The 56,591-nt window shown below is 71.5% G+C and carries 53 protein-coding genes (2 of these 53 running past the window's edge); 19 read left to right on the forward strand and 34 right to left on the reverse strand.

Annotation, left to right across the window (positions count from 1 at the left end):
- The 3 genes from qcrB to ACWD4O_RS06230 all read right to left on the reverse strand — a co-directional run.
- Nucleotides 1–1,419: the 5' portion of a cytochrome bc1 complex cytochrome b subunit gene (gene qcrB, locus ACWD4O_RS06220; RefSeq protein WP_451277924.1), read on the reverse strand. It extends 258 nt beyond the left edge of the window; the window shows 1,419 of its 1,677 coding nt (coding positions 1–1,419); the start codon lies at nt 1,417–1,419; the stop codon falls past the left edge of the window.
- Nucleotides 1,420–1,503: 84 nt separating this feature from the next.
- The gene (locus tag ACWD4O_RS06225; RefSeq protein ID WP_451277926.1) at nt 1,504–2,067 is read right to left on the reverse strand and encodes a HutD/Ves family protein; all 564 of its coding nucleotides are present in this window, start codon (nt 2,065–2,067) and stop codon (nt 1,504–1,506) included.
- Nucleotides 2,064–2,783 carry a vWA domain-containing protein gene (locus ACWD4O_RS06230; RefSeq protein ID WP_451277928.1) on the reverse strand — a complete coding sequence of 240 codons (720 nt, stop codon included), beginning with the start codon at nt 2,781–2,783 and terminating at the stop codon, nt 2,064–2,066. The genes ACWD4O_RS06225 and ACWD4O_RS06230 overlap by 4 nt, the downstream gene beginning before the upstream one ends.
- 162 nt (nt 2,784–2,945) lie before the next feature.
- Here ACWD4O_RS06230 and ACWD4O_RS06235 point away from each other — a divergent pair, with 162 nt between their 5' ends.
- Nucleotides 2,946–3,776 carry a chitosanase gene (locus ACWD4O_RS06235; protein ID WP_451277930.1) on the forward strand — a complete coding sequence of 277 codons (831 nt, stop codon included), beginning with the start codon at nt 2,946–2,948 and terminating at the stop codon, nt 3,774–3,776.
- 131 nt (nt 3,777–3,907) lie between these two features.
- Here the strand turns inward: ACWD4O_RS06235 and ACWD4O_RS06240 are convergent, their stop codons facing one another.
- From ACWD4O_RS06240 to ACWD4O_RS06250, 3 genes are all read right to left on the reverse strand, one after another.
- On the reverse strand, nt 3,908–5,368 hold the full coding sequence (locus ACWD4O_RS06240) for a glutamate synthase subunit beta (RefSeq protein WP_451277932.1): 1,461 nt from the start codon (nt 5,366–5,368) through the stop codon (nt 3,908–3,910).
- A complete protein-coding gene (gene gltB / locus ACWD4O_RS06245; RefSeq protein ID WP_451277934.1) occupies nt 5,361–9,983 on the reverse strand; it encodes a glutamate synthase large subunit in 4,623 nt (1,540 codons plus the stop codon). Before gltB ends, ACWD4O_RS06240 begins: the two co-directional genes overlap by 8 nt.
- A 412-nt stretch (nt 9,984–10,395) precedes the next feature.
- Entirely contained in the window at nt 10,396–11,127 is a 732-nt protein-coding gene (locus ACWD4O_RS06250; protein WP_451278513.1) for a VIT1/CCC1 transporter family protein, read from the reverse strand.
- Between the two features lie 280 nt (nt 11,128–11,407).
- Between ACWD4O_RS06250 and ACWD4O_RS06255 the strand changes: the two genes are divergently transcribed.
- The 7 genes from ACWD4O_RS06255 to ACWD4O_RS06285 are packed head-to-tail and all read left to right on the forward strand — an operon-like array spanning nt 11,408 to nt 19,243.
- Nucleotides 11,408–12,442 (forward strand): ADP-ribosylglycohydrolase family protein, encoded by a 1,035-nt coding sequence (locus ACWD4O_RS06255; protein ID WP_451277936.1) that lies wholly within the window; start codon nt 11,408–11,410, stop codon nt 12,440–12,442.
- A 26-nt stretch (nt 12,443–12,468) separates the two neighbouring features.
- A complete protein-coding gene (locus ACWD4O_RS06260; RefSeq protein WP_451277938.1) occupies nt 12,469–13,740 on the forward strand; it encodes an ADP-ribosylglycohydrolase family protein in 1,272 nt (423 codons plus the stop codon).
- A gap of 8 nt (nt 13,741–13,748) precedes the next feature.
- Complete coding sequence (locus ACWD4O_RS06265; RefSeq protein WP_451277940.1) at nt 13,749–14,924, forward strand: ADP-ribosylglycohydrolase family protein; 1,176 nt, start codon at nt 13,749–13,751, stop codon at nt 14,922–14,924.
- Entirely contained in the window at nt 14,912–16,288 is a 1,377-nt protein-coding gene (locus ACWD4O_RS06270) for an ADP-ribosylglycohydrolase family protein (RefSeq protein ID WP_451277942.1), read from the forward strand. The genes ACWD4O_RS06265 and ACWD4O_RS06270 overlap by 13 nt, the downstream gene beginning before the upstream one ends.
- Complete coding sequence (rbsK, locus tag ACWD4O_RS06275) at nt 16,285–17,178, forward strand: ribokinase (RefSeq protein WP_451277944.1); 894 nt, start codon at nt 16,285–16,287, stop codon at nt 17,176–17,178. Before ACWD4O_RS06270 ends, rbsK begins: the two co-directional genes overlap by 4 nt.
- Nucleotides 17,175–18,416 (forward strand): CaiB/BaiF CoA transferase family protein, encoded by a 1,242-nt coding sequence (locus ACWD4O_RS06280; RefSeq protein WP_451277946.1) that lies wholly within the window; start codon nt 17,175–17,177, stop codon nt 18,414–18,416. Before rbsK ends, ACWD4O_RS06280 begins: the two co-directional genes overlap by 4 nt.
- The gene (locus tag ACWD4O_RS06285) at nt 18,413–19,243 is read left to right on the forward strand and encodes an HpcH/HpaI aldolase/citrate lyase family protein (protein WP_451277948.1); all 831 of its coding nucleotides are present in this window, start codon (nt 18,413–18,415) and stop codon (nt 19,241–19,243) included. Before ACWD4O_RS06280 ends, ACWD4O_RS06285 begins: the two co-directional genes overlap by 4 nt.
- 67 nt (nt 19,244–19,310) lie before the next feature.
- Here the strand turns inward: ACWD4O_RS06285 and lgt are convergent, their stop codons facing one another.
- The 11 genes from lgt to hisI all read right to left on the reverse strand — a co-directional run bounded on the left by lgt (nt 19,311) and on the right by hisI (nt 28,284).
- Complete coding sequence (gene lgt, locus ACWD4O_RS06290) at nt 19,311–20,360, reverse strand: prolipoprotein diacylglyceryl transferase (RefSeq protein ID WP_451277950.1); 1,050 nt, start codon at nt 20,358–20,360, stop codon at nt 19,311–19,313.
- A 95-nt stretch (nt 20,361–20,455) separates the two neighbouring features.
- Entirely contained in the window at nt 20,456–21,232 is a 777-nt protein-coding gene (locus tag ACWD4O_RS06295) for a thioredoxin domain-containing protein (RefSeq protein WP_451277952.1), read from the reverse strand.
- A 105-nt stretch (nt 21,233–21,337) separates the two neighbouring features.
- Complete coding sequence (gene trpA / locus ACWD4O_RS06300; protein WP_451277954.1) at nt 21,338–22,156, reverse strand: tryptophan synthase subunit alpha; 819 nt, start codon at nt 22,154–22,156, stop codon at nt 21,338–21,340.
- Nucleotides 22,153–23,436 (reverse strand): tryptophan synthase subunit beta, encoded by a 1,284-nt coding sequence (gene trpB, locus ACWD4O_RS06305; protein WP_451277956.1) that lies wholly within the window; start codon nt 23,434–23,436, stop codon nt 22,153–22,155. Before trpB ends, trpA begins: the two co-directional genes overlap by 4 nt.
- A gap of 59 nt (nt 23,437–23,495) precedes the next feature.
- Nucleotides 23,496–23,738 (reverse strand): tryptophan biosynthesis modulator TrpM, encoded by a 243-nt coding sequence (gene trpM, locus ACWD4O_RS06310; RefSeq protein WP_451277958.1) that lies wholly within the window; start codon nt 23,736–23,738, stop codon nt 23,496–23,498.
- A gap of 21 nt (nt 23,739–23,759) precedes the next feature.
- A complete protein-coding gene (gene trpC / locus ACWD4O_RS06315) occupies nt 23,760–24,569 on the reverse strand; it encodes an indole-3-glycerol phosphate synthase TrpC (protein WP_450946660.1) in 810 nt (269 codons plus the stop codon).
- Between the two features lie 144 nt (nt 24,570–24,713).
- On the reverse strand, nt 24,714–25,148 hold the full coding sequence (locus ACWD4O_RS06320; RefSeq protein WP_451277960.1) for a DUF2752 domain-containing protein: 435 nt from the start codon (nt 25,146–25,148) through the stop codon (nt 24,714–24,716).
- A gap of 79 nt (nt 25,149–25,227) precedes the next feature.
- Nucleotides 25,228–25,497, reverse strand: coding sequence for an HGxxPAAW family protein (locus ACWD4O_RS06325; RefSeq protein WP_351910956.1), 270 nt, complete (start codon nt 25,495–25,497; stop codon nt 25,228–25,230).
- Between the two features lie 174 nt (nt 25,498–25,671).
- Nucleotides 25,672–26,322 (reverse strand): TIGR02234 family membrane protein, encoded by a 651-nt coding sequence (locus ACWD4O_RS06330; protein WP_451277962.1) that lies wholly within the window; start codon nt 26,320–26,322, stop codon nt 25,672–25,674.
- A gap of 70 nt (nt 26,323–26,392) precedes the next feature.
- The gene (locus tag ACWD4O_RS06335; protein ID WP_451277964.1) at nt 26,393–27,871 is read right to left on the reverse strand and encodes an anthranilate synthase component I; all 1,479 of its coding nucleotides are present in this window, start codon (nt 27,869–27,871) and stop codon (nt 26,393–26,395) included.
- Between the two features lie 11 nt (nt 27,872–27,882).
- Entirely contained in the window at nt 27,883–28,284 is a 402-nt protein-coding gene (gene hisI / locus ACWD4O_RS06340; protein ID WP_451277966.1) for a phosphoribosyl-AMP cyclohydrolase, read from the reverse strand.
- A gap of 102 nt (nt 28,285–28,386) precedes the next feature.
- On the opposite strand from hisI, the gene ACWD4O_RS06345 reads away from it, so the two are divergent.
- The gene (locus ACWD4O_RS06345) at nt 28,387–29,022 is read left to right on the forward strand and encodes a TIGR03085 family metal-binding protein (RefSeq protein ID WP_451277968.1); all 636 of its coding nucleotides are present in this window, start codon (nt 28,387–28,389) and stop codon (nt 29,020–29,022) included.
- Between the two features lie 92 nt (nt 29,023–29,114).
- Here the strand turns inward: ACWD4O_RS06345 and hisF are convergent, their stop codons facing one another.
- From hisF to hisD, 8 genes are read right to left on the reverse strand one after another with little or no spacing between them, the layout of a single operon-like run.
- Complete coding sequence (gene hisF, locus ACWD4O_RS06350; RefSeq protein ID WP_451277970.1) at nt 29,115–29,870, reverse strand: imidazole glycerol phosphate synthase subunit HisF; 756 nt, start codon at nt 29,868–29,870, stop codon at nt 29,115–29,117.
- Nucleotides 29,867–30,265, reverse strand: a complete 399-nt coding sequence (locus ACWD4O_RS06355) for a RidA family protein (protein WP_451277972.1) — start codon at nt 30,263–30,265, stop codon at nt 29,867–29,869. Before ACWD4O_RS06355 ends, hisF begins: the two co-directional genes overlap by 4 nt.
- The gene (gene priA / locus ACWD4O_RS06360; RefSeq protein ID WP_451277974.1) at nt 30,262–30,987 is read right to left on the reverse strand and encodes a bifunctional 1-(5-phosphoribosyl)-5-((5-phosphoribosylamino)methylideneamino)imidazole-4-carboxamide isomerase/phosphoribosylanthranilate isomerase PriA; all 726 of its coding nucleotides are present in this window, start codon (nt 30,985–30,987) and stop codon (nt 30,262–30,264) included. The genes ACWD4O_RS06355 and priA overlap by 4 nt, the downstream gene beginning before the upstream one ends.
- A complete protein-coding gene (hisH, locus tag ACWD4O_RS06365; protein ID WP_451277976.1) occupies nt 30,984–31,634 on the reverse strand; it encodes an imidazole glycerol phosphate synthase subunit HisH in 651 nt (216 codons plus the stop codon). Before hisH ends, priA begins: the two co-directional genes overlap by 4 nt.
- Complete coding sequence (locus ACWD4O_RS06370) at nt 31,631–31,795, reverse strand: hypothetical protein (RefSeq protein WP_351910965.1); 165 nt, start codon at nt 31,793–31,795, stop codon at nt 31,631–31,633. The genes hisH and ACWD4O_RS06370 overlap by 4 nt, the downstream gene beginning before the upstream one ends.
- A 3-nt stretch (nt 31,796–31,798) precedes the next feature.
- Nucleotides 31,799–32,392: an imidazoleglycerol-phosphate dehydratase HisB gene (gene hisB / locus ACWD4O_RS06375; protein ID WP_351910966.1), complete on the reverse strand. Its 594-nt coding sequence runs from the start codon at nt 32,390–32,392 to the stop codon at nt 31,799–31,801.
- Nucleotides 32,389–33,498, reverse strand: coding sequence for a histidinol-phosphate transaminase (locus ACWD4O_RS06380; protein ID WP_451277978.1), 1,110 nt, complete (start codon nt 33,496–33,498; stop codon nt 32,389–32,391). Before ACWD4O_RS06380 ends, hisB begins: the two co-directional genes overlap by 4 nt.
- Nucleotides 33,495–34,820 carry a histidinol dehydrogenase gene (hisD, locus tag ACWD4O_RS06385; RefSeq protein ID WP_451277980.1) on the reverse strand — a complete coding sequence of 442 codons (1,326 nt, stop codon included), beginning with the start codon at nt 34,818–34,820 and terminating at the stop codon, nt 33,495–33,497. The genes ACWD4O_RS06380 and hisD overlap by 4 nt, the downstream gene beginning before the upstream one ends.
- A 167-nt stretch (nt 34,821–34,987) precedes the next feature.
- Here hisD and ACWD4O_RS06390 point away from each other — a divergent pair, with 167 nt between their 5' ends.
- The 4 genes from ACWD4O_RS06390 to ybaK all read left to right on the forward strand — a co-directional run bounded on the left by ACWD4O_RS06390 (nt 34,988) and on the right by ybaK (nt 39,053).
- The gene (locus tag ACWD4O_RS06390; RefSeq protein WP_451277982.1) at nt 34,988–36,583 is read left to right on the forward strand and encodes an oxidoreductase; all 1,596 of its coding nucleotides are present in this window, start codon (nt 34,988–34,990) and stop codon (nt 36,581–36,583) included.
- Between the two features lie 172 nt (nt 36,584–36,755).
- Nucleotides 36,756–37,790 (forward strand): hypothetical protein, encoded by a 1,035-nt coding sequence (locus ACWD4O_RS06395; protein ID WP_451277984.1) that lies wholly within the window; start codon nt 36,756–36,758, stop codon nt 37,788–37,790.
- 11 nt (nt 37,791–37,801) lie between these two features.
- Complete coding sequence (locus tag ACWD4O_RS06400; RefSeq protein WP_351910971.1) at nt 37,802–38,542, forward strand: LON peptidase substrate-binding domain-containing protein; 741 nt, start codon at nt 37,802–37,804, stop codon at nt 38,540–38,542.
- A gap of 13 nt (nt 38,543–38,555) precedes the next feature.
- On the forward strand, nt 38,556–39,053 hold the full coding sequence (gene ybaK, locus ACWD4O_RS06405; protein ID WP_451277986.1) for a Cys-tRNA(Pro) deacylase: 498 nt from the start codon (nt 38,556–38,558) through the stop codon (nt 39,051–39,053).
- A 23-nt stretch (nt 39,054–39,076) separates the two neighbouring features.
- Here ybaK and ACWD4O_RS06410 read toward each other — a convergent pair whose 3' ends face one another.
- From ACWD4O_RS06410 to ACWD4O_RS06425, 4 genes are all read right to left on the reverse strand, one after another.
- Nucleotides 39,077–39,787 (reverse strand): DUF2567 domain-containing protein, encoded by a 711-nt coding sequence (locus tag ACWD4O_RS06410; RefSeq protein ID WP_451277988.1) that lies wholly within the window; start codon nt 39,785–39,787, stop codon nt 39,077–39,079.
- A 34-nt stretch (nt 39,788–39,821) separates the two neighbouring features.
- Entirely contained in the window at nt 39,822–40,646 is an 825-nt protein-coding gene (locus ACWD4O_RS06415) for an ABC transporter permease (RefSeq protein ID WP_451277990.1), read from the reverse strand.
- Nucleotides 40,647–40,761: 115 nt separating this feature from the next.
- A complete protein-coding gene (locus ACWD4O_RS06420) occupies nt 40,762–41,736 on the reverse strand; it encodes an ABC transporter ATP-binding protein (protein WP_451277992.1) in 975 nt (324 codons plus the stop codon).
- 108 nt (nt 41,737–41,844) lie between these two features.
- On the reverse strand, nt 41,845–43,062 hold the full coding sequence (locus ACWD4O_RS06425) for an NYN domain-containing protein (protein WP_450946677.1): 1,218 nt from the start codon (nt 43,060–43,062) through the stop codon (nt 41,845–41,847).
- Between the two features lie 222 nt (nt 43,063–43,284).
- On the opposite strand from ACWD4O_RS06425, the gene ACWD4O_RS06430 reads away from it, so the two are divergent.
- Complete coding sequence (locus tag ACWD4O_RS06430) at nt 43,285–43,449, forward strand: hypothetical protein (RefSeq protein ID WP_351910977.1); 165 nt, start codon at nt 43,285–43,287, stop codon at nt 43,447–43,449.
- A gap of 91 nt (nt 43,450–43,540) precedes the next feature.
- Here the strand turns inward: ACWD4O_RS06430 and dnaE are convergent, their stop codons facing one another.
- Nucleotides 43,541–47,080: a DNA polymerase III subunit alpha gene (gene dnaE, locus ACWD4O_RS06435; protein WP_451277995.1), complete on the reverse strand. Its 3,540-nt coding sequence runs from the start codon at nt 47,078–47,080 to the stop codon at nt 43,541–43,543.
- A gap of 203 nt (nt 47,081–47,283) precedes the next feature.
- Between dnaE and ACWD4O_RS06440 the strand changes: the two genes are divergently transcribed.
- The 4 genes from ACWD4O_RS06440 to ACWD4O_RS06455 all read left to right on the forward strand — a co-directional run bounded on the left by ACWD4O_RS06440 (nt 47,284) and on the right by ACWD4O_RS06455 (nt 52,079).
- Nucleotides 47,284–48,609 carry a DUF2252 domain-containing protein gene (locus tag ACWD4O_RS06440; RefSeq protein WP_451277997.1) on the forward strand — a complete coding sequence of 442 codons (1,326 nt, stop codon included), beginning with the start codon at nt 47,284–47,286 and terminating at the stop codon, nt 48,607–48,609.
- Between the two features lie 123 nt (nt 48,610–48,732).
- Nucleotides 48,733–49,425 (forward strand): hypothetical protein, encoded by a 693-nt coding sequence (locus tag ACWD4O_RS06445; RefSeq protein ID WP_451277999.1) that lies wholly within the window; start codon nt 48,733–48,735, stop codon nt 49,423–49,425.
- An 80-nt stretch (nt 49,426–49,505) separates the two neighbouring features.
- Complete coding sequence (locus tag ACWD4O_RS06450; protein WP_451278001.1) at nt 49,506–50,318, forward strand: thioredoxin domain-containing protein; 813 nt, start codon at nt 49,506–49,508, stop codon at nt 50,316–50,318.
- Nucleotides 50,319–50,399: 81 nt separating this feature from the next.
- On the forward strand, nt 50,400–52,079 hold the full coding sequence (locus ACWD4O_RS06455) for an alkaline phosphatase D family protein (protein ID WP_451278003.1): 1,680 nt from the start codon (nt 50,400–50,402) through the stop codon (nt 52,077–52,079).
- Nucleotides 52,080–52,137: 58 nt separating this feature from the next.
- Here ACWD4O_RS06455 and ACWD4O_RS06460 read toward each other — a convergent pair whose 3' ends face one another.
- Nucleotides 52,138–52,707, reverse strand: coding sequence for a dienelactone hydrolase family protein (locus ACWD4O_RS06460; RefSeq protein ID WP_451278005.1), 570 nt, complete (start codon nt 52,705–52,707; stop codon nt 52,138–52,140).
- Between the two features lie 97 nt (nt 52,708–52,804).
- On the opposite strand from ACWD4O_RS06460, the gene ACWD4O_RS06465 reads away from it, so the two are divergent.
- Nucleotides 52,805–53,938 (forward strand): mechanosensitive ion channel family protein, encoded by a 1,134-nt coding sequence (locus ACWD4O_RS06465; RefSeq protein WP_451278007.1) that lies wholly within the window; start codon nt 52,805–52,807, stop codon nt 53,936–53,938.
- 3 nt (nt 53,939–53,941) lie between these two features.
- On the opposite strand, the gene ACWD4O_RS06470 is transcribed toward ACWD4O_RS06465, so the two are convergent.
- The 3 genes from ACWD4O_RS06470 to ACWD4O_RS06480 all read right to left on the reverse strand — a co-directional run.
- Nucleotides 53,942–54,682 carry an SDR family NAD(P)-dependent oxidoreductase gene (locus tag ACWD4O_RS06470; protein ID WP_451278009.1) on the reverse strand — a complete coding sequence of 247 codons (741 nt, stop codon included), beginning with the start codon at nt 54,680–54,682 and terminating at the stop codon, nt 53,942–53,944.
- Between the two features lie 71 nt (nt 54,683–54,753).
- A complete protein-coding gene (locus ACWD4O_RS06475; protein WP_451278011.1) occupies nt 54,754–56,340 on the reverse strand; it encodes a Na+/H+ antiporter in 1,587 nt (528 codons plus the stop codon).
- Between the two features lie 66 nt (nt 56,341–56,406).
- Nucleotides 56,407–56,591, reverse strand: the 3' end of a protein-coding gene (locus ACWD4O_RS06480) for a GNAT family N-acetyltransferase (RefSeq protein ID WP_451278013.1). 307 nt of this gene lie beyond the right edge of the window; the window shows 185 of its 492 coding nt (coding positions 308–492); the start codon falls outside the window, past its right edge — the gene reads right to left on this strand; its stop codon occupies nt 56,407–56,409.

The raw sequence follows: 56,591 nt of genomic DNA on the forward strand, positions 1-56,591 counted from the left end.
GCCGTGCGGAAGGCGCTTGACGGTCCCCGTCTCGCGGCCGTGCAGGACCTTGTCCCGGTCCCGGAGCTGCAGTCCCAGACAGATCCGCTTGGTCACCATGAAGGCGAGGACGGGGGCGACGAACACGGAGATCCGTACGAACCAGGTGATCGCGTTGATGGACAGATGCAGATGCGTGGCCACGATGTCGTTGCCGCCGCCGACGAGCAGCACCCCGTACAGGACGAGCCAGGCCACGCCGAGGCCGGTGCGCACGGGCGCGTTGCGCGGCCGGTCGAGGATGTGGTGCTCCCGCTTGTCGCCGGTGATCCAGGCCTCGATGAACGGATACAGGCCGATGGCGAGCAGGATCAGCGGGAAGAGCGTGAACGGGATGAAGACGCCCAGTGCCAGGGTGTGGCCCCAGGCGTTGATCTCCCATCCCGGCATCACCCGGATCAGCCCCTCGGAGAAGCCGAGGTACCAGTCGGGTTGTGCGCCGGTGGTGACCAGGTCCGGCCGGTAGGGCCCGAACGCCCACACGGGGTTGATGCTGGCGACGCCGCCCATCACCGCCAGCACGCCGAAGACCAGGAAGAAGAACCCGCCCGCCTTCGCCATGTAGACCGGCATGAAGGGCATGCCGACCACGCTCTTCTGGTCGCGTCCGGGCCCGGGGTACTGGGTGTGCTTGTGGAAGAACACCAGGATGAGGTGGGCGACGACGAGCCCCAGCATGATCCCCGGCAGCAGCAGCACATGGATCGGGAAGAACCGCGCGATGATGTCGTGCCCCGGGAACTCCCCGCCGAAGAGGAAGAACGAGATGTACGTCCCGACGATCGGGATGGACAGGATCGCGCCGTCGGCGAACCGGACGCCGGTGCCGGAGAGCAGGTCGTCGGGGAGCGAGTAGCCGGTCAGACCGGTGAGGATGCCGAGGAACAGCAGGGTCCAGCCGAACAGCCAGTTGACCTCGCGCGGCTTGCGGAACGCGCCCGTGAAGAACACCCGCATCATGTGCACGAGCATGGCGGTGACGAAGACCAGTGCCGCCCAGTGGTGGATCTGCCGGATCAGCAGCCCGCCGCGCACGTCGAAGCTGATGTGCAGCGTCGACTCGTACGCCCGCGTCATCGTGATGCCCTGGAGCGGGACGTACGAGCCGTTGTAGACGACCTCGGCGCTGCTCGCCTCGAAGAACAGGGTGAGGTAGACGCCGGTGAGGATCAGGATCAGGAAGCTGTAGAGGCAGATCTCGCCCAGCATGAAGGACCAGTGGTCCGGGAACACCTTGCGCAGGTTGGCCTTGGCCACCGTGTACAGCCCCAGCCGGCTGTCCGCCCAGTCGGCGACCTTCTCACCCTTGCCGGGCTCGCCTCGCCGTCTCGAACTCCCGCTGTCCGCAGCGTAGTTCACCGCTTCCGCGCCGTCGCTCATACCTCGTCGTCCTCCCCGTCGGATCATCCTCAGGGTGGCACGGCGGGGCGGCTGAGCCAACGGTGTGGACGGCGGAGATCGCTGTTATGGCCTAAGGCCGACCACCGCTGTCCGTCCGTGCGCGTGCAGCAGCGCGTTCTCCCCGCTCAGCAGGACTGCGTCATGGCGGCCGAGCCGCACTCCGCCACCGCTCCCGGCCGCCTCCACGTCGACGTCCGTGTCCGCTTCGAGGGCGACGATCAGGGCGTGCGCCGCCCGCAGGGCGAGCCGGCCGCGGACGACGGCGACGGTCGGGGCCGCCGCTCCCCTGCGCCACATCACGTTGAGGTTGACGACGGGCCCGTCGAGCAGCCGGCAGTCGGTGGGCACGTCGCCGGGGAAGTCCTGGGGCACGTACCGGGTGTCCACGAGCCGTCGTCGCCCGCCCAGGGTCAGGTCCATGCCCGCGCCCTCGACCAGGGTGAGGGTCCGTTCCACCTCGGGGAACGCGGAGAACGGCCCGTCCGCCGCGACCTCGGCGAGGCTGACGCGCCAGGCGAAGTCGGCCATGCCGGCCCCCGCCGGGGAGGCGGCGAGCTCGCGGGTCACCCCGCCGCCGTTCTTCCAGGCCACGGCCGCGCGGTCGGCGGCGGGCAGCAGGACGCTCATCGGGTGATCCCCTGCGCCCGGGCCGCCACCAGCCACTTCGGGAACTCCCCCACCAGCCGGTCGTACAGTTCCGCGTCCGGCATCTTCGCCGGTTCCGGTCCGGCGTGGAAGAAGCCGGCGTTGTCGACCGCCCGCTTCGTCGGCACGGGCAGTTCGTCGAGCTTGCGCAGGAAGTCGAACTGTTTGCTGCCCCGGTCGCCGAAGCCGACGAACTGCCAGAACAGCGGCAGTTTCGACGCCTTGCAGAGGTAGCGTTCCGCGGCGAGCTTGTTGATGGGGCCGCCGTCGGTCTGGAAGACGACGAGCGCGGGCTGTCGCGAACCGCTGTCGAGGTAGTGGTCGATGACGGCGTCCATGGCGAGGTGGTAGCTGGTCTTGCCCATGTGTCCGAGCCCGGCCACGATGCGGTCCACCCGGCCCTGGTGGTCGGCGAGGGCGATGTCGGTGACGGCGTCGACGTCGGTGGAGAAGAAGACGACCGGCACCCGGCCGTCGTCGTCGAGATGCGCGGACAGCCCCAGCACCCGGTCGGCGAGCGCCTGGACACTGCCGTCCTGGTAGAACGGCTTCATCGACCCCGAGTAGTCGACGACGAGATAGACGGCGGCCCGCTGTCCGTCGAGACCGTGCCTGGTGAGGGAAACCCCGGCGCTCTTGTACAAGTCGACCAGCGCGGGTGCGGTCTCCTGGACCTTGGTGAGACTGATCGCGACCATGGCCGACAGCCTCCCACACCCACCGGCGCGCACCTTTTCGTTCGCGCACCCGTTCGCCGGTTCGCCCGTCCGTTCGTCCACCTGTTCGCCCATTTGTTCGCTCATCAGCTAATTAGGATGGAATGACAAGGAACGCGACATTCCGGCCTTAGGGTGTGCGGCATGAAACGTGCCGCCGTCCTGGTCTGCGCCGTCGTCGCCTCGACGGCGTGTCTGTTCACTCCCGCCCAGCCCGCCCAGCCGACCACCGGCGTCCCGGCGGCGAGCGAGGTCCGCGCAACCCCGCCGGGCCTCGCCGCCCCGGCGCAGAAGGACCTGGCCCAGCAGATCGTGGCCAGCGCCGAGAACGGGACCCTGAACTGGCGCAGCGCGTACGCCTACATCGAGGACATCGGCGACGGCCAGGGGTACACGGCGGGCCTGATCGGCTTCTGCACCGGCACCCACGATCTGCTCACCCTGGTCGAGCGCTACACCCGCGACCACCCGGGCAACGCCCTCGCCCGCTATCTGCCCGCCCTGCGCCGGGTCGACGGCACCGCCTCGCACGCGGGTCTGGACCCGGGTTTCCCGGCCGCCTGGCGGACGGAGTCGGCCGTGCCCGCGTTCCGGGCCGCCCAGGACAAGGAGCGCGACCGCGTCTACTTCAACCCGGCGGTCACCAAGGGCAGGTCCGACGGCCTGGGCCCGCTGGGCCAGTTCGTCTACTACGACGCCCTCGTCTTCCACGGCCCCGGCGGCGGGCAGACCAGCTTCGACGGCATCCGCGCGCGGGCGATGCAGGAGGCCCGCACCCCCGCCCAGGGCGGCGACGAGGCCGCCTACCTCGGCGCCTTCCTCGACGCCCGCCGCCGCGCCATGCTGACCCGGCACCCCGGCATCGACACCTCCCGCATCGACACGACCCAGCGCCGCTTCCTGAAGGAGGGCAACCTGGAGCTGCAGCCGCCGCTGCAGTGGCAGATGTACGGGGAGACGTATCGGGTGCCGTAGCCGGTGAGCGCATGTGCGCGGACATGCGACGGCGCCTGCCCGGTCGTCCGGTCGGGGACTGTTGGGCAGGCGTCGTCCATGTTCCGCACGCCTTTGTGCGGGACGTATGGGGGCCCTTGCGGAGGGGGCCGTCAGACCATGAGGGAGCGGTCCGTGGGGCGGATCGGGGCCGGCAGCTCGCTGGCGCCGGTGAGGAACCGGTCGACGCCACGGGCGGCCGAGCGGCCCTCGGCGATCGCCCACACGATGAGCGACTGACCGCGGCCCGCGTCACCGGCGACGTACACGCCCGGGACGTTGGTCCGGAAGTCGGCGTCGCGGGCGATGTTGCCGCGCTCGTCGAGCTCCAGGCCGAACTGCTCCACCACGCCGTTCTCCCGGTCGGTGCCGGTGAAGCCCATCGCGAGGGTGACCAGCTGGGCGGGGATCTTGCGCTCCGTGCCCGGCTTCGAGGTCAGCTTGCCGTCGACGAACTCCACCTCGCTGAGGTGCAGCCACTGGACGTTGCCGTCCTCGTCGCCCTCGAAGTGGGTCGTCGAGACGGAGTAGACCCGCTCACCGCCCTCCTCGTGGGCCGAGGTGACCTTGTAGAGCATCGGGAAGGTCGGCCACGGCTGGTGCGGCGCGCGGTCCTCGCCCGGCTGGGGCATGATCTCCAGCTGCGTCACCGAGGCCGCGCCCTGGCGGTGGGCGGTGCCCACGCAGTCCGCGCCGGTGTCGCCGCCGCCGATGACCACGACGTGCTTGCCCTCGGCCGAGATCGGGGGCGCCACGAAGTCGCCCTCCTGGACCTTGTTGGCCAGCGGCAGGTACTCCATGGCCTGGTGGACGCCCTTGAGCTCACGGCCGGGGACCGGCAGATCGCGGGCGGTGGTGGCGCCGGCCGCGATGACGATCGCGTCGTAGCGCTTCTTCAGGTCGGTCGCCTTGAGGTCGCGGCCGATCTCGATGCCGGTGCGGAAGCGGGTGCCCTCCGCGCGCATCTGCTCGATACGGCGGTTGATGTGCCGCTTCTCCATCTTGAACTCGGGGATGCCGTACCGGAGGAGGCCTCCGATGCGGTCCGCGCGCTCGTAGACGGCGACGGTGTGACCGGCCCGGGTCAGCTGCTGGGCGGCGGCCAGGCCCGCCGGGCCCGAGCCGATGACCGCGACGGTCTTGCCGGACAGCCGCTCGGGCGCCTGCGGGGCGACGTCACCGGTCTCCCACGCCTTGTCGATGATCGAGACCTCGACGTTCTTGATGGTGACGGCCGGCTGGTTGATGCCGAGCACACACGCCGACTCGCAGGGCGCCGGGCACAGACGGCCGGTGAACTCCGGGAAGTTGTTCGTGGCGTGCAGCCGCTCGGACGCGTTCTGCCAGTCCTCGCGGTACGCGTAGTCGTTCCACTCGGGGATCAGGTTCCCCAGCGGACAGCCGTTGTGGCAGAACGGGATGCCGCAGTCCATGCACCGGCCGGCCTGCTTGCTGATGATCGGCAGCAGCGAGCCGGGGACGTAGACCTCGTTCCAGTCCTTCAGACGCACGTCGACGGGACGGGACTTGGCGACCTCACGGCCGTGGTTCAGGAAGCCCTTCGGGTCAGCCATTGGTCGCCGCCTCCATCATCTTCTCGGTGATCTCGGACTCGGAGAGTCCCGCTCGCTCGGCGGCGTCCTTGGCGGCGAGCACTGCCTTGTACGTGCTGGGGATGATCTTGCTGAAGCGCTCCACGGCCGTGTCCCAGTCCGCGAGCAGCTTCCCGGCGACCGTCGAGGCGGTCTCCTCGGCGTGCCGGCGCACCACGTCGTGCAGCCACTGCCGGTCGCTGTCGTCCAGCGCCTCGACCGCGCCGAGGTTGCCGACGTTGACGTTGTCGCGGTTCAGGTCGATCACATAGGCGACGCCGCCCGACATGCCGGCCGCGAAGTTGCGGCCCGTCTCGCCGAGGACCACCGCGTGACCGCCGGTCATGTACTCGCAGCCGTGGTCGCCCACGCCCTCGGAGACGACCGTCGCGCCGGAGTTGCGGACGCAGAACCGCTCGCCGGTGCGACCGCGCAAGAACAGCTCGCCGCCGGTCGCGCCGTAGGCGATGGTGTTGCCCGCGATCGTGGAGAACTCGGCGAGGTGGTCGGCGCCCCGGTCCGGGCGGACGACGATCCGGCCGCCGGAGAGGCCCTTGCCGACGTAGTCGTTGGCGTCGCCCTCCAGTCGCAGCGTGACGCCGCGCGGGAGGAAGGCGCCGAAGGACTGGCCGGCGGAGCCGGTGAAGGTGATGTCGATGGTGTCCTCGGGCAGGCCCGCACCGCCGAACTTCTTCGTCACCTCGTGGCCGAGCATGGTGCCGACCGTGCGGTTGATGTTGCGGACCTTGACCTGGGCGCGCACCGGCTGGGCGTCGGTCGCGGAGTCGGCGGCGAGGGCGTCGGCGGCGAGCTTGATGAGCTCGTTGTCGAGCGCCTTCTCCAGTCCGTGGTCCTGGGCGATGACCTGGTGCAGGGCGGCGCCCTCGGGCAGCGCGGGCACGTGGAAGAGCGGGGCCAGGTTGAGGCCCTGCGCCTTCCAGTGGTCGACGGCGCGCTCGACGTCGAGGACCTCGGCGTGGCCGACGGCCTCCTCGATCGAGCGGAAGCCCAGCTCGGCCAGCAGCTCGCGGACCTCCTCGGCGATGAACTTGAAGAAGTTCACGACGTACTCGGCCTTGCCGGCGAACCGGTCGCGCAGCACCGGGTTCTGGGTGGCGATGCCGACGGGGCAGGTGTCCAGGTGGCAGACGCGCATCATGACGCAGCCGGAGACGACGAGCGGCGCGGTCGCGAAACCGAACTCCTCGGCGCCGAGCAGCGCGGCGATGATCACGTCACGGCCGGTCTTGAGCTGGCCGTCGGTCTGCACGACGATGCGGTCGCGCAGGCCGTTGAGCAGCAGGGTCTGCTGGGTCTCGGCGAGGCCGAGCTCCCAGGGGCCGCCCGCGTGCTTCAGGGAGGTGAGCGGCGAGGCGCCGGTGCCGCCGTCGTGGCCGGAGATCAGCACGACGTCCGCGTGCGCCTTCGACACACCCGCGGCGACCGTGCCGACGCCGACCTCGGAGACCAGCTTCACGTGGATCCGCGCCTGCGGGTTCGCGTTCTTCAGGTCGTGGATCAGCTGGGCGAGGTCCTCGATGGAGTAGATGTCGTGGTGCGGCGGCGGGGAGATCAGACCGACGCCCGGGGTGGAGTGCCGGGTCTTGGCGACCCACGGGTACACCTTGTGGCCGGGCAGCTGGCCGCCCTCGCCGGGCTTGGCGCCCTGGGCCATCTTGATCTGGATGTCGTCCGCGTTGACGAGGTACTCGCTCGTGACGCCGAAGCGGCCGGAGGCGACCTGCTTGATGCTGGAGCGGCGCGCCGGGTCGTACAGCCGGTCCGCGTCCTCGCCGCCCTCACCGGTGTTGGACTTGCCGCCCAGCTGGTTCATCGCGATGGCGAGCGTCTCGTGCGCTTCCTTCGAGATGGAGCCGTAGGACATGGCGCCGGTGGAGAAGCGCTTGACGATCTCGGAGACCGGCTCGACCTCGTCGATGGAGATCGCTTCGCGGCCGCTGTCGAAGCCGAAGAGGCCGCGCAGCGTCATCAGCCGCTCGGACTGCTCGTTCACGCGGTCCGTGTACTTCTTGAAGATGTCGTAGCTGGCCGTGCGCGTCGAGTGCTGGAGGCGGAAGACCGTCTCCGGGTCGAACAGGTGCGGCTCGCCCTCGCGGCGCCACTGGTACTCGCCGCCTATCTCCAGGGCGCGGTGGGCCGGCGCGATGCCGCTGGCCGGGTAGGCCTTGGCGTGGCGGGCGGCGACCTCCTTGGCGATGACGTCGATGCCGACGCCGCCGATCTTGGTGGCCGTGCCGCTGAAGTAGGTGGCGACGAACTGGTCGTCGAGACCGACGGCCTCGAAGACCTGGGCGCCGCGGTAGGAGGCGACGGTGGAGATGCCCATCTTGGACATGACCTTCAGGACGCCCTTGCCGAGCGCGTAGATCAGGTTGCGGATCGCCTGCTCGGGCTCCATGCCGTTGAGGAAGGTGCCCGCGCGCAGCAGGTCCTCGACCGACTCCATGGCCAGGTACGGGTTGACGGCGGCGGCGCCGAAGCCGATCAGCAGGGCCACGTGGTGGACCTCGCGGACGTCGCCGGCCTCGACCAGGAGGCCCACCTCGGTGCGCTGCTTGGTGCGGATGAGGTGGTGGTGGACGGCCGCGGTGAGCAGCAGCGAGGGGATGGGCGCGTGCTCGGCGTCCGAGTGGCGGTCCGACAGGACGATGAGCCGGGCGCCGTTGTCGATGGCGGCGTCGGCCTCGGTGCAGATCTCCTCGATGCGGGCGGCGAGGGAGTCGCCGCCGCCGGAGACCCGGTACAGGCCGGAGAGCGTCGCGGCCTTGAAGCCGGGCATGTCGCCGTCGGCGTTGATGTGGATGAGCTTGGCCAGCTCGTCGTTGTCGATCACCGGGAACGGCAGGGTGACGGTCCGGCAGGACGCGGCGCTCGGTTCGAGCAGGTTGCCCTGCGGGCCGAGGGAGGAGCGCAGCGAGGTGACGAGCTCCTCGCGGATGGCGTCCAGCGGCGGGTTGGTGACCTGCGCGAACAGCTGGGTGAAGTAGTCGAAGAGCAGCCGGGGGCGCGCGGAGAGCGCGGCGATCGGCGAGTCGGTGCCCATGGAGCCGAGGGGCTCGCCGGCGGTCTTGGCCATCGGCGCGAGGATGATGCGCAGCTCTTCCTCGGTGTAGCCGAAGGTCTGCTGGCGGCGGGTGACCGAGGCGTGGGTGTGCACGATGTGCTCGCGCTCGGGCAGGTCGCCGAGCTCGATCTCGCCGGCCTCCAGCCACTCCGCGTAGGGCTTCTCGGCGGCGAGGCCGGCCTTGATCTCGTCGTCCTCGATGATGCGGTGCTCGGCGGTGTCGACGAGGAACATCTTGCCGGGCTGGAGGCGGCCCTTGCGGACGACCTTGGCGGGGTCGATGTCGAGGACGCCGACCTCGGAGCCGAGGACGACGAGGCCCTCGTCGGTGACCCAGTAGCGGCCGGGGCGCAGACCGTTGCGGTCGAGGACCGCGCCGACCTGGGTGCCGTCGGTGAAGGTGACGCAGGCCGGGCCGTCCCAGGGCTCCATCATCGTGGAGTGGAACTCGTAGAACGCGCGCCGGGCGGGGTCCATGGAGTCGTGGTTCTCCCACGCCTCCGGGATCATCATCAGCACGGAGTGCGGCAGCGAGCGGCCGCCGAGGTGGAGGAGTTCGAGCACCTCGTCGAAGGACGCCGAGTCGGAGGCGTCCGGCGTACAGACGGGGAAGATCCGCTCGATGGACTTCTCGTCCTGACCGCTGTGCCCATGGTCGGCGGAGCCGAACAGGTCGGAGACCAGCTGCGACTCGCGGGCGCGCATCCAGTTGCGGTTGCCCTTGACGGTGTTGATCTCACCGTTGTGCGCGACGAAGCGGTACGGGTGCGCGAGCGGCCACGACGGGAAGGTGTTCGTGGAGAAGCGCGAGTGGACGAGCGACACGGCCGAGGCGAAGCGGCGGTCGGACAGGTCCGGGAAGAAGGGCTCCAGCTGGCCGGTGGTCAGCATGCCCTTGTAGACGATCGTGCGCGCGGAGAGCGACGGGAAGTACACGCCCGCCTCGCGCTCGGCGCGCTTGCGCAGCACGAACGCCTTGCGGTCGAGGTCGATGCCCTGGCTGGCACGGTCCGTGACGAACACCTGCCGGAAGGCGGGCATCGTCGAGCGGGCGGTCGCGCCGAGCAGCTCGGGGGCGACGGGGACCTCGCGCCAGCCGAGGACGGTGAGGCCCTCGTCGGCGGCGATCGTCTCGATCTGTGAGACGGCCGTCTGCAGGCCGTCCTCCGGGAGGAAGGCGACGCCGACGGCGTAGTGACCGGCCTCGGGGAGCTCGAATTCGGTCACCGCGCGGAAGAACGTGTCCGGGACCTGGGTCAGGATGCCCGCGCCGTCGCCGGAGTCGGGCTCGGAGCCGGTGGCGCCGCGGTGTTCGAGGTTGCGCAGAACGGTGAGCGCCTGCTCGACCAGCGTGTGGCTCGCCTCGCCGGTGAGGTTGGCCACGAAGCCGACGCCGCAGGCGTCGTGCTCGTTGCGGGGGTCGTACATACCCTGCGCAGCAGGGCGAGCATCCATGAAGGACCAGTTCTGGCCATTCGCGGAATGCTGGGACGGCTGGCGCGGCGTACGCATCGGCTCTCCCGTCGTCGTCTCAAGTGGCTGTGGATTCCTCCCAGGCCCTTGGGGCTCTGGGGGAGCTGCTTGCGAAGGGACGACGTTGGCCCTCTGCGAGTGCAAAATTTCACGCAGGTTACATGATGGAGCGGTTCTCGGGAACCGGATACTCCGTTCCAACATGCGGACGTCATGGGCGCACACAGGGGTGTCGCGCACATGGCTGAAAGTATGTGGGGACCGAACGGGACGAGATCGATCAGATCGGCGTCTTCCGGTCCGGCAGGCGGGGGGAGCGGCGTCACTCACCCCGCGAGTGCGCCGTAGGCGTCATTGCCCACAGCGCTTACGGCTCATGCCCATTGGTTAAGCCGTCGAAACCAGTCAGTAACGACTACTTATACGGCCCAACGCATAAGTAGCATCCGAGCTATCCTACGACCGTTCCGAACAAGCTGCCCAGGGCGTACGTCACACCGGCCGCGGCGCCCCCGAGGGCGAGCTGCCGCAGCCCGCTGAACCACCAGGTCCGCGCGGTCACCCGGGCCACCACGGCACCGCAGCCGAACAGCCCGAGCAGCGCGAGCAGCACGGCCGGCCACAGCGAGGCCGCCCCGAGCAGATACGGCAGCACGGGCAGCAGCGCGCCCAGCGCGAACGCCCCGAAGCTCGACACGGCGGCGAGCAGCGGCGAGGGCAGATCGGACGGATCGATGCCCAGCTCCTCGCGGGCATGGATCTCCAGCGCCCGCTCGGGATCGCGCGACAGCTGGCTCGCGACCTGTCGGGCCAGCGCGGGCTCGACCCCCCGCGCCTCGTACAGCCCGGCGAGCTCCGCCTCCTCGTCCTCCGGGTGCTTGCGCAGTTCCCGGCGCTCGACGTCCAGTTCGGCCTCGACGAGCTCCCGCTGCGAGGAGACGGAGGCGTACTCACCGGCGGCCATGGAGAACGCGCCGGCCGCCAGCCCGGCGAGCCCGGTGATGACGACGGTCTGCTGCCCGACCGAGCCGCCGACGACTCCGGTCATCAGGGCGAGGTTCGAGACCAGGCCGTCCATCGCGCCGAACACGGCGGGCCGCAGCCAGCCCCCGTTGACGTCCCGGTGCGTGTGGTTGTCGCGGTGCGCCTCGTGCAGCGGCGCCTCGCTGTCGATGACGGACATGATCGCCATGGGGTCCCCCAGAAAAGCTGAGCCTAAGCTAACTTTAGACAGATTCCAATTTCCGACAGCGCTCAAGTTACGCTCATGCATTCCCGTTCGCCAGGAAGGCGAGGATGCCCTAACCTGCGGCTTTACCTTCGATCGCTCATTCGATCGGAACCCTGCACAAATGTCGACCGGGTGACATGAAGGGGTTTCAGGCTGAGGTCAACCGCCGATGGTGGGACACATCCGCAAAGGGTCCCGCGCCCGTGCGGGACCCCCGAAGGAGAGGCCGCGCATGCCATCGATCCGTGAACGGGCCCGCGGCGCCCTGCTCGGCCTCGCCGTGGGCGACGCCCTGGGCGCCCCCGCGGAGAACATGAAGCCGTCACAGATCCGCGCCCGCTGGGGCCGCATCACGGGCTATGTCACCGACCGGCCGGCCGGCACCGACGACACCGAGTACGCGATCTTCTCCGGCCTGCTGCTCGCCCGCCACGGCTCCGCGCTCACCCCGGCCCATGTGGAGTCGGCCTGGCACCAGTGGATCGCCGACCTCGACGAGGGCCCCTTCCGCGGCGCCGGCTTCAGCGAACGCGGCACCCTGGAGAACCTCCGCCGCGGCCTCGCGGCGCCGATCTCGGCACAGCACCGGCACGCCTGGAGCGACGGCCTGGCCATGCGCGCGGCGCCGTTCGGCGTCTTCGCCGCGGGCCGCCCGGCGGAAGCCGCCCGGCTCGTCGCGATCGACGGCGCGGTGAGCCACGACGGTGAGGGCATCTACGGCGGCCAGGCGGTCGCGGCGGGAGTGGCGGCGGCGATGGCGGGCGCGCCGACGATCGCGGTGGTGGCCGCGGCCCTGGCGGTGGTCCCCGAGGACTCCTGGACGGCGCGTTCCCTGCGCCGCGCGGTGGCCGTGGCCCACCGGGGCGAACGGGCGGTCCGCTCCGCCGTCGTCATCGGCGGCTACCCCTGGACCGACCTGGCCCCCGAGGCCGTCGCCCTCGCCTTCGGCGCGTACGCGGCGGCCGACGGCGACTTCCGCGAAGCCGTCCTGACGGCGGTGAACATGGGCCGCGACGCGGACACGACGGCCGCGGTGGCCGGCGCCCTGGCCGGCGCCACCCGGGGCGTCTGCGCGATCCCACCGGACTGGGCGGCCGCCATCGGCCCGGCCCGCGGGACCTGCCTCCCGTCGATGGCCGGCCACCACGTCCTGGACGTGGCGGAGCTGCTGGTACCCGAAGAGGGCGGAAAGTGGGGCGAGGGAATGATCGCCGAAGAACTCGTACCGGGCCTGATGGGCCACGCCGGGGCGGAGGCACGATCGTGAGGCCGCCGGGACCGTGGGACGAGGGAATGACAGCGGGAACGGCGACGGCGGACCCGATCGCAGCCGCGGCCGCCGACGACGACACCGCCCCACACGGGCCACCCGCACCGCAGGGGTCACCGACACCACAGGGGCCACCCGTACCGCAGGGGCCACCCGCCCCGCAGCCGCAGGCGAAAGCGCAGGCACGCCGAATCGAAGGCCTGCTCCTGGGCCTCGCCGCAGGCGACGCCGCCGGATGGCCCGCCGCCCGCCACCGGGCCGCCCGCATGCCCGAGTGGACCCGCCGCCTCACCCGCGAACTCGACACCTTCGCCGAGCACAACGCGACGACCACCCTCCCCGTCCCCATCGCCCTGAACCAACCCCCCGAACCCCTCCGCCTCGGCCCCTCCGACGACGCCGAATGGGCGGCGTTCGCCGCGGAGGCGGTCCTCAGGGCCGGAGACGACACCGCCCTCGGCGACCTCAGCAGGGCACGCCGTATGCGCGCCGCGATCGACCTCGCCTGGAACGCCCTGGCCAGCGAGGTCGCCGCGGCAGCGGACCGCGCCCCCGAGGTCGAGTCCGCCGTCCTCCCGCTGCGCGCCCGGATCTCCGTCCGGGCCGGCCTCGGCAACCTCGCCGCCGGACTGCGGCCCCCCGCCACCGGCCACGACAACCCCCACTACTTCGACGACGCGGCCTGCGTACGCGCCTGCGTCCTCGCGGTGGCCCACCCCGGCGACCCCCGACTCGCCGCCGAACTCGCCGAGTTCGACGCCCGCTACACCCAGGACGGCGACGGAGTGCACGGCGCCCGCGCGATGGCGGCGGCCCTCGCGCTGGCCCTCGTCGGCGCGGACCCCGAAGCCTGTGTGACGGCGGCGCTCGCCGAACTCCCGGAGCACACCGAGATCGGCCGCAACGCCCGGCACGCGCTCAAACTGGCCCACGACGCCGACAGCGCCTTCACCCTCATCCCCCTCCTGGAACACCAGATCGTCGACCACGTCTACAGCTACGGCATCGCGGCGGCGGAGACGGTCCCGGTGGCCCTCGCCCTGGTGACGGCGTCCGACGGCCGTATCTCCGAAGCGGTGCCGGCGGCGGCCTGTCTGTCCCGGGTCGCGGACTCCGCCCCGGCCCTCGCGGGCGCGCTGACCGGCGCGTTGGGCGGCGGCGCCGCGATCCCCGCCTCGTGGCGGGACAGCTGCGGCACCCTCTCCGGCTGCGTGCTGCCCCGGCTCACCGACACGGATCTGGTGGAACTCGCCGAACTCCTGGAAGCCACACAACCGGCCCCACCAGGAGGATGATTCGGGGCATGAGCCCCAAACCGCAAGAAAGCGACGGCGCAACCCTCGCAGAGCGCATCACCGGCGCCCTGGTGGGCGCGGCCGTCGGCGACGCCCTCGGCGGCCCCGTCGAGGGCTACTCCCCGGAGCAGATCGTCGAACGGCACGGCGGCCGCGTCCACGGCGTCGTCGGCCCCTGGAACGGCGACGACTGGCGCACCGCCCGCCCCATCGCCCCGTACCACAAGGGCGACGGCCACGTCACCGACGACACCTTGATGACCCACGCGCTGATCAGGGTCTATGCCACGGTCCGCGACCACCTGGACGCCTACGCGATCGCCGACCACCTGGTCCCGGACCTGATGACGACACCCCGCTGGATCCCGGAGCTGGAGGCGGAGGCACTCCCCCTCCAGCGGATCTTCCTGGCGGAGAAATGGCTGGTGACAAGAGTTCACTACGGCCATGCCGACCCCCGTGAGGCCGGCGTCGGCAACATCGTCAACTGCGGTGCGGCGATGTACATGGCTCCCGTGGGCCTGGTCAACGCGGCCGATCCGGCGGGCGCGTACGCCGAGGCGCTGGACATCGCGGGCGCCCACCAGTCGTCGTACGGCCGCGAGGCGGCGGGCGTCTTCGCGGCGGGGGTGGCGGCCGCGTGCGCTCCCGGCGCGACCGCGCGGTCGGTCGTGACGGCCTGCCTGGCCCTGGCGAAGGACGGCACCCGCACCGCGATCGAGAAGGTCTGCGAAACGGCGGCCCGCCACACCGACTTCGAGTCCGCGCTCGTCCCGCTACGGGAGGCGGTGGCGCCGTACGACACGGTGGGCCCCGACTACCGTCGGCCCTCCCTGGCCGCCCGCCGCCCGTCCCGCGTGCACGCGATCGAGGAACTCCCCGTCGCCCTGGGCATGTTGCTGATCGCGGACGGCGACTACCGGCAGGCGGTCCTCGGTTCCGTGAACTACGGCCGCGACTGCGACTCGATCGCGACGATGGCGGGGGCGATGGCCGGCGCCCTCGGCTCGCCGGTCCCGGAGGACTGGTCGAAGCAGGTCGCCGAGGCCAGCCGGCTCGACCTCTGGCAGCCGGCGGCGACGCTCACCGAGGTCGCCCGCGAGGTCTTCGACCGCGACGCCGAGCGCCGCCGCGGCCACGAGCGGGCGTTCCTCGCCCTCGGAGGCCCGCGATGCTCCGACTGACCTGGGTCCAGCCGGAGGACCTCCTCGGCCACGAACTGCGCCAGGCCGCCGAGGACGGCCGCGAGCCGTGGGCGATCGCCGCACGCTGGAAGGCGGCGGGAGGCTGCGAGGCACCGGCCCGAGCGGGGGCGTCCCCCCATCGCGCCTCACGCTATCTGCGTCTCCTCGCGGAAGACCTGCTGGACGAACTGGCGGATCTGCCCAGCAGATCGGCGGAGGACGAGCCGACCGAAGCGGAACGGATCAAGGCCCTGTGCCCGCAGTGGCCCAGCGGCAGCGGTTCCCCCTCCCCCGCGCCCTCCCGGTCCCGCCTGGAAGCCGCCTGGCTGGGCCGGGCCGTCGGCTGTCTGCTCGGCAAGCCCGTCGAGAAACTCCCCCTCGACGCCATCCGCGACCTCGCCCGCGCCACCGGCAACTGGCCCCTGAACTCCTACTTCACCGCGAGAGGGGTCCCTCGGCCGCTTCTCGACGCCCACCCCTGGAACCGACGCTCGGCGCCCACCTCCCTCGCCGAGAACATCGACGGCATGCCCGAGGACGACGACCTCAACTACCCCCTCCTCAACCTCCTCCTGCTCAAGCGTCACGGCAGGCACTTCACCACCGCGGACGTGGCCCGGCTCTGGCTGGACGAACTCCCGGCGGGCCGCACCTTCACCGCCGAACGCGTCGCCTACCGCAACCTCCTCTGCGGCATCGAGCCCCCGCAGACCGCCCGCCACCGCAACCCCTTCCGCGAATGGATCGGCGCGCTGATCCGCGCCGACGTCCACGGCTGGACCAACCCCGGCGACCCGGCCGCCGCGGCCGAACAGGCCCACCGCGACGCCGTTCTCACCCACACCGCCAACGGCGTCTACGCGGCGATGTTCACGGCGGCCGCCGTCGCCACGGCAGCGACCGGCGCCCACGACGTCCACGCCTGTCTGCGCACCGGCCTGAGCGTCGTACCGCCCCGGTCCCGCCTCGCCCGGGCCGTCACGCACGCCGTCCGGCTCGCCGAGGAACACCCCGACTTCGACACGGTCGTCGACGAACTCCACGCCGCCCACAAGACGGCCCACTGGGTGCACGCCGTCCCCAACACCGCGTTGATCGCCGCCGCCCTCACCCACGCGGACGGCGACTTCACCGGCTCCATCTGCCGTGCGGTGTCCGGGGGTTGGGACACCGACTCCAACGGCGCGACGGCCGGCGGCATCGCCGCCCTCCTCACCGGCGACCCGGCCGCCCTCCCCGAGCGGTGGACGGCTCCCCTCAAGAACCGGCTGGCCACCTCCGTCGCCGACTTCAACGGCGTCGGCTTCGACGCCCTGGCCCACCTCACCTGGTCCCTCACCCACCGGGAGGCTTCCCAGCCATGACCGACATCGTCGTGCTCGGCAGCACGAACATGGACCTCGTCGCCTATGTCGAGAAGCCCCCGCAGCGCGGGGAGACCGTGACCGGACGGGAGTTCCGGACGATTCCGGGCGGCAAGGGCGCCAACCAGGCGATCGCCGCGGCCCACGCGGGCGCCGTCGTCTCGATGATCGGCGCGGTCGGCAACGACGCCTTCGGCACCCGCCTGCGCTCCACCCTGGAACACTCCGGTGTCAACACCGACCACCTGCGCACCGTCGAGCGCCCCTCCGGCACCGCGCACATCGTCGTGGACGACGAGGGCGGCAACGCGATCGTCGTCGTCCCCGGCGCGAACGGCACCGTCGACCATCTCGTCCCCGGCGACGAAGTCCTCATCTCCTCCGCCGACGCCCTCCTGCTGCAACTCGAGGTCCCCCTGGCCGCGGTCGTGGCCGGAGCCCGGGCGGCCCGCGCCCACGGCGTCCGGACGATCCTCACCCCGGCCCCCGCCCAGCCCCTCCCGCCCGAACTCCTCGCCGCTACCGACCTGTTGGTCCCCAACGAGCACGAGGCGGCCACGCTCACCGGCCGCACCGACCCGCGCGAGGCGGCCGCCGCCCTGCTGGACAGCGTGCCCGAGGTGGTCATCACCCTGGGCTCGGCCGGCAGCCTGTACGCGGCGCGGGGCGCCGAACCGCTGACCGTCCCCGCCCCGCGCGTCACCGCCGTGGACTCGACCGGCGCGGGCGACACCTTCGTCGGCGCCCTCGCGGTCGCGCTCGGCGAGGAACTCCCCGTGCGGGAGGCACTGGCGTGGGCGGCCGCCGCGGCCGCGCTGTCGGTCCAACGGCCGGGCGCTTCCGCCTCGATGCCGTACCGCTCCGAGATCGAGACGCAGTACGCGTCATGACCGAGAAGACCGCCACCGCGGAAACCACAGCCGAGAAGACCACGCCCGAGAAGACGACTCCCCTGCACGGCGTGCGCGTCCTCGACCTCGCCACCCTCTTCGCCGGCCCCCTCGCCGCCACCATGCTCGGCGACTTCGGCGCGGAGGTCATCAAGGTCGAGCACCCCACCCGGCCCGACCCGTCCCGAGGCCACGGCCCGTCCAAGGACGGGGTGGGCCTGTGGTGGAAGCTCCTCGGCCGCAACAAGCGCACGATCACCCTGAACCTCTCCCGACCCGGCGGCCGCGCCACCCTCCTGCGGCTCGCCGCCACCGCAGACGTGATCATCGAGAACTTCCGCCCCGGCACCCTGGAGAAGTGGGACCTCGGCTGGGAGGAACTGTCCGCGGCCAATCCCCGCCTGGTCCTCGCCCGTGTCACGGCCTTCGGCCAGTTCGGCCCCTACGCGCACCGCCCCGGCTTCGGCACCCTCGCCGAGGCGATGAGCGGATTCGCCGCGATCACCGGAGAACCGGACGCCTCCCCCACCCTCCCGCCGTTCGGCCTGGCCGACTCGATCGCGGGCCTGGCCACCGCCTACGCCGTCATGACGGCCCTCGCCGCACGCGAGCGCACCGGCGAGGGCCAGGTCGTCGACATGGCGATCATCGAGCCCATCCTGACCGTCCTCGGCCCCCAGCCCCTCTGGTACGACCAGCTGGGATACGTCCAGGCCCGCACCGGCAACCGGTCCGCCAACAACGCCCCGCGCAACACCTACCGCACGGCCGACGGCAGTTGGGTCGCCGTCTCCACCTCGGCCCAGTCGGTCGCGGAGCGGGTGCTGCGGCTGGTCGGCCGCCCCGAGCTGATCGACGAGCCCTGGTTCGCGACCGGCGCGGACCGGGCCGCCCACGCCGACGTCCTCGACGAGGCGGTCGGGACCTGGATCGCCGCCCGCACCCGCACCGACGTCCTCGCCGCCTTCGAGAAGGCCGAGGCCGCGATCGCCCCGATCCAGGACGTACGGGACGTGATGACGGACCCCCAGTACCAGGCCCTCGACACCATCACCGCGGTGGACGACCCAGAGCTGGGCCGGATCCGCATGCAGAACGTCCTCTTCCGGCTCTCCTCGACCCCCGGCGCGATCCGCTGGACCGGCCGCCCGCACGGCGCCGACACCGAGACGGTGCTGACCGAACTGGGCCTCACACCGACCGAGCTGACCGCCCTGCGCACCGAGGGCGCCCTATGACGGCACCCCCTCTGACCTGGCTCTACGTACCCGGCGATCACCCGAAGACCGTCACCAAGGCCCTTGCCTGCGGCGCCGACGTCGTCATCATCGACCTGGAGGACGCGGTCGCCCCCGACCGTAAGGAGTACGCCCGCACGGCCACCGCCGAACGCCTGTCCGAACCCCAGCCGGTCCCGGTCCATGTCCGGGTGAACGCCCTGGACACCCCGTTCGCCTCCGCGGACGTCCGCACGATGGCCGCCCTCCCCGGGGTCTCCGGCCTGCGCCTGCCCAAGGTGACCTCCCCGCACCAGATCACCCGGGTCGCCGAGACCGCGCCCCGCGCCGAGGCCGGAGCCACCCCGCTCCACGCCCTGCTGGAAACAGCCCTCGGCATCGAACACGCCTACGCCATCGCGTCCGCCCACCCCTCCCTGCGCGGCATCGCCCTCGGCGAGGCGGACCTCCGGGCCGACCTGGGCGTCCGCGAGGACGCGGGCCTCGACTGGTCCCGCTCCCGCGTGGTCGTCGCCGCCCGGGCCGCCGGCCTCGCGCCCCCACCCCAGTCGGTCCACCCCGACATCCGCGACCTGGACGGCCTGGCCACCAGCTGCGCCCACGGCCGCACCCTCGGCTTCCTGGGCCGCGCCGCCATCCACCCCCGCCAGCTCCCGATCATCGAACGGGCCTACCTGCCCACCCAGCAGGAGCTGGAGGACGCCGAGACGATCGTCAAGGCGGCGGCCACCGACCAGGGCGCCCAGGCCCTCCCGGACGGCCGCTTCATCGACGCGGCCGTGGTGGCCACGGCCCACCGCACGCTGTCACTGGCCCGCAGGACGTAGCTCCCCCGCACATACGACGAGGGCGCCCGGCAGACCCCGGGCGCCCTCGTCGTCGTACGACCAGCCGTCAGCTCTTCTTACCGGCCGACTCGGCTTCGTCCTTCTTCACGTCAACACCGTCGGACTCGGCCTCGGCATCGGTCTCGACCTTCGCCTCGACCTTCGTCTCGGAATCGTCCTTGGCTTCGGCCTCGACGTCGGTGCCGTCGGCCTCGGCCTTGGCCTCGTCCTTGGCCGCGTCCTCCGACTTGCCCTCGCCGTCGCCGTCGCCGTCGGATTCCGCCTCGGTGTCGGAGACCTCCGCGCCCGGCTCGACCACCGCTTCGCGCCCCGGCCGCTTCTTCGCCGAGATCACGATGTACGTCACCGCGAGCAGGAACACGATCAGCGCGGTCCACACGTTGAGCCGCAGACCGAGGATGTGGTGGGCGTCGTCGACGCGCATGTTCTCGATCCACGCGCGGCCCGCGCAGTACCCGGCGACGTACAGGGCGAACGCCCGGCCGTGGCCCAGCTTGAAGCGGCGGTCGGCCCAGATGACGAGGAGCGCGACGCCGATGCACCACAGCGACTCGTACAGGAACGTCGGGTGGTAGTAGCCCGGCACCCGGCCGTCCGCGGAGGACGTGATGTGCAGGGCCCAGGGGAGGTCGGTCTCCTTGCCGTACAGCTCCTGGTTGAACCAGTTGCCCCAGCGGCCGATGGCCTGTGCGAGGGCGATGCCGGGCGCGATGGCGTCCGCGTACGCGGGCAGTGCGATGCCCCGACGACGGCAGCCGATCCATGCGCCCACCGCACCGAGCGAGATCGCGCCCCAAATGCCGAGGCCGCCCTCCCACACCTTGAAGGCGTCCACCCAGTCACGGCCCTCGCTGAAGTACAGCTCGTAGTCCGTGATCACGTGGTAGAGCCGGCCGCCCACCAGTCCGAAGGGCACCGCCCAGACCGAGATGTCGGCCACCGTGCCGGCCCGCCCGCCCCGGGCGAGCCAACGCCTGTTGCCGAGCCAGACCGCGACGAAGACGCCGATGATGATGCAGAACGCGTAGCCGCGCAGCGGAACGGGGCCGAGGTACAGCACTCCGTGCGACGGGCTGGGAATGTAGGCAAGGTTCATGGCAGGGTCGACGCTACCTTGCCGGACCGGGCCGACGGCAGGCAGCCCGGCAACGGCTCCATAACGGGCAGGTGTGAAAAGGACCCACCGCTCGGTCACCCCTGGTCTGCGTCCTCCACCATCTGCTTCAGCTTCGCCGGGGTCATCGACTGGTCCTGGTAGATGTTCTTGCCGTTGAACAACACGGTCGGGGTACCGCCGAAGTGGCCGTTCTGGAAGGCCTGGTTGGACTTGTCGACCCAGCTGCCGTGCGTGCCGTCCTCGACACACGTGCGAAACGCGGGCGTGTCGAGACCGTCGACCTTGGCCGCGAGCTCGATGAGTCTGCTGTTCTCGGCGTAGGCGTCCTTCGTTTCTTCCGGCTGGTTCTCGAACAGCACGTCGTGGTAGGCGGTGAACTTTCCGACGTCCTGGGCGCAGGCCGCCGCGTTGGCCGCGTTGCGGGAGCCGCTGCCGCCCATGTTCCCGTCGATGAGGGTGGCCAGGTGGTACTCGACCTTGAGCTTTCCGGCCTCCGCCAGCTCATGGATTGTGGGTCGGTACGCCGACTCGAAGGCCTTGCAGGCCGGGCAGCGGAAGTCCTCCCACACCGTGAGCGTGGACTTGGCGGTGTCCTTGCCGACGGGGATCGCGAGCGCGTCCTCACCCTGCGCGCCCGAGGGCGCCACGACCGGGCCCGCCTTGTCGCTGGTGTCGTCCTTGCCGGAGTTCGCGGCGACGACGCCGATCACCGCGGCCAGCCCCAGCACACAGACCACGCTCGCGCTGACGATCAGTGTGCGCCGACGCCGCTCGGCGGCCTTCTGCTTGTCGCGCTCCGCCGCCAGCCGCTCCCGGGCAGTGCGCTTTCCGTCACGATTCTTCTCGCTCACACCCCCAGAACGAACCGGGGAGGCGCATTGCGCCTCCCCGACCCCAGGTCCACCCGTTCGGGTGACCGAGCCTCCCGTCACACCTGACGGCTCACGCCCGACGGCTCACGCCTGTCCGCGCACGCCCTTCGCCAGCTCGCCCGCGAGCGCGCGGACCGCCTCGACGCCGGCCGCGTCGTCCGGCGCGTCCAGCATCCGCTTGACGAAGGCCGAGCCGACGATCACGCCGTCGGCGAAGCCCGCGACCTCGGCGGCCTGCCGGGCGTCGGAGACACCGAGCCCGACGCAGACGGGCAGGCCGGTGCCGGTGGCCCGGGTCCGCTCGACCAGGTCCTGGGCCTGTGCGCCGACCGACTCACGGGTGCCGGTGACGCCCATAAGCGAGGCGGCGTAGACGAAGCCGCTGCCCGCCTCGGTGATCTGCGCGAGCCGTGCGTCCTTGCTGCTCGGCGCCACGACGAAGACCGTCGCGAGGCCGTGCTTCTCGGCGTGCTCCCTCCACAGCGCCGCCTCCTGGACCGGCAGGTCGGGCAGGATGCAGCCCGCCCCGCCCGCCTCGGCCAGCTCGGCGGTGAAACGCTCGACGCCGTAGCGGTCGATGGGGTTCCAGTACGTCATGACGAGCACCGGCTTCCCGGTGGCCTCGTACGCCTCCCGGACCGTCCGCATGACGTCGGCGATGCGCACTCCGCCGCGCAGGGCGATGTCGTCGGCGGTCTGGATGACCGGGCCGTCGAGGACGGGGTCGCTGTGCGGCAGCCCGACCTCGACCACGTCCGCGCCGCCGTCGAGGACGGCCTTGATCGCCTCGATGCCGCCGTCCACGGTCGGGAACCCGGCCGGGAGGTAGGCGATGAGCGCGGCACGGCCGTCCGCCTTGGCGGCGGCGAGGGTGTCCGACAGCAGTTGGATGTTGCCGCTCACTTGGCGTCCCCCTCGATCTCGGCGGTGTCGGCCGCGTTGGCGGCGACCTCGGCGTCGGTGTCGTACAGCCCGAAGTAGCGGGCGGCCGTGTCCATGTCCTTGTCGCCGCGGCCGGACAGGTTGACGATGATCAGCCCGTCCTTGCCGAGCTCCCTGCCGACCTCCAGGGCCCCGGCCAGCGCATGCGCGCTCTCGATGGCCGGGATGATGCCCTCGGTGCGCGACAGCAGACGCAGCGCCTGCATGGCCGCGTCGTCGGTGACCGCGCGGTACTCGCCGCGGCCGCTGTCCTTGAGGTAGGAGTGCTCGGGGCCGATGCCCGGGTAGTCCAGACCGGCCGAGATGGAGTACGGCTCGGTGATCTGGCCCTCGTCGTCCTGCAGGACGTAGGAGCGGGAGCCGTGCAGGATGCCGGGCTCGCCGGCGGTGAGGGTGGCCGCGTGCTCGCCGGTCTCGATGCCGTGGCCGGCCGGCTCGCAGCCGATCAGCCGGACATCGGCGTCCGGGATGAACGCGTGGAAGAGACCGATGGCGTTGGAGCCGCCGCCGACACAGGCGACGGCCGCGTCGGGCAGTCGTCCCGCGCGCTCCAGGATCTGGCGGCGGGCCTCGACCCCGATGACACGGTGGAAGTCGCGGACCATCGCCGGGAAGGGGTGCGGGCCCGCGACCGTGCCGAACAGGTAGTGGGTGCGGTCGACGTTGGCGACCCAGTCGCGGAAGGCCTCGTTGATGGCGTCCTTCAGCGTACGGCTGCCGGACTTCACGGCCACGACCTCGGCGCCCAGCATGCGCATACGGGCCACGTTGAGGGCCTGGCGCTGGGTGTCGATCTCGCCCATGTAGATCGTGCAGTCGAGGCCGAACAGGGCGCAGGCGGTGGCCGTGGCCACGCCGTGCTGGCCCGCGCCGGTCTCGGCGATCACGCGTGTCTTGCCCATGCGCTTGGTGAGCAGCGCCTGGCCGAGCACGTTGTTGATCTTGTGGGAGCCGGTGTGGTTGAGGTCCTCGCGCTTGAGGAACACCCGGGCGCCGCCCGCTTCCGCGGCGAACCGGCGGACCTCGGTGAGCTGCGAGGGGCGGCCGGTGTAGTGGACCAGCAGGTCCTCGAGCTCGCGCGCAAACTCGGGGTCGTGCTTGGCCTTGTCGTACTCGACGGCGACCTCGTCGACGGCGGCGACGAGGGCCTCCGGGATGAACTTGCCGCCGAACGCGCCGAAGTAGCCCTCGGTGTCGGGGACTTGACCCTGGGGGTCGGGAATGAAGAACTCGCTGGGCATGAGTGAACCTCACGGTGAGTGGTGTTTGACAGCACTGATCGCCGTGGGGGCAGGGATGATCAGTTGACTGCGAGACCGTTGTGACTGGTCGCGCCCGCGCGGCGGTAGCCGCACATCAAATGGAGCCCCGCGCCCCTGACGGGGCGCTGCCATCGCATGCCGTTCACCTGGCCAGGTTCGTCTCCGATGACGTAGCGCACGCGACGGCCGTGCACCCTGCGTGCGGGCGCGCGGCAACCACGAGGGCGGCAGCCGCGCGCGAGGCGGGCGTACCGGTCCGTGGTGGTCGTCGTGAGCGTCATCGGGGCAAGCCTATCGAAAGATCAACTGCGGCCGTGTCGCAGTGCCGGGTGTTCGCCCGCCGCGACCAGGTCGGCCACCGCCGTCTTCGGGTCGCGGCCCGTCACCAGGGACTCGCCGACCAGGACCGCGTCGGCGCCGGCGTTGGCGTAGGCGATGAGGTCGTGCGGGCCTCGGACGCCGGACTCGGCGATCTTGACGATGTGGGCCGGGATCTCGGGAGCGACGCGTTCGAAGGTGCCCCGGTCGACCTCGAGGGTCTTCAGGTTGCGTGCGTTGACGCCGATCACCTTCGCGCCCGCGTCGACCGCGCGCTCCACCTCGTCCTCGTCGTGGACCTCGACGAGCGGGGTCAGGCCGATGGAGACGGCACGCTCGATCAGCGACTCCAGGGCCGACTGTTCGAGGGCGGCCACGATCAGCAGGGCGAGGTCGGCGCCGTACGCGCGGGCCTCCCACAGCTGGTACGAGGTGACGATGAAGTCCTTGCGCAGGACCGGGATGTCCACGCGGGCGCGGACGGCCTCCAGGTCGGCCAGCGAGCCGCCGAAGCGGCGCTGTTCGGTGAGGACGGAGATGACGGCCGCGCCGCCCGCCTCGTAGTCCGCGGCGAGGCCGGCCGGGTCGGCGATCGCCGCCAGCGCGCCCTTGGACGGGCTGGAGCGCTTGACCTCGCAGATGACCTTGACGCCGTCGCCGCGGAGGGCGGCGACCCCGTCCTTGGCCGCGGGGGCCTTCGCCGCGCGCTCCTTGAGCTCGTCGAGGCTGACGCGCGCCTGCCGCTCCGCGAGGTCGGCACGGACTCCGTCGATGATCTCGTCGAGCACACTCACGCGAGCGGCCCCCTTCCAGCTGAGAGACGGGTGACAGTTCCAGCGACCAGCGAAAAAGGTGGTCACTACGATGGTATCCGGAGGAAGGCGAAGGCCTCACATCCGGTTGACGGCGGTCCCAGTACCTGGACGTCCGCCTGTTGATCAAGGGTGTAGCCAGCCACCGACCGGCAGGTTCCGGACAACCGTGAAGACCAGCAGCAACGCGCCCGCCGCCCAGAGCTGCACCGAGGTGAGGTCGACGCGCACCGGTCGTCCACGGGCCGCGCGGACCACCCAGACGGTCCACAGGACCGCGAAGCCCAGGTAGGCCAGGACGGCGAGCGCGTTGTCCTGGAGGGCGGCCTGGAAGTCGCCGTGCACGACGGCGTGCGCGCTGCGCAGGCCGCCGCAGCCGGGGCAGTACAGGCCCGTGTAGCGCAGCAGGGGGCAGGCGGGATAGTGGCCGGGCTCGTTGGGGTCGACGGCCCCGACGTAGGCGAAGGCCCCGGCGACGGCCGCGAGGATCCCGGCGGGCACGGCCAGTCGTCCCGGGGCCGTGGACGTCACCCGCTGGCTGTCGGCGTTCACGCCTCGCATTGTGCCCCGCCGGTGCGCCGTGCGCGCGTGAGGGGCGGCCGGTTGCGCACCGGCCGCCCCTCACGAAGTCGCGGGAGACTCAGCCCTCGACGCTCGCCGGCTCACGGGTCGCGGTGGCCGCCGGGGTCGCCGCGACCCGGTGCACCGGGTGCGCGGTCCGCGGCTGGCCGAGGCCCGCCGCGCGCATCGCCATGCCGACGACACCGGCGAGAGCCACGATCGCCATGCCGGCCCAGAAGCCGAGCGGCTCGGCCATCACCATGAACGCGCCGGCGACGGTGAACCCGATGATGGCGATGGTGACACCGGTCCAGGCGGCCGGGGTGTGTCCGTGGCTGCTGCCCGCCATGTCTTGCTCCTCAGTGCTGTCTCTGTGTCCGTCCGAGCCGGACGCTCATCGTCCATTGTCCCGTACGCGCACGCGTACGGGACGCGGGGGTGGTCATCGATCACGTCTGATTCACCACATCGAGAACCGACGCCGGAGAGGTACGGAGTGGTCGGGAGAGGTGATCAGGCCGGATCAGGCCGGATCCATGCCCGTCGGGTCCTCGCCGCGGTCCAGGGCCTTCCACATGTCCTCGGGCCGGTCGGGGTCGACGGGCCGGGCCGCGCGCCGGGGGCGCGGGGTGCCGTCGCGCTCGTAGCGGCCGGACATGGCGGGCCACAGCCGGCCGTAGCGCAGGGCGAGCAGGCCGGCCAGGAGGATCAGGGCGCCGCCCACGGCCGCGGCGTAGGGCCAGGCGGTGTGGGTGAAGGAGGCGACGGTGGCCGAGGTGTCGCCGGAGGTCTTGGCGGCCTGTTCGTCGAGGGCGGCGCCGTCGGTGGCGCCGAGCAGCGCGGCGGTCATGATCCCGGCGCCGGAGAGCGCGAGCAGGGCGGAGACCGCGAACCGTCCGGCCCGGCGGACGGCGAAGACGGCGACGAGCGCGGCGAGGCCCACTATGGCGAGCGCCGCGGGCACGCCCGTGACGTCGCTGCCCTTGGCGGTCAGCGGGAAGGCGCCGCCGGCGACCGTCGCCGTGCCCTCCGACCAGCGCTGCCGGGTGGAGAGCAGGGCCACGGCCGCGCCCAGCGCACCGCACAGCAGGGCGACGGCGAGGCTCAGTCGGCCCGACCGGGCGGAGGCGGTTTCGGAACGGGGGTGCGGAACAGCAGCAGTCACGTACCCCACTATCGCCTGAACCCCGGGCGAACCGGCACCCGGGGTTCACGTGATACGCGCCCCACTGTCCCGACGGCGGCTATCCGGCGAGCCGGTTGGCGGTGTGGACCGCGCGCAGTACGGCCGCCGCCTTGTTGCGGCACTCCTGGTCCTCGGCGACCGGGTCGGAGTCGGCGACGATGCCCGCGCCGGCCTGGACGTAGGCGGTGCCGTCGCGCAGCAGGGCCGTGCGGATGGCGATGGCGGTGTCGGAGTCGCCCGCGAAGTCCAGGTAGCCCACGCAGCCGCCGTACAGGCCGCGTCGGGAGGGCTCCAGTTCGTCGATGATCTGCATGGCGCGCGGCTTGGGGGCGCCGGAGAGGGTGCCGGCGGGGAAGCAGGCGGTGAGGACGTCGAACGCGGTGCGGCCGGTCGCGACCTTGCCGGTGACCGTGGAGACGATGTGCATCACGTGCGAGTACCGCTCGATGGACATGAAGTCGACGACCTCGACCGAGCCCGGCTCGCAGACCCGGCCCAGGTCGTTGCGGCCCAGGTCGACGAGCATGAGGTGCTCGGCGCGTTCCTTGGGGTCGGCGAGCAGTTCGTCGGCGAGGGCCTGGTCCTCCTGCGGGGTGGCGCCCCGGTGCCGGGTGCCGGCGATGGGGTGGACCAGGGCGTGGCCGTCCTCGACCTTGACCAGGGCCTCCGGGGAGGAGCCCACGACGTCGAAGCCCTCGAAGCGGAACAGGTACATGTACGGGGAGGGGTTGGTGGCGCGCAGCACCCGGTACACGTCCAGCGCGCTCGCCGTGCACGCCGTCTCGAAGCGCTGCGAGGGGACGACCTGGAAGGCCTCGCCCGCGCGGATGCGCTCCTTGACGTCCTCGACGGCTTCCTGGAAGTCGGGGCCGCCCCACCGGGCGGTGTACTCGGGGAGTTCGGAGGGGGGCAGGACGGCGGGCGGCTGGGCGACCGGGCGGGCGAGGTCGGCCTCCATGGCGTCGAGCCGGGCCGTCGCGTCCGCGTACGACTCGTCCACGCCGGTGTCGAGGTCGTTGTGGTTGATCGCGTTGGCGATCAGCAGGACGGAGCCCTCCCAGTGGTCCATGACGGCGAGATCGCTGGTCAGGAGCATGGTCAGCTCGGGGAGTCGCAGGTCGTCCCGCTCGCCGGGGCCGATCTTCTCCAGGCGGCGGACGATGTCGTAGCCGAGGTAGCCGACCATGCCTCCGGTGAAGGGCGGCATGCCCTCCTGGTGGGGGGTGTGCAGGGCCTCGATGGTGGCGCGCAGCGCGGCGAGCGGGTCGCCGTCGACGGGGACGCCGACGGGCGGGGTGCCGAGCCAGTGGGCCTGTCCGTCCAGCGCGGTGAGCGTGGCCGAGGCGCGGACGCCCACGAAGGAGTACCGGGACCAGGAGCGGCCGTTCTCCGCGGACTCCAGCAGGAAGGTGCCGGTGCGCTCGGCGGCGAGCTTGCGGTAGAGCGCGACCGGGGTGTCGCCGTCGGCGAGGAGCTTGCGGGTGACCGGGATGACCCGACGGTCGGTGGCCAGCTTGCGGAACGTCTCGAGGTCCATGGCGGCTGACCTTACTGATCCGAGGCCGGTACGCCGGAATCGGCGCCCTCGGCGTCCTTGAGGAGCACATCGGCGTCGAAGCAGGTGCGCGCGCCGGTGTGGCAGGCGGCGCCGACCTGGTCGACCTTGACCAGCACGGTGTCGGCGTCGCAGTCGAGGGCGACCGACTTGACCCACTGGTAGTGGCCGGAGGTGTCGCCCTTGACCCAGTACTCCCGGCGGCTGCGCGACCAGTAGGTGCAGCGGCCGGTGGTGAGCGTGCGGTGCAGCGCCTCGTCGTCCATCCAGCCGAGCATGAGCACCTCACCGGTGTCGTACTGCTGGGCGATGGCGGGGACGAGCCCGTCGGCGCTGCGCTTGAGGCGCGCGGCGATCTCGGGGTCGAGGGTGCTGGGCGGGGGCGTGCTGGTCATGCCTGCCATTGTGCCGCGCGCCACTGACAGTGACGGTGCGGTGTCCACCGATTGGTCGGGCGACGGGTGGGCGGACCTCGTACGCGGTCGTAGGCTGACACCATGTCGACTTTCGCCAAGCGTGAACGGCTCCTGCTCGCCGACCTCTTGGAGACCTCGGGTCCCGAGGCGCCGACCCTCTGCGAGGGCTGGCAGACCCGGGATCTGGCGGCGCACGTGGTGGTGCGCGAGCGCCGCCCGGACGCCGCCGGGGGCATCCTGATCAAGCAGCTCGCGTCCCGCCTGGACAAGGTGATGGAGGAGTTCGCCGCCAAGCCGTACGAGGAGCTCCTCCAGCTGATCCGCACGGGTCCGCCGCGCTTCTCCCCCTTCCAGCTCAAGCAGCTGGACGAGGCGTCGAACACGATCGAGTTCTACGTCCACACCGAGGACGTCCGCCGCGCCCGGCCCGACTGGACGCCGCGCGAGCTCGACCCGGTGTTCCAGGACGCGCTGTGGTCCCGCCTGGAGCGCACCGCGCGCCTGACGGGCCGCAGCGCCCCCACGGGTCTGGTCCTGCGCCGCGCGGACGGCCGTACGGCGGTCGCCAACCGGGGCACGCCGGTCGTCACGGTGACAGGCGAGCCTTCGGAGCTGCTGCTTTTCGCATACGGCCGCCAGAACGCCGCGGACGTGGACCTGGAGGGCGACAAGGACGCGATCGCCAAGCTCCACGCATCAAAGCAGTTGGGCCTCTGAGACGCGCCCCTTCAGGGGCGCGGGGAACTGCGCGGCAAGCCCCCACCGCCCCGCGGCCGAAGAGCTACAAAGAACTGCAAAGAACTACGCACTCACCGAACCGGACGCCCGGCCGCACGCAACGCATCCTTCACCTGCCCGATCCGAAGATCCCCGAAGTGGAAGACAGAGGCGGCCAGAACGGCATCCGCACCCGCCGCGACAGCCGGCGGAAAGTCGGCAAGGCGCCCCGCTCCCCCACTGGCGATCAACGGCACCCGCACATGCTTGCGCACAGCCTCGATCATCTCGATGTCGTACCCGTCTTTCGTCCCGTCCGCGTCCATCGAGTTGAGCAGGATCTCCCCGGCGCCCAGCTCGGCGGCCCGGTGCGCCCACTCGACCGCGTCGATGCCGGTTCCGCGCCGTCCCCCGTGGGTGGTGACCTCGAAGGACCCGGACTCGGTCCGGCGCGCGTCCACCGACAGCACCAGGACCTGGCTGCCGAACCGCTCGGCGATCTCCTTGATCAGCTCGGGTCGGGCGATGGCCGCGGTGTTCACGCCCACCTTGTCGGCGCCCGCGCGCAGCAGCTTGTCGACGTCCTCGGGAGCGCGTACGCCGCCGCCGACGGTCAGTGGGATGAAGACCTGCTCGGCGGTGCGGCGCACCACGTCGTAGGTCGTCTCGCGGTTGCCCGACGAGGCGGTGATGTCCAGGAACGTCAGCTCGTCGGCGCCCTCGGCGTCGTACACCTTGGCCATCTCGACGGGGTCGCCCGCGTCGCGCAGGTTCTGGAAGTTGACGCCCTTGACGACCCGGCCGTTGTCCACGTCCAGGCAGGGGATGACTCGTACGGCGAGGCTCATGGTGCGGACTCCCCTCGGAACGCCTCCACCTCGACCTCGACGACCAGACTCGGGTCCACGAGGCCGGAGACGATGATCATGGACGCGGCGGGCCGGACGGCGTCGAACAGCTCCTTGTGGGCGCGGCCGACCTCCTCCACGTCCCGGGCGTGGGTGAGGTACATGCGCGTGCGCACGACGTCGCCGCTGCCGAGGCCCAGCTGCCCCAGCGCCGCGAACGCGACGTTGAAGGCGTTGACCGTCTGCTCGTAGGGGCCGCCGCCGGCGATCTGGCCGTCCACTATCGAGGTGCAGCCGGAGACCAGCACCAGGCCGTTCGGCAGCTCCACCGCGCGGGAGTAGCCGAAGGCGTCCTCCCAGGGCGCGCCGGTCGAGACGCGTCGCAGATCGCTCACCGGGCCACCGCCTCCAGCGCCTCTTCCAGGGTGAACGCCTTCGCGTAGAGCGCCTTGCCGACGATGGAGCCCTCGACGCCGAGCGGCACCAGCTCGGCGATGGCGCGGAGGTCGTCGAGGGACGACACGCCGCCCGACGCCACGACCGGCCGGTCCGTCGCCGCGCAGACGTTGCGCAGCAGCTCCAGGTTCGGGCCCTGCAGCGTGCCGTCCTTGGCGATGTCGGTGACGACGTACCGTGCGCAGCCCTCGCCGTTGAGGCGCTCCAGCGTCTCGTAGAGGTCGCCGCCGTCCCGGGTCCAGCCGCGGCCGCGCAGCGTCGTGCCCCGCACGTCCAGGCCCACCGCGATCTTGTCGCCGTGCTCGGCGATGACCTTGGCGACCCAGTCGGGCGTCTCCAGGGCGGCCGTGCCCAGGTTGACGCGCGTGCAGCCGGTGGCGAGGGCGGCGGCCAGGGTGTCGTCGTCGCGGATGCCGCCGGACAGCTCCACCTTGATGTCCATCGCCTTCGCGACCTCGGCGATCAGCGCCCGGTTGTCGCCGGTGCCGAACGCGGCGTCCAGGTCGACCAGGTGCAGCCACTCGGCGCCCGAGCGCTGCCAGGCGAGGGCGGCCTCGAGCGGGGAGCCGTAGGAGGTCTCGGTGCCCGACTCGCCGTGCACGAGACGGACGGCCTGGCCGTCGCGGACGTCGACGGCGGGGAGGAGTTCGAGCTTGCTCACAGTGTTCCGATCCAGTTGGTGAGGAGCTGGGCGCCGGCGTCGCCGGACTTCTCGGGGTGGAACTGCGTGGCCCACAGAGCGCCGTTCTCCACGGCGGCCACGAACGGCTTGCCGTGCGTCGACCAGGTCACCTTGGGGGCGCGTATGGCCGGGTTCAGCACTTCCAGGGACCAGTCGTGGACGGCGTAGGAGTGCACGAAGTAGAAGCGCGCGTCCGCGTCCAGCCCGGCGAAGAGCTCGGAGCCGTCCGGCGTGTCCACGGTGTTCCAGCCCATGTGGGGCACGATGTCGGCCTGGAGCGGGCCGACGGTGCCGGGCCATTCGTCCAGGCCCTCGGTCTGCACACCGTGCTCGATGCCGCGCGCGAACAGGATCTGCATGCCGACGCAGATGCCCATCACCGGGCGCCCGCCGGACAGCCGGCGGTCGATGATCCAGTCGCCGCGGGCCTCCCTGAGGCCCTTCATGCAGGCGGCGAAGGCGCCGACGCCCGGCACCAGCAGCCCGTCGGCGTTCATGGCCGTGTCGAAGTCACGCGTGATCTCGACCTCGGCCCCGGTGCGCGCGAGGGCGCGCTCGGCGGAGCGGACGTTGCCGAAGCCGTAGTCGAAGACGACGACCTTCTTGGAGGCGGTGCCTTGGCTCAATTCCACACCTCCAGCCTCATGACGCCGGCGACGAGACACATCGTCGCGCCGATCGAGAGCAGCACGATCAGGCTCTTCGGCATCTGCTGCTTGACGAAGGAGTAGATGCCGCCGGCCAGGAAGAGGCCGACGACGATCAGGATGGTCGACAGTCCGGTCATGGCTTAGAGCGCGCCCTTCGTGGAGGGAAGGATGCCGGCCGCGCGCGGGTCGCGCTCGGAGGCGTAGCGCAGGGCTCGGGCCAGCGCCTTGAACTGGCACTCCACGATGTGGTGCGCGTTGCGTCCGTAGGGCACGTGCACGTGCAGCGCGATCTGCGCCTGGGCGACGAAGGACTCCAGGATGTGCCGGGTCATCGTGGTGTCGTACTCGCCGATCATCGGCGCCATGTTCTCGGGCTCGGTGTGCACGAGGTACGGGCGGCCGGAGAGGTCGACGGTGACCTGGGCGAGGGACTCGTCCAGCGGGACCGTGCAGTTGCCGAAGCGGTAGATGCCCACCTTGTCGCCGAGGGCCTGCTTGAAGGCGGCGCCCAGCGCGAGGGCGGTGTCCTCGATGGTGTGGTGGGAGTCGATGTGCAGATCGCCGTCGGTCTTGACGGTCAGGTCGAACAGACCGTGCCGGCCGAGCTGGTCGAGCATGTGGTCGTAGAAGCCGACGCCGGTCGACACATCGACCTTGCCGGCGCCGTCGAGATTGATCTCGACGAGGACCGACGTCTCCTTCGTGGTGCGCTCTATGCGTCCTACGCGGCTCATGCGCTCTGCTCCTTCTTGACTTCACGGACCGCGTCGAGGAACGCGTCGTTCTCTTCGGGGGTTCCTGCGGTGACCCGCAGCCAGCCGGGCACACCGTTGTCCCGGACCAGGACGCCCCGGTCGAGGATCTGCTGCCAGACCGCGTGGGCGTCTTCGAACCGCCCGAACTGCACGAAGTTGGCGTCGGACGCGGTGACCGCGTAGCCGATCGCGCGCAGCTCGCTCACCAGCCGGTCCCGCTCCGACTTCAGCTGCTCGACGTACTTCAGCAGCGTGTCGGTGTGCTCCAGCGCGGCCAGGGCGGTCGCCTGGGTGACGGCCGAGAGGTGGTACGGCAGCCGGACGAGCTGGACGGCGTCCACCACCGCCGGGTGTGCGGCGAGGTAGCCGAGGCGCAGTCCCGCCGCGCCGAAGGCCTTCGACATCGTGCGCGAGACGACGAGATTCGGCCGACCTTCGAGCAGCGGCAGCAGCGAGTCGCCGTGGCTGAACTCGATGTACGCCTCGTCGACCACCACCATCGACGGCTTGGCGGCCTGCGCTGCCTCGTACAGCGCGAGGACCGTCTCGGCCGGGACCGCGGTGCCGGTGGGGTTGTTGGGGGTGGTGATGAAGACGACGTCCGGACGGTGCTCGGCGATCGCCTGCTCGGCGGCCGCGAGGTCGATGGTGAAGTCCTCGCGCCGAGGACCCGAGATCCAGCCGGTTCCGGTGCCGCGTGAGATGAGCCCGTGCATCGAGTACGACGGCTCGAAGCCGATCGCGCTGCGGCCCGGCCCGCCGAAGGTCTGCAGCAGCTGCTGGAGGACCTCGTTGGAGCCGTTGGCGGCCCATACGTTGGCCACGCCGACCTCGTACCCGGAGGTGTCGGTCAGGTACTGCGCGAGCCGGGTGCGCAGTTCCACGGCGTCCCGGTCCGGGTAGCGGTTGAGGTTCCGGGCGGCCTCGCGCACCCGCTCGGCGATCCGCTCGACCAGCGCCTCGGGCAGCGGGTAGGGGTTCTCGTTCGTGTTCAGCCGTACCGGCACGTCCAGCTGGGGCGCGCCGTAGGGGGACTTGCCGCGCAGTTCGTCCCGTACGGGGAGGTCGTCGATTCCGAAGTTCACTTGCTCGCCGGTACCTTCCACTCGAACCGGGCCTTGATCGCCGCGCCGTGCGCGGGCAGGTCCTCCGCCTCCGCCAGCGTCACGACGTGGTGCGCGACCTCGGCCAGCGCGTCCCGCGTGTAGTCGACGATGTGGATGCCCCGCAGGAAGGACTGCACGGACAGCCCGGAGGAGTGGCAGGCGCAGCCGCCGGTGGGGAGCACGTGGTTGGACCCGGCCGCGTAGTCGCCCAGGGACACCGGCGCCCAGGGCCCGATGAAGATCGCGCCCGCGTTCCTCACCCGGTCGGCCACGGCGGCGGCGTCGGCCGTCTGGATCTCCAGGTGCTCGGCGCCGTACGCGTCGACCACCTTGAGGCCTTCCTCCACCCCGTCGACCAGCACGATCGCCGACTGCCGGCCGGCCAGCGCCGGGACGATCCGGTCCTCGATGTGCTTGGTGGCCGCGACCTGCGGCTGAAGCTCCTTCTCCACCGCGTCCGCCAGCTCGACGGAGTCGGTGACCAGGACGGCGGCGGCCAGCGGGTCGTGCTCGGCCTGGCTGATCAGGTCGGCGGCCACGTGCACCGGGTCGGCCGTGTCGTCGGCGAGGACCGCGATCTCGGTCGGGCCGGCCTCGGCGTCGATGCCGATCTTGCCGGTGAAGTAGCGCTTGGCGGCGGCGACCCAGATGTTGCCGGGGCCGGTGACCATGTCGGCGGGCGCGCAGGACTCGGTGCCGTACGCGAACATCGCGACGGCGGTGGCGCCGCCGGCCGCGTAGACCTCGTCGACGCCGAGCAGCGCGCAGGCGGCGAGGATCGTCGGGTGCGGAAGGCCGTCGAACTCGGCCTGTGCCGGGGAGGCGAGCGCGATGGACGGGACGCCGGCCTCCTGCGCGGGCACCACGTTCATGATCACGGAGGACGGGTAGACCGACCGGCCGCCGGGCGCGTACAGCCCGACCCGCTCGACCGGCACCCACTTCTCGGTCACCGATCCGCCGGGCACGACCTGGGTCGTGTGCGTCGTACGGCGCTGCTCGCGGTGGACGAGACGGGTGCGGCGGATGGACTCCTCCAGGGCCGCGCGCACGGCCGGGTCGAGCTGCTCCAGCGCCTCGGTGATCGCCCGGGCCGGGACCCGTACGGATTCCAGCCGCACTCCGTCGAACCGCTCGGCGAAGTCGATCAGCGCCGCGTCGCCCCGATGATGCACGGCCTCGCAGATCGGACGCACCTTCTCCAGGGCGGCCGAGACGTCGAAGTCGGCTCGGGGCAGCAGGTCGCGCAGTGCGGGGCCCTCGGGGAGGGCGTCGCCGCGCAGATCGATTCGGGAGATCACGCGGTCAATTCTCTCAGACCGGAATCGGGCGTCGTCCGCGCGTATCAATGGCTGATACAGAACGTGGCCGGAACCTGGAAGATCGCCTTCCCCCTTAGCGTTCGGGGGTCGCCCAGCGGGCATGAACGGCTGTGCGAAACCGGTGAGTAACGAAGAGGGTGAACAGCGTGACGGAGGGGGCGGGCATCCGTACGGGAGACGGCGCGGGAGACCTGCCGGACGACCTGACCGCCGCCGAGGCAGGCATGTGGCAGGCCTTCCGCAACGGCAGCGCGTACGACCTGAGCAGCGGGGACACGGTCGTCGACGATCCGCACGGAGGGCATCCGTGGGGCGCGGCGCGGACCGTGCGGGCCCGGATCGTGGCCTGGCTGCTGCTGGCCGGACCGCCCGCGCTGGCCGGCCGGGTGGCGTCGCTGAAGCTCTCCGGCGTGCAGATCAGCGGCACCCTGGACCTCGCGGGCGGCACGGTGGTGCCGTACGTGGAGCTGAAGCGCTGCCGGTTCGAGCACGAGGTGCTGCTGCCGGAGGCGCGGTTCACGACCCTGCGGATGGTGGACTGCTCGGTGCCGCGCCTGGAGGCGGCCCGGGTGCACACCGAGGGCGATCTGCACCTCCCGCGCTGCCGCTTCCACAACGGCGTACGGCTCACCGACGCGCACATCGGCACGGACCTGCTGCTCAACCAGGCGATCGTCTACCGCGACCGCACCGGCCGTTCGATCGCCGCCGACGGCATGACGGTCGGCCAGGACCTCCAGGCCGAGCTCCTCGAATCGCACGGCGAGCTGAGTCTGCGCAGCGCCAAGATCGGCGTGTCGCTGAGCCTGCGCGGGGCGCGGCTGGCCAACCCGTACACGCGGCTCGCGCTGAACGCCCCGCAGCTGACCGTGGAGCGCTCGCTGTATCTGACCCCGGCGGGCGTCGGCGGCCAGGCGCTGAGCGGCACGACCCCCGCGCGCGGGACGCGCATCCAGCGCTTCGAGTGCCGGGGCGGGGTGCGCCTGGACGACGGCCGGTTCGGGGACGCCGTGGACCTGGAGCGGGCCCGGTTCACCTTCACCGACGACCAGGAGCTGTCGCTGCGCCGGGTGCAGACGCCCGAGCTGCGCTTCCTCGGGGAGCCGCCGAGACGCGGCAAGGTCGTGCTGTCCGGCGCCCGGGTGATCAACCTCGTGGACCGGGCGAGCGCCTGGCCGGGCCCCGGCAATCTGCACATGGGCGGCTTCGCGTACGAGAACCTGGTGCCGCAGGGCCCGTTCCCGCTGGCCGAGCGGTTGCGCTGGGTGGCCGCGGCGACCGCCGAGTACGCCCCGGAGCCGTACGAGCGGCTGGCGACCGTGCTGCGGGCCGGCGGGGAGGACGAGGACGCCCGCGAGGTGCTGCTGGCCAAACAGCGCCGCCGCCGCGAGACGCTGCCGCCGGCCGCGAAGGTCCTGGGGTACGTGCAGGACTGGACGGTCGCCTACGGCTACCGGCCGGGCCGGGCGGCGGTGTGGATGGCGGTGCTGTGGGCGGCGAGCTCGCTGGCCTTCGCGCACGCCGCGCATCCGCCGGTCGACGGCAACGGCGACGGGCACCCGCCCTGGAACCCGGCCCTCTTCGCCCTCGACCTGCTGCTGCCGGTCATCGATCTGGGGCAGGTCGGCCAGTGGCGGTTGCACGGCGGCTGGCAGTGGCTGTCCACGGCGCTGATCCTGCTCGGCTGGATCCTGGCGACGACGGTGGCGGCGGGGGCGACGCGGCTGCTGCGCCGGGGCTGAGGGCAGCGCCCGATCCACACGCGATGCGCACACCATGGGCACACTCCCACCGCACCGACACCCTTTGAGCAGCCTCCTTTTACCGTCCCTTGACCCTGGGTCGTACAACTTTCCGCAGGTTGCGTGAAGGCTCTGGCGCAATCTGAAGCTGCGGCTTTTCAATGGCGACACCATGGCTCTGCTGCCCCCGTTCATCCGTGCTTCCCGGGCCTCCCGGGCGATACGGAACGCCGCGCCCCACAGCACCGCCGCCGGGCTCCCCGCCGACGACGAGGTGCTCCTCGACGTGCCCGACGAGCGGCTCGGTCCCGCGCTCGTCGCCGCCGGTCTGGGCGCCTACGCGCCCGCCGCCGAGCTGATGGTCCACACCCGCGAACAAGCCCAGTGGGAGTACCGCGACCGGTACGCGACCCGGCTCGCGTCCTTCGCGCTCTCCCGTTCGGAGTGGTTCGAGGAGTGGCGTGCCGCCGCCCCGCGCGACCCCGACGTGCTGCTCGTCTCCGCCCAGCTCGCGGTGGACCGCGCCTGGCGGTCGCCGGCCCGCGCGGAGCTGCTGCGCGAGGTGAGCCCGCTGATCACGGCCGCCGCACAGAGCGACGTCCGCGACCCCGTGCCGTGGCGCATCGCCCTGGACCACGCGCGCGGCGCACGGGCCGGGCACAAGTACTTCGGCGAGCTGTGGGCGGCCGCGGTCCGCCGCGCCCCGCACCACTACGGCTGCCATGTGGCCGCCAAGCGCTATCTGGCCGCGTCCTGGCACGGCTCCCACCGCGAGTGCTTCGACTTCGCCGACCGGGCCGCCCAGGACGCCCCCGCCGGCTCTCTCGTCCAGGCGCTGCCGGCCCGGGCGGCCTTCGCGTACCTGACCGACGGCTGCGGCCCCGACGTGCCGCGCGAGCGGCTGGACGCGGCCGCCGACCGCGCCATCGCGCTCTCCGTGCGCTTCCCGGGCCTCGACCCGTGGACGGCCGAGATCCGCAATCTGCTGACGTACGTCCTGGTCCGCCTGGACCGCCGCGAGGAAGCCCTCGTACAGCTCCGGCTGATCGGTCCGTACGCCACGTCGTTCCCCTGGGACCGGCTGTCGGACGACCCGCTCGGCCACTTCCTGGCGGTACGCGAGGAAGTGCGGTCGGGGCCTTCCGGACAGCCTTCGTGGCATCCAGGGAATGGGCACGGCGGACGAGACCGCCCGCTGGACCACTAGGCTTCTGCGTCGTGACCACCGTCCGCCTGCCGCTCTTCCCCCTGAACTCGGTGTTGTTCCCGGGACTCGTGCTCCCGCTCAACGTCTTCGAGGAGCGCTATCGCGCCATGATGCGCGACCTGTTGAAGACCCCCGAGGACGAATCGCGCCGGTTCGCCGTCGTCGCCATCCGCGACGGCCACGAGGTGGCGCCCAGCGCGCAGGGCCTGCCCGACCAGACCGCCGTGCCCGAGCGCGGCCCCGCGGCCGGCTTCGGCGACGACCCGGTCAAGGCGTTCCACGGCGTCGGCTGTGTGGCCGACGCGGCGACGATCCGCGAGCGCGCCGACGGCACGTTCGAGGTGCTGGCGACGGGCACGACCCGGGTGAAGCTGCTGTCGGTGGACGCCTCGGGCCCCTTCCTGACGGCCGAGCTCGAGGAGCTGCCGGAGGACCCGGGCGACGAGGCGGGCGCCCTCGCGGAGGGCGTGCTGCGGGCCTTCCGCCAGTACCAGAAGCGCCTGGCGGGCGCCCGCGAACGCTCCCTGGCCACCGGCGCGGAGCTCCCGGACGACCCGTCGGTGGTGTCGTACCTGGTGGCGGCCGCGATGATGCTGGACACCCCCACCAAGCAGCGTTTCCTGCAGGCCCCCGACACGGCCTCCCGGCTGCGGGACGAACTGACGCTCCTGCGCGCGGAGACGGCGATCATCCGCAACCTGCCCTCGCTGCCCGCGGCGGACCTGACCCGCGGCCCGACGAGTCTCAACTGAAGGTCGACCGAGCATGGCGAAGAAGCAACGGCAGCAGTCCGGGGGCACGCCCGCGACGGTGGCCCTGACGGCGGCGGGCGTGGACTTCACGGTCCACTCCTACGACCACGACCCCGGCCACCCGTCCTACGGCGAGGAGGCGGCCGAGGCGATGGGCGTCTCCCCCGACCGCGTCTTCAAGACCCTGGTCGCGGACGTGGACGGCGCCCTGACGGTGGCGGTGGTCCCGGTGGCCGGCTCCCTGGACCTCAAGGCCCTGGCCTCGGCGGTGGGCGGCAAACGAGCGTCGATGGCCGACCCGACCCTGGCCGAGCGCACCACGGGCTATGTCCGGGGCGGCATCTCCCCGCTGGGTCAGCGCAAGAAGCTCCCCACCGTGCTGGACGCCTCGGCGACGGCCCACGCGACGATCTGCGTCTCGGCGGGCAGAAGGGGCCTGGAGGTGGAACTCTCCCCGACCGCCCTGGCCACCCTGACGGCAGCGGTGCTGTCGCCGATCGCACGCGGGTGAGTGCTTTCGGCCCGTGAACCGCCTCAGGCCGTCGGCGCCCCGTACCCGTCCTTGGGCGCAGTCCCGTGCGCCGCGTACGGATCGGGATCCCGGGGCCCGAACAGCGACGTGAGCCCCAGATGCACCACCAGGGCGGCCAGCGACCACGCGAGCAGCGCGCCCTTCGCCCCCAGCTTCAACGGCGCCGAGAACGTGACGCCCTTGCCCGCCGACTGCGCGTGCGCGATCACATCGGACTCGGGCCCGAGCCACACCCCCAGCCGCCAGGCCAGCAGCGACCCGAGGAACCCGCCGAGGGCGAGCGCGACCACCGCCGGCACTCCACCACGCCGCCGCCAGGCGAACACGGCCAGCGCGCTCACGGCGCCGCACGCCAGGGCCAACAGCGTGAACGTTCCGTCCACCCCGATCGCCTGCTCCCCCTCGGTGTCCTTGAAGTAGACGACCCAGCTGCCGTCCACCACGTCACCGACGAGCGGCACCTTCGGCGCCAGCCACACCCACAGCAGCCCGAGCGCCACCCCGACGAGCGCGACGACCACCGTGATCACGGCGGCTTCCCGCAGTTCGGTCTTCATCCCGGGCCCGTCCTGTCCGTACGAGACGTCGTGGGGCACGGCGGCCACCCCCGCGTACCCTCCGGACGACGGCTCCGGAGCGGACGGCGGCGGCGGCCAGGCTCCGTGCGGAGAAGATTCGTGCGGCGGCGGAGGCGGAGTCAGCGGTGCGGTCACTCTGACATCGTGCCAGGCCCGGCTGTGCGGCGCGTCACCGGACGGCGGCCCGGCGATACGCCCAGGTGGCGACGGCCAGCGACACCACGCCGACACCCGCGCAGACGGCGAGGTCGCCCAGCACGAACGCCCAGTCGGGACTGGCCCGGAAGGTCCGCGCGAACGCCTCGACCCCGTATGTGGACGGCAGCAGATCACGGGCGAAGCGCACCGCCTCCGGCATCCGGTCCGGCGGCAGCACGCCCAGCAGCAGCGCGGCGGACATGCCGAGCTGCCCCAGCACGGTGGCCAGCTCCGGTCGCGGCGCGAGCAGCCCGAAGGCCGCGCCGAGCCCGGACAGCGCGGCGCCCGCCAGTGGGATGACGAGGGCGAGCACCCACAGATGCGTCAGCGGCAGCCCGAACAGCACGCACCCGAACACCGCCGTCACCAGGGTCCCCGGCACGGTGAACGACGCGTACGCCCCCGCCGCCCCCAGCACCACGGCCGCGGGCGGCACCGGCAGCGTCGCGTAGTGATCGAGCCCCCCGCTGGCCCGCAGCTGTCCGAAGTACTGCGCGAGCAGGTTCAGCGCGACGAAGGCGACGACGAGCACGGCGGACCCGGCCACCACGGCCTCCGCCTCGCGCCCGCCGTCCACGACGCCCCGCATCATGATCAGGATGCCGACCGACTGGAAGGTCGCCACGAACAGCAGCGGGATGCGTGCCACCCGCGCGCGGGACAGCTGGGCCCGGTAGACGGCCACGAGCGACGGCCACAGCCGTGCGCGGGGCGCCAGCTCGGCGGCGGCGCCGCGGACCGGCTCCGTCACGGTCCGGGCGCTCCCCGGCAGAACCTCGGCGGGTACGACACTCACGTGGCGTTGCTCCTCTTCCCTACGGTTCTCATACCGTCCCATACGGCCCCGGCGGCCCGCCCACTCACCTCGGCGCCTCTCGGTCTCGCCGCTCGCGTCCCGCTCATCGCCCCGCTCACGCCCGTACCAGCCCCTGTCGTGCCGCCCCGCCCAGCGCCAGGTAGACGTCCTCCAGGCTCGGGGTGGCCAGGGTGAAGTCGTCCAGGGCGGCGAAGGCGGCGCCGCCGGTCACGGTGGCGACGATCGCCCGGGCCTCGTCGGGGGCCAGCCGCAGCGTCCAGCGGCGACCGGACTCCACGGCCCGCTCGCGCAGCGCGGCGACCTCGGGCACGTCCAGCGGCGCCCGCTCGCGCCACACCAGCTCGACCCGCACCTCGCCTGCGACCTGCTCCTTGAGCCCGGTGGGGGTGTCGCAGGCGATGACCCGGCCCTGTTCGAGCACGGCCACCCGGTCGAGGACGGTCTCGGCCTCGATGACGTTGTGGGTGACGAGCAGCACGGTCGTCCCGCGCTCGGCCCGCCGCCGGTCCACGGCGGCCCACACGGCCCGCCGGGCGACCGGGTCCATGCCGGTGGTCGGCTCGTCCAGCACCAGCAGGGGGCGCTCCCCCACCAGCACGGCGGCGAAGCAGGCCAGTCGCCGCTGTCCGCCGGACAGCTTGCGCAGCGCCCGTCCGGCGAGCGGCGTGAGGCCCAGCTCGTCGAGGACGTCGTCCCGCTCCCGGCGCGCCGCGCGGACGTCGAGCCCACGCAGCCTGCCGGTGGTCTCGGCGGCGAGGGAGACGGTGAGCTCGTCGAGGGCGGTGGACTCCTGCCCCAGGTAGGCGAGGATGCGCGCGGCCCGCTCGGGGTGGCGCACGATGTCGTGCCCGAGGATCTCCACGCTGCCCGAGTCGGGCCGCATCAGACCGGTCATCTGGCGTACGAGGGTGGTCTTGCCCGCGCCGTTCGGCCCGAGCAGGCCGAAGATCTCACCGCGCCGGATGTCGAGCCGTACGTCGTCGGTGGCCCGGACCGCCGGCGTCGCGGGAGTGCCGCGCCGGCCCCGGACCGCCGGATACGACTTGGTCAGCCCGCGTACGGCACACACGACCTCGTCCCTGTGCCGCATTGCCGGTGCCACGCGCGTACTCACAAAGGACGAGACTACGGGGTCGGGGACCCCCGCTCGCCGTCGGGGGCGTTCCCGACGTCCGGTTCAGTCCGCGGCCGGAGCGTGTTCGGCGGCCGTCCGCACATCGATCTCGCGCCAGAAACCCGCCCGGATGGCGTACCGGTCGTGCTCGTCGATCTGGTCGTCCTTGTGCGCGAGCAGACCGAAGCGGGCCGCGTATCTGAGCAGCTCGCCGTCGATGCGGTGCGGGATCCGCGGGTACATGCCGGAGAGCTTCTGCAGATGGCCCTGGTCGCCGAGGCGGCCCATCCACCGGCGGGCGAAGACCTGCCCCACCTCGTAGGGGTCCCCGCCGACGGTCGTGATGTCCTCCTCGCGGTCGGCCCACCGCTGCTCCGCCGTGGTGACCTGGGCGAGCGTCGGCATCGAGGCGACCTCGGAGGGCTCCGGGGCGACCCCGGGGCGGTCGACCCAGCCCTTGTCGGAGGACCAGCGCAGGGTCGCGGTGGTGGGGTGCTGGACGGCCTGGGCGCCGGGCGCGCGCAGGGCGGCCAGGTCCTTGGGGGTCGGTACGCCCTTGGGGGCGGGGACGCGCTCCTGCGCGCCGTTCTCCGAGGCGGCGGCGGAGGGGTGCTCGGCCTCCTCGGCGGTCCGCTCGGCGGCGGGGGCGAGGCCGGAGTCGGGCAGCGGCGCGGAGAGGATCGCGGCGATCTCGGGCCGGGGCACGGGCGGCGGCGCGCAGATCCCGCCGAGGTCCTTCGCGCGTACGGCCTTGGTGATCCAGGTGCGGTCCAGGACCCGTCGTTCGTCGGCCTCGGCGACGAGGTCCTCGGACTGGTTGTAGTCGCCGTCGGCGGCCTGGACGGCCCACAGGTGGACGGCGACGCCGTGCTCCTTGGCGGCCATCATGCCGGGCAGCAGATCGCCGTCGCCGGTGACGAGGACGACGTCGGAGCAGGCGCGGTTGCGGGCCAGCTCGGTCAGCTCGGCGTGCATCGCGGCGTCGACGCCCTTCTGCGCCCAGCGGCCGTCACTGCGGGTCAGCGCGCCCAGCCGGACCGTCACCCGGGGCATCACGCGCAGCCTGCGGTGTTCGGGCTGCGGGACGCGGTCCGGGGCGCCGTCGAACCAGTAGATGCGCAGCAGCGGCCGCTCGGTCTCGGACTCGGCCTGTTCGCGCAGGCCCTGGACGAGAGCGGCGTGATCGACGGTGATCCGGGATCGCGAGGGCTCTCCGGCGAGGAGACTGGCGGCGGCCCCCAGCAGATACCCGGCGTCCACCAGGACGATGCAGCGGTCCACGACTCACCCTCTTTCCGGGAGGTTTGCTTCGGGCTTCCTTCGAGTCTGCCCGACCATGCGGAGGTTAACGGCCCGAACTCGATCTTCGGCGTGGCGTTTCGGGCGCTTGCGCTGTGACAAACCCTGTTACAGACGGTAATTATCCGAAATGCGCTGTAAGTCAGCCTATGTGACTCTGGTCGCGGACCTGGCCCCTCGATCCCCCACAGGAGGCAGATCACCATGGCCAAGCACAAGAAGCAGGAGCGTAAACAGCCGCAGTCCGAGCGCGGCCAGCAGGCGGCGCAGCAGTCCTCGATGCAGGAGCAGGCCGAGCAGCGCATCTCCCAGGTGACGCCCGCCGATGTCGCCCGCAAGGGCCGGCAGAAGCGCTTCGGCCACAACTGACGTCAGCACTGCGGGCTGTTGCAGCCCGGGCACACCGAGGGGCGCATCCGATACCGGATGCGCCCCTCATGGTTCACGGGTCCGTGCGGCCTCAGCCCGCCAGGCAGGACGGGCCGAGCAGCACCTTCAGGTCGCCGAACAGAGCGGGGTCGGGCTTGACCCGGTGCCGGTCGAGCCGCAGGACGGTCGTCTTCGTCGGGCCCTGGAGCCTGATGCGGACCTCGCTGTCACCCCTGTGGTGGGTGAGGATCTCCCCGAGGCGGTTGATCATCGGCGGGGTGACCCGGGTGGCCGGGATGGTGAGGATCACGGGCGCGTTGGTGCCCGCGTTCGACAGATCCGGGACCTGGAGCTCCATCGCGACCAGCCGCGGCACGTCCTCGCGCTTGTCGAGGCGGCCCTTGACGAAGACCACGGCGTCCTCGACGAGTTGGGTCGAGACGAGTTGGTAGGTCGCCGGGAAGAACATGCACTCGAGGGAGCCCGCGAGGTCCTCGACGGTGGCGATCGCCCAGGCGTTGCCCTGCTTGGTCATCTTGCGCTGGAGACCGGAGATGATGCCGCCGATCGTCACCACCGCGCCGTCCGCGTGCTCGCCTCCGGTGAGCTGGGCGATGCCGGCGTCGGCCTTGTCGGACAGCACGTGCTCCAGGCCGAACAGCGGGTGGTCGGAGACGTAGAGGCCGAGCATCTCCCGCTCCTGGGCGAGCAGATACGTCTTCTCCCACTCGTCGGTGGTGAACTCGACGTCGAGTCCGAAGCCGGGCTCGCTGGTCTCTTCCTCGCCCATGCCGCCGAACAGGTCGAACTGGCCCTCGGCCTCCTTGCGCTTGACCGCGACCACGTTGTCGATCATCGGCTCGAACTGCGCGGTGAGGCCCTTGCGGGTGTGCCCCAGGGTGTCGAACGCGCCCGCCTTGATCAGCGACTCCGTGGTGCGCTTGTTGCACGCGACCGCCTCGACCTTGTCGAGGTAGTCGGGGAACGAGCCGTACTTGCCCTTGGCCTTGCGGCTCCTGATGATCGACTCGACCACGTTCGTGCCGACGTTGCGCACCGCTTCGAGGCCGAAGAGGATCACGTCGTCGCCCTGCGCGGCGAAGTTGTGCACCGACTCGTTGACGTTCGGCGGGAGCACCTTGATGCCCATGCGCCGGCATTCGTTCAGGTAGACGGCCGACTTGTCCTTGTCGTCCTTGACCGAGGTGAGCAGTCCGGCCATGTACTCGGCGGGGTGGTTCGCCTTGAGGTAGGCGGTCCAGTACGAGACCAGGCCGTACGCGGCGGAGTGCGCCTTGTTGAAGGCGTAGCCGGCGAACGGGACCAGCACGTCCCACAGGGCCTGGATGGCCTCGTCGCTGTAGCCGTTCTTCTTCGCGCCGGCCTGGAAGATGGTGAAGTTCTTCGCCAGCTCGTCGGGCTTCTTCTTGCCCATCACGCGGCGCAGGATGTCGGCCTCGCCGAGCGAGTACCCGGCGATGATCTGGGCGGCCTTCTGCACCTGCTCCTGGTAGACGATCAGGCCGTAGGTGACGGCCAGGACCTCTTCCAGGGGCTCCTCGAGCTCCTTGTGGATCGGGGTGATCTCCTGGAGCTTGTTCTTGCGCAGCGCGTAGTTGGTGTGCGAGTCCATGCCCATCGGGCCCGGACGGTAGAGCGCGGAGACGGCGGAGATGTCTTCGAAGTTGTCGGGCTTCATCAGGCGCAGCAGCGAGCGCATGGGGCCGCCGTCGAACTGGAAGACGCCGAGGGTCTCACCGCGCTGGAGCAGTTCGAAGGTCGTCGGATCGTCCAGCGGCAGGGCCAGCAGGTCGAGGTCGATGCCCTTGTTGGACTTCACCATCTTGACGGCGTCGTCCATGATCGTCAGGTTGCGCAGGCCGAGGAAGTCCATCTTCAGCAGGCCGAGCGACTCGCACTGCGGGTAGTCCCACTGGGTGATGGTCACGCCGTCCGTGTGCCGCACCCAGATGGGGGCGTGGTCGACGATGGGCTCGCTGGACATGATCACGCCGGCCGCGTGCACGCCCATCTGCCGGACCAGGCCCTCGACGCCCTTGGCGGTGTCGATGACCTTCTTGACGTCCGGCTCGTTCTCGTACATCGAGCGGATCTCGCCGGCCTCGCTGTAGCGCGGGTGCGAGGGGTCGGTGATGCCGTTGAGATCGATGCCCTTGCCGAGGACGTCGGCGGGCATCGCCTTGGTGAGGCGGTCGCCCATCGCGTACGGGTAGCCCAGCACGCGCGCGGAGTCCTTGATGGCGTTCTTCGCCTTGATCTTGCCGTAGGTGCCGATCATGGCGACCTTGTCGGCGCCGTACTTCTCGGTCACGTACCGGATCACCTCGACGCGCCTGCGCTCGTCGAAGTCGATGTCGACATCGGGCATGGAGACGCGCTCGGGGTTGAGGAACCGCTCGAAGATCAGACCGTGCGGGATCGGGTCGAGGTCGGTGATGCCCATCGCGTAGGCGACGATCGAGCCGGCCGCGGAGCCTCGGCCGGGGCCGACCGCGATGCCCTGGTTCTTCGCCCACATGATGAAGTCGGCGACGACGAGGAAGTAGCCCGGGAACCCCATCTGGATGATGACGTCCATCTCGTACTCGACCTGCTTCTGGCGGTCGTCGGGGACGCCGCCGGGGAAGCGGCGGTTCATCCCGAGGCGGACCTCCTCCTTGAACCAGGTGACCTCGGTGAAGCCGTCGGGGATGTCGAACTTCGGCATGAGGTTCTTCGCCTCGAACATGCCGGCGGTGTCGATCTGCTCGGCCACCAGGAGGGTGTTGGCGCAGCCCTCCTGCCAGGCGTCCGAGGAGTCGACGGCGTACATCTCGTCCGTGGACTTCAGGTAGTAGCCGGTGCCGTCGAAGCGGAAGCGGTCCGGGTCGGAGAGGTTCTTGCCGGTCTGGATGCACAGCAGCGCGTCGTGCGCGGTCGCCTCGTGCGCGTACGTGTAGTGCGAGTCGTTCGTCACCAGCGGCGGGATGCCGAGCTTCTTGCCGATCTCCAGGAGGCCGTCGCGGACCCGGCTCTCGATCTCGATGCCGTGGTCCATCAGCTCCAGGAAGTACCGGTCCTTGCCGAAGATGTCCTGGTAGTCGGCGGCCGCCTTGAGCGCCTCCTCCTTCTGGCCCAGGCGCAGCCGGGTCTGGAGCTCGCCGGAGGGGCAGCCGGTGGAGGCGATGAGCCCCTCCGACCACTGGGAGATGGTCTCCTTGTCCATCCGGGGCCACTTCTGCAGCCAGCCCTCGGCGTACGCGTCCGAGGAGAGCCGGAAGAGGTTGTGCAGGCCCGTCGCGTTGGCCGCCCAGATCGTCTTGTGGGTGTAACCGCCGGAACCGGAGACGTCGTCGCGCTTCTGGTGCGGCTGGCCCCACTGGATCTTGCGCTTGTTGCGCCGCGACTCGGGGGCGACGTACGCCTCGATGCCGATGATCGGGGTGACTCCGGCCTTCTTCGCGGTGTGGAAGAAGTCGTACGCCCCGTGCAGGTTGCCGTGGTCGGACATGGCGATATGGGTCATGCCCATCTCGTTGCACGCGTCGAACATGTCCTTCAGCCGCGCGGCACCGTCCAGCAGCGAGTACTGGGTGTGGACGTGCAGGTGCGTGAACGGCGGTTTTGACACGGCGTGGCCTCCATGGAAAACACTGGGCGACGGGCTGGCGGACAGTCCGGGGGTCAGCGTCGAAGTCTAAGCCTCGCCACTGACACCCGGGCCCGTTCACCGCGTACCTTCACCGGAGGGAAACGGGCACTCCCGCGTACCTTCGACCGTTGGAGACGGCAGAGACGCTGTCGTACATGCACTGCACCAGGAGGCACCCAGCGATGTCGGTTCCGCAGCTCAGCGACGAGCACCGCGGCGAGGAGATCCTCGCCGTCTTCGACACCGCGTTCGGCGAGCTCCTGGCCGCCGACCCGGCCGCGTTCCGCGTGAAGTTCCGGAAGATGGCGGCCTCGGCGTTCGCGTTCTACCGCGGCACGGCGGGCCTCTTCTACCACGACCTCGACGCGGAGAAGCGGGGCGGCCCGTTCCTGGACGAGCGCACCTCGCGCGTGTGGATCCACGGCGATCTGCACGCGGAGAACTTCGGCACGTACATGGACTCCACAGGGCGGCTGAACTTCAACGTCAACGACTTCGACGAGGCCTACGTCGGCCCCTTCACCTGGGACCTCAAGCGCTTCGCCGCGTCGGTCGCCCTCATCGGGTACGCGAAGGCCCTCAGCGACGAGCAGATCAGCGAGCTGGTGGAGGTGTACGCGGGCGCGTACCGCGAGCGCATCCACGCGCTGGCCACCGGCGCCAAGAGCGACGAGGTGCCGCCGTTCACCCTGGACACGGCCCAGGGCCCGCTGCTCGACGCGCTGCGCGACGCCCGCTCGCTGACCCGCTTCGGGCTGCTGGACTCGATGACCGAGATCCGCGACTTCGAACGCCGCTTCGCGTCGGGCGGCGGCTCCATCGAGCTGGACGCGGCCACCCGCTACAAGGTCCTCGCCGCCTTCGACGGCTATCTGGAGACGCTGCCGGAGACCTCGCTGGCCCGCCCCGACTCCTACCGGGTGAAGGACGTCGTGGGCCGCCGCGGCATCGGCATCGGCTCGGCCGGACTGCCGTCGTACAACATCCTCCTGGAGGGCCACAGCGACGCCCTGGAGAACGACGTCGTGATCTACATCAAGCAGGCCCAGACCCCGGCCGTCTCCCGGCACATCACCGACCCGTCGATCCGCGACTACTTCCGGCACGAGGGCCACCGCACGGTGATCTCCCAGCGTGCCCTGCAGGCCCACGCCGACCCGTGGCTGGGCTGGACCGAGCTGAACGGCGCGGGCCAGCTCGTCGCCGAGGTCTCGCCGTACGCGGTCGACCTGGACTGGAGCGACATCGACGACCCCGACGAGATCGCGGGCGTCGTCGCCGACCTGGGCCGGTCCACGGCCACGATGCACGCGGCGGCGGACGCCACCTCCGGCGAGTCCCTGGTGCCGTTCTCCACGGAGCGGGCCATCGACGCGGCGATCGCGGCCGACGAGGAGGGCTTCGCGCCCCTCCTGGTCGACTTCGCGCACTCCTACGGCGCCCGCGCGCGGGGCGACCACCAGATCTTCCTCGACCTCTTCCGCAACGGCCGGATCCCCGGCCTCTGAAAACAGACCACTGAAAACAGACCACTGCGCACAGGCCTTCGACAACAGGTCGCTAACAGTCGGCGTTCTCACAGGCATCCTTTAGGGGTCTCCTACAGGAGCGCGTGACACACTTCCCCCGCTATGGACATATCCGGGACCCGCCTCAGAGCCGCGCGCGCGGCGCTGTTCACGGCACTCGTCGTGACGCTCAGCACCGCGTCGCACGTGCTGCTGTCGCGGGCCCCGCTGCCGCTCAACACGGTGGCCGCCGTCGCGGCCGCCGTCTTCGCCCTCGCGTACGCCCTCGCGGGCCGCGAGCGCGGCTTCGGGCGGATCGCCGCCCTGCTGATCCCGCTGGAGCTGGCGGCCGACACCGTCTTCACCACCGGCCAGCACGTCTGCTACGGCCGTGCGGGCGGACCGGTCGCCGGCCCGCTGGCCTCGGTCGGCTGGGACGTGCTGTGCGGCGACGGCACGTCCGTCGGCACACCGCTCGCCCAGGTCACCGGCGCCGACACCGACCGGCTCGGCGGGGTCCTCGCGCACGCCGACCCGGCGACCGCGTGGCTGCTGCTCGGCGCGCACCTCTGCGTCGGTCTGATCGCCGCCGCCTGGCTGCGCCGGGGCGAGCGGGCGCTGGCCCAGCTGCTGCGCGCGGCGACCGCGACGACCTTCCGGCCGCTGCTGCTGGCCGTCGCCGCCGTGACCGTACGCCGCGCCCCGGCCGCCCGCCGCCTGCCGCGTCCCGTGCGCCGTACGCCCACCGTCCGCGAGCGGATCCTCGTGCACTCCCTGGGACGGCGTGGACCGCCGTGCTCGGTCGCCACGGCCTGAGCACGCGGCACCCCACAGATCAGTCCCCACACGAACTTCCGCGCACCAGCTGTGCGCGTCCCCCTTTGGAGAACACCGACATGAGCAAGCGGAACAGCGCGGCAGCGAAGACGGCGGCCCGGGAGCGGCTGCGCATCGAGCGTGAGCGCGAGGCCAAGCGGGCCAAGGTCAGGCGGCAGATCATCGTCGCCTGCTCGGCGGTCGGCGTGCTGGCCGTGGCGGGCGGCATAGGTTACGCCGTCGTCCAGGCCAACCAGCCCAGCTACTGGGACGAGGCCGCGAAGGACAAGCTGGTCGCGCCGGCCAACACCACCGGCAAGAACGGCCTGACCGTCGTCATGGGCAAGGCGAGCGCCAAGAAGACCCTCGTCATGTACGAGGACCCGCGCTGCCCGGTCTGCGCCCAGTTCGAGCAGACCGTCGGCGCGACGGTGAAGAGCGACTACGACGCCGGCAAGTTCAAGATCCAGTACGTCGGCGCGACCTTCCTCGACCGCAGCCTGACCGGCGAGGGCTCCAAGAACGCGCTCAGCGCCCTGGGCGCCGCGCTGAACGTCAGCCCCGAGGCGTTCCTGGAGTACAAGACCGCGCTGTACTCGGCGAAGTACCACCCCGAGGAGACCGACGACAAGTTCAAGGACGACTCCTACCTGATCAAGGTGGCGGACACGGTCGCGGCGCTGAAGGGCAACGCCAAGTTCCAGAGCGCCGTGAAGGACGGCACCTACGACAAGTGGGCGCTGGAGATGTCCAAGACGTTCGACAAGAGCGGGGTCACGGGCACCCCGACCCTGAAGATGGACGGCAAGACGCTGACCGACTCCGGCGGGCAGAACGCCCCGATGACGGTCGCCGACTTCACCACGGCGATCGACGCGGCCCTCAAGGCCTGATCCGACGCTCTGACGAAGAGCGGGCGAACTTTTGGGAGTTCGCCCGCTCTTCGGTCGTACTGGTCAGTAATCTGATCGCCCGTGACCAGTCGATACAGATCATCCGAGAGCGCCGGCACCCCGTCAGAGCGTGCCGGCTCACTGTCGCCGCGCCGCCGTACGGTCGTCAAGGCGGCCGCGGCCACCGCCGTGCTGGCCGGCCCGCTCGTCGCCGCGCTGCCGGCCCGCGCCGCCGACGCCCCCGCCTTCCTGCACGGCCTCGCCTCCGGCGACCCGCTGCCCGACGGGGTCCTGCTGTGGACCCGGGTGACGCCCACCGCCGAGGCGACGCCCGGCTCCGGGCTCGGCCCGGACACCGAGGTGAGCTGGGTCGTCGCCCGGGACAAGGCGCTGACGAACATCGTCGCCAAGGGCTCCCTCACCGCCACCGCCGCGACCGACCACACCGTCAAGGCCGACCTCCGGGGCCTTGCTCCCGCCACCGACTACTACTTCCGCTTCTCGGCCGGCGGCACCGACTCCCCGGTGGCGCGCACCCGCACCGCGCCGGCGGCGGACGCCGCCGTGCCGGGTCTGCGGTTCGGCGTGGTCTCCTGCGCCAACTGGGAGGCCGGCTACTTCTCCTCGTACCGCCACCTCGCGGCCCGCGGCGACCTCGACGCCTGGCTGCACCTCGGCGACTACATATACGAGTACGGCACCGGCGAGTACGGCGCCCGCGGGACCGTCGTCCGGCAGACCTCGCCCGCGCACGAGATCCTCACGCTCGCCGACTACCGCACCCGGCACGGCAAGTACAAGACGGACCCGGACCTGCAGGCCCTGCACGCGAAGGCGCCGGTCGTCGCGATCTGGGACGACCACGAGTTCGCCAACGACACCTGGTCGGGCGGCGCGGAGAACCACACCGAGGGCGCCGAGGGGGCCTGGACGGCCCGTCAGGCGGCCGCCAAGCAGGCCTACTTCGAGTGGATGCCGGTCCGCCCGGCGATCGCCGGCACCACCTACCGTCGGCTGCGCTTCGGCAAGCTGGCCGACCTCTCCCTGCTGGACCTGCGCTCGTTCCGCTCGCAGCAGGTCGCCGTCGGCAACGGCACGGTCGACGACCCGGACCGGACGCTCACCGGGCGCGCCCAACTGGACTGGCTGAAGTCCGGGCTGAAGGCCTCCGACACGACCTGGCGGCTGGTCGGCAACTCGGTGATGATCTCCCCGTTCGCGATCGGCTCGCTCTCCGCGGACCTTTTCAAGCCGCTCGCCAAGCTGCTCGGCCTGCCGCAGGAGGGCATCGCCCTCAACACCGACCAGTGGGACGGCTACACCGACGACCGCCGCGAGCTCCTCGCGCATCTGCGCTCCAACGCCATCGGCAACACCGTCTTCCTGACCGGCGACATCCACATGGCGTGGGCCAACGACGTGCCGGTGGACGCGGGCACCTACCCCCTTTCGGCCTCGGCCGCCACGGAGTTCGTGGTCACCTCGGTGACCTCCGACAACCTGGACGACATCGTGAAGGTCCCCGAGGGCACCCTCACCGCGATCGCCTCCCCGATCATCCGGGCCGCCAACCGGCACGTCCACTTCGTCGACACCGACCGCCACGGCTACGGCGTCCTGGACATCACCGCCGAGCGCGCGCAGATGGACTACTACGTGCTGTCCGACCGCACCAGCGCCACCGCGACCTCCTCCTGGTCCCGCTCGTACCGCACGCGCAGCGGCACGCAGAAGGTGGAGCGCACGTACGACCCGGTGTAGCCGCCCGTCACACGGTTTCGCCCGTCACACGGTTTCGCCGGTCACAGGGTTTCGCCGGTCACAGGGTTTCGAGGAAGCCGAGCGCCACCCGCCAGGTGGCCTCGGCGGCCTCCTCGTCGTAGTCGGGCAGGTCGGGGTCGGTGTACAGGTGCCCGGCGCCCGCGTACCGGTAGATCTCCACGTCCGCGCCCGCTCTGCCCATCTGGAGATACCAGGCGCTCAGCCAGTCGTCGGTCTCGAACGGGTCCGGCTCGGCGACGTGCAGCTGCACCGGCAGGTCGGGCGCCGAGACGTTCGGCGCGAGGTCCGAGGTGCCGTGCAGGAGCAGCAGGCCGCGCGCCTCGGCGTCGCCGAGGGCGAGGGTCTGCGCGATCGACGCGCCCAGCGAGAACCCCGCGTACACCAGCCCGCGCTCCGAGTAGGGCGCGGCGGCCAGGACGGCTCTTCTCAGCAGCTCGTCCTTGCCGATCTTCTCGTTGTGCGCCATGCCCTCCTCGACCGTGTCGAACGTGCGCCCCTCGAAGAGGTCCGGGGTCCACACCTCGTGGCCGGCGGCGCGCAGCCGGTCCGCCGCCGCGCGCACCGCGGGCCGCAGGCCGTAGGTCGAGTGAAAGAGCATGATGTTCATGCGCCCATGGTGCCAGCCGGCACTGACAACGCCGTGCGCACGGTTCTGCACGGAAGTCACATGTTCAAGGCCCCTCCAGCCGGTTACGTTCGAGGGCATGGAGAACCTGCTCCGCCCTGTGATCGTGGTCGGCGGCTCGGTCGTACTGACGCTGCTCATCGGCTGGGCCACCGACCTGCTGCTGCGCAAGGCCGACGCCCGGCACGGCGGTACGTCCCTGTGGGGCCTGCTGCGCCGCGCCCGGATCCCCTACCAGCTGGTGCTGTGCGCGGCGCTGCTGAGAGGCTCGTACGACCAGGCTCAGCTGCTGGAGAACCACCGGGTCGGCGTCGGCAGGCTGCTCACCCTGGTGCTGATCGGGTCGGCGGCCTGGCTGACGATCAGGATCGCCGGGGCGGTCGTGGAGACGTCGTACTCGCGCTACGCGCGCGCCCAGAGCGATCCGGCCCGGGTGCGGCGGGTGCGGACCCAGGTGTCGCTGATCGTGCGGGTGGTGTCGGCCGTCGTAGGCGTGGTGGCGGTGGCCGCGATGCTGCTGACGTTCCCCGCCATGCGGGCGGCGGGGGCCTCGCTGCTGGCCTCGGCCGGGATCCTCGGCATCGTCGCCGGTGTCGCCGCCCAGTCGACGCTCGCCAATCTCTTCGCCGGTCTGCAGATCGCCTTCGGCGACATGGTGCGCATCGGCGACACGGTCGTGGTGGACGGCGAGTGGGGCACCGTCGAGGAGATCACCCTGACCTTCCTGACCGTGCGGACCTGGGACGAGCGCCGCATCACCATGCCGGTGTCGTACTTCACCTCGAAGCCCTTCGAGAACTGGTCGCGCGGCACCCCGCAGATGACCGGCATCGTCTACTGGCACGTCGACCACGCGGCGCCGGTGGACGCGATGCGCGAGAAGCTGCGCGACATCCTGCGCGAGTGCCCGGCCTGGGACGGTCGCGCCTGCGGCCTGGACGTCACGGACACCACCCCGAACACCATGGAGGTACGGGCGCTGGTCACGGCGAAGGACGCGGACGACATCTGGAAGGTGCGGGTCACGGTCCGCGAGCAGATGATCCGCTGGCTGTCGAAGGAGCACCCGTACGCGCTCCCGAGGGTCAACACCGCGGACGCGGCCCTGCCCCCGGGCCGCCTCCCGGGCCAGGCCCAGTCCCCCTCCGCGTCGTCCGCCTCCCCCGACGGCGCTCCCCGCCGCGCCCACGAGCCGCCGCGGACGGGCCGCTGAGCGTCAGTTGCCCCGCTCCGCGCCCCCGTTGACCTGGACCACCTGTGAGGTGACGTGCCCGGCGCCCGGGGAGGCCAGCCAGTGCAGTGTGGCGGCGATGTCCCCGGGGGTCCCGGCCCGCCCGGTGAGGGTCTCGCCGACGAGCCGCTCGCGCCGGGCGGGGTCGATGGCCTCCCCGAAGAATCCGGTGTCCTCGACATACCCGGGGGCGACGACGTTCACGGTGACGCCCCGCGGCCCCAGCTCCCGGGCGAGATCACGGGCGTACGGGTGCAACGCGGCCTTGGCGCCGCCGTACGCCCCGCTGCCGGACCCCCGGTAGGCGGCGATGGAGCCGACGAACAGGATCCGACCGCCGGGCGCTGCCAGCCGGTCCTTCAGTGCCTCGGTGAGCAGGGCCGCCGAGAGGGTGTTGTTCCGGAAGTTGACGGTCCAGTCGTGCGCGACCCGGTCGAGCGGATCGTCGCTGCCGCTCGGGGGCTCCAGATGCCCCGCGCCCCCGGCGCTGTGGACGAGCACGTCGACGGTCCCGAGCTCCTCCCCGACGAACCGGGCGAGCCCCCGCACCTCCTCCGGCTCGCTCAGGTCGGCGGCGTAGGTCAGCGCCCCGTCCACCCCGGCCTTCGCCAACACGTCCGCCCGCCGCCCGAGGAGCAGCACCCGGTCCCCGTCCGCCGCGAAGGCCTGCGCCGCCGCCAGCCCGATTCCCGTACCGCCACCACTGATCACCACATTGCGTGCCATGCCCCGAACGTAACCAGACGCATCGACGGAGATCGTCGCGGTTTACACGACCGCCATGAACGCCGGGGAGATCACCGAAGGCTGCGCACGTCCAGGTGCCGCAGGACGCGGTCGACGATCTCCGGATCGGCGCCCGGCTCGCTGCGGGCCGCCACCACCTCGTGGCGGGCCGCGCTGAGCATCTCCCCCTGGATGCGGCGCACCCGCTTCAGCCTGCGCACGCGGTGCTCGTGCCCCTCCAGCCGCTCGTCCTCGGCGACGTCCGGACTGATCCGCAGCCCGATGTCGAAGGCCCGTCGCAGCATCTGCTCGGAGAGCTCGTCCGACAGGTCCTCCTCGGCCTCGATCTCCCGCAGCCGTCGCTTCGCCGCCTTCGCCGCCCGCACGGCCAGTTCCTTCTCGAACGCCTTCTCCCGGTCGGTGTCCGCCCGCACGCCGAGCCGCTTCACCAGCCACGGCAGGGTCAGTCCCTGCAGGACCAGCGTCGCCATGATCACGCCGAACGCGATGAAGATGATCTCGTTCCGGTCGGGGAAGGCCGTCCCCTCGTCGGTCTTCAGCGGAACGGCCAGCGCCAGCGCCACCGAGGCCACCCCGCGCATCCCCGCCCACCACATGACGACGGTCTCCCGCCAGTTCGTCGGAATGTCCTCGAGGTGGTCCTGCCGGGCATGCAGCCGTTGCGTCAGCCAGGTGGCCGGCAGCAGCCACAACAGCCGTACGACGACGACCACGGCCACGATCACGCCGGCCCACCCGAGCATCTCCTGCCACCGCCCGGACGCCGTCCGGATCGCGATGTGCAGCTCCAGGCCGATCAGCCCGAACGCGACGCCCGTGACCAGCGTGTCGATGATGTCCCAGAAGCTGTGACCGGCCAGCCGGGTCAGCACGTCGTCGGGGTCGGTGGCGTACTCGGCGAGGAACAGCGCGGTGGTCAGGACGGCCAGCACGCCGGAGCCGTGGAACTCCTCCGCCAGCACATAGGCGGCGTACGGCACCAGGAGGGTCAGGCCGATCTGCAGCGTCGTGTCGCCGAGGACGTCCAGGAGCTTGTTCGCGCCCCAGCCGAGCACCACGCCCACCGCCAGCGCCACGACGGCGGACAGCACCAGGTCGAGTCCGGCCTGCCACGGCGAGAACGTCCCGCTCACGGCCGCCGCGATCGCGACGTGGTACAGCACGATGGCCGTCACATCGTTGAAGAGCCCCTCGCCCTCCAGGATGGACACCAGCCGGCGGGGCAGCCCCAGCTGTCCGGCGACGGCGGTGGCGGCCACCGGGTCGGGCGGCGCCACGAGCGCCCCCAGCGCGACGGCCGCGGCGATCGGCAGCCCCGGCACGATCGCATGGGCCACGGCGGCCACGCAGACCGTCGTCACGAACACCAGTGCCACGGCGAGCAGGAAGATCGGCCGCACGTTCGCCGCGAACTGCCGCCAGGACGTCCGCCGCACCGCCGCGTACAGCAGCGGCGGCAGCAGGAGGGGCAGGATCAGCTCCGGCGGGATCTCCACGTTGGGCACGAAGTCGAGCACCGCGAGGACGATCCCGAGGAGTGTCATGAGCACCGGCGCGGGCAGCCCCAGCCGGTCCCCGACCGGGACGCTCACGACGGCCCCGAGCAACAGCACGAACAGCAGGGCCAACTGATCCACGGTCAGCGCTCCGATCTAGACGATCAAAGACATCCAGACCTCCAGCGTCGCACGCGGCGCAGCGGGCTAGAGAGAACGCCGCATGGACCTGTGCGGAATACCCGCGTCCGGGAACTCCGGCCCGTACGCCTCGTAGCCGAGCCGCTCGTAGAAGCCCAGCGCGTGCGTCTGCGCGTGCAGGTCCACCGCCGCGAGCCCGCGCGCGCGTGCCGCCTCCTCGATCGCCCGCACCAATGCCGCCCCGACGCCCA

The organism is Streptomyces sp. NPDC002623 (assembly GCF_053592635.1).

Excerpts from the sequence above, each read along its gene's own strand:
- ACWD4O_RS06225 (WP_451277926.1), bottom strand. The coding sequence starts at position 2,067 with ATGAGCGTCCTGCTGCCCGCCGCCGACCGCGCGGCCGTGGCCTGGAAG.
- ACWD4O_RS06230 (WP_451277928.1), bottom strand. The coding sequence starts at position 2,783 with ATGGTCGCGATCAGTCTCACCAAGGTCCAGGAGACCGCACCCGCGCTG.
- ACWD4O_RS06235 (WP_451277930.1), top strand. The coding sequence starts at position 2,946 with ATGAAACGTGCCGCCGTCCTGGTCTGCGCCGTCGTCGCCTCGACGGCG.
- ACWD4O_RS06240 (WP_451277932.1), bottom strand. The coding sequence starts at position 5,368 with ATGGCTGACCCGAAGGGCTTCCTGAACCACGGCCGTGAGGTCGCCAAG.
- gltB (WP_451277934.1), bottom strand. The coding sequence starts at position 9,983 with ATGCGTACGCCGCGCCAGCCGTCCCAGCATTCCGCGAATGGCCAGAAC.
- ACWD4O_RS06250 (WP_451278513.1), bottom strand. The coding sequence starts at position 11,127 with ATGTCCGTCATCGACAGCGAGGCGCCGCTGCACGAGGCGCACCGCGAC.
- ACWD4O_RS06255 (WP_451277936.1), top strand. The coding sequence starts at position 11,408 with ATGCCATCGATCCGTGAACGGGCCCGCGGCGCCCTGCTCGGCCTCGCC.
- ACWD4O_RS06260 (WP_451277938.1), top strand. The coding sequence starts at position 12,469 with ATGACAGCGGGAACGGCGACGGCGGACCCGATCGCAGCCGCGGCCGCC.
- ACWD4O_RS06265 (WP_451277940.1), top strand. The coding sequence starts at position 13,749 with ATGAGCCCCAAACCGCAAGAAAGCGACGGCGCAACCCTCGCAGAGCGC.
- ACWD4O_RS06270 (WP_451277942.1), top strand. The coding sequence starts at position 14,912 with ATGCTCCGACTGACCTGGGTCCAGCCGGAGGACCTCCTCGGCCACGAA.
- rbsK (WP_451277944.1), top strand. The coding sequence starts at position 16,285 with ATGACCGACATCGTCGTGCTCGGCAGCACGAACATGGACCTCGTCGCC.
- ACWD4O_RS06280 (WP_451277946.1), top strand. The coding sequence starts at position 17,175 with ATGACCGAGAAGACCGCCACCGCGGAAACCACAGCCGAGAAGACCACG.
- ACWD4O_RS06285 (WP_451277948.1), top strand. The coding sequence starts at position 18,413 with ATGACGGCACCCCCTCTGACCTGGCTCTACGTACCCGGCGATCACCCG.
- lgt (WP_451277950.1), bottom strand. The coding sequence starts at position 20,360 with ATGAACCTTGCCTACATTCCCAGCCCGTCGCACGGAGTGCTGTACCTC.
- trpB (WP_451277956.1), bottom strand. The coding sequence starts at position 23,436 with ATGCCCAGCGAGTTCTTCATTCCCGACCCCCAGGGTCAAGTCCCCGAC.
- trpM (WP_451277958.1), bottom strand. The coding sequence starts at position 23,738 with ATGACGCTCACGACGACCACCACGGACCGGTACGCCCGCCTCGCGCGC.
- ACWD4O_RS06320 (WP_451277960.1), bottom strand. The coding sequence starts at position 25,148 with ATGCGAGGCGTGAACGCCGACAGCCAGCGGGTGACGTCCACGGCCCCG.
- ACWD4O_RS06325 (WP_351910956.1), bottom strand. The coding sequence starts at position 25,497 with ATGGCGGGCAGCAGCCACGGACACACCCCGGCCGCCTGGACCGGTGTC.
- ACWD4O_RS06335 (WP_451277964.1), bottom strand. The coding sequence starts at position 27,871 with ATGGACCTCGAGACGTTCCGCAAGCTGGCCACCGACCGTCGGGTCATC.
- hisI (WP_451277966.1), bottom strand. The coding sequence starts at position 28,284 with ATGACCAGCACGCCCCCGCCCAGCACCCTCGACCCCGAGATCGCCGCG.
- ACWD4O_RS06345 (WP_451277968.1), top strand. The coding sequence starts at position 28,387 with ATGTCGACTTTCGCCAAGCGTGAACGGCTCCTGCTCGCCGACCTCTTG.
- hisF (WP_451277970.1), bottom strand. The coding sequence starts at position 29,870 with ATGAGCCTCGCCGTACGAGTCATCCCCTGCCTGGACGTGGACAACGGC.
- ACWD4O_RS06370 (WP_351910965.1), bottom strand. The coding sequence starts at position 31,795 with ATGACCGGACTGTCGACCATCCTGATCGTCGTCGGCCTCTTCCTGGCC.
- hisB (WP_351910966.1), bottom strand. The coding sequence starts at position 32,392 with ATGAGCCGCGTAGGACGCATAGAGCGCACCACGAAGGAGACGTCGGTC.
- ACWD4O_RS06395 (WP_451277984.1), top strand. The coding sequence starts at position 36,756 with ATGGCTCTGCTGCCCCCGTTCATCCGTGCTTCCCGGGCCTCCCGGGCG.
- ybaK (WP_451277986.1), top strand. The coding sequence starts at position 38,556 with ATGGCGAAGAAGCAACGGCAGCAGTCCGGGGGCACGCCCGCGACGGTG.
- ACWD4O_RS06430 (WP_351910977.1), top strand. The coding sequence starts at position 43,285 with ATGGCCAAGCACAAGAAGCAGGAGCGTAAACAGCCGCAGTCCGAGCGC.
- ACWD4O_RS06440 (WP_451277997.1), top strand. The coding sequence starts at position 47,284 with ATGTCGGTTCCGCAGCTCAGCGACGAGCACCGCGGCGAGGAGATCCTC.
- ACWD4O_RS06445 (WP_451277999.1), top strand. The coding sequence starts at position 48,733 with ATGGACATATCCGGGACCCGCCTCAGAGCCGCGCGCGCGGCGCTGTTC.
- ACWD4O_RS06450 (WP_451278001.1), top strand. The coding sequence starts at position 49,506 with ATGAGCAAGCGGAACAGCGCGGCAGCGAAGACGGCGGCCCGGGAGCGG.
- ACWD4O_RS06460 (WP_451278005.1), bottom strand. The coding sequence starts at position 52,707 with ATGAACATCATGCTCTTTCACTCGACCTACGGCCTGCGGCCCGCGGTG.
- ACWD4O_RS06465 (WP_451278007.1), top strand. The coding sequence starts at position 52,805 with ATGGAGAACCTGCTCCGCCCTGTGATCGTGGTCGGCGGCTCGGTCGTA.
- ACWD4O_RS06470 (WP_451278009.1), bottom strand. The coding sequence starts at position 54,682 with ATGGCACGCAATGTGGTGATCAGTGGTGGCGGTACGGGAATCGGGCTG.